We start from the raw sequence: 56215 nt of genomic DNA on the forward strand, positions 1-56215 counted from the left end.
CGATATGGCGGGCGACCAACTGACCTATTCGCGAACGCCCGAAGCGCACGCTTCTTTCGTACGCGCGACCGCGTGGCTTCTGGGGATCGACGTAGCGCAGCGGCATGCTCAGCACCGTACGCCGCTATGGTGAAGACATGGCGGGGGCACGACATTTCCAGGTCACTTTCGATTGCGCGGTACCCGAGCGCGTCGCTCGGTTCTGGTGTGAGGCACTCGGTTACGTGGTGCCACCACCGCCGCCGGGTTTCGCGGACTGGGACGAGTTCAACCGGGCCCTGCCCGCCGATAGGCAGAATTCCGCGTTCGCCTGCGTCGACCCGGACGGGGTCGGGCCGCGGCTGTTCTTCCAGCGTGTCCCCGAGGGCAACGAGTTCTGCCTCGACTGACGAGCCACCGGTCAAAAGACCATCGCCTTCAGCTCTCTCGCATTGCGCACCGCGTGCCCGCCGAGGTCGTTGTTGAAGTACACCAGCACATCCCGGCCCTGGGCGTCCCACTCGCGGAGGTGGCCGGCCCACCGGCTCAGCTCCGAGGTGTCGTAAGACCCCGCGTACATCGCGTCGTCTCCGGGCCCGTGCAGCCGCAGGTAGACCAGATCGGCGGTGGCGGTCACGACGCACGGCAGGTTGGGCCCGCTCATCACGACGTAGGCGGCGCCGTACCGGCTCAACAGTTCGTAGACGGCCGGGTCATCCCAGGTCGGGTGACGCAGCTCCATGGCCACGGGGATCTCTGTCGGCATCGCGCTCAGGAAGTGGTCCAGTCGTTCGTCGTCGCGCTGCTGCGCCGGATGCAGCTGCACCAGCAGGGCGGCCCGCCGATCACCGAGTTCGGTCCAGCCGGCCGTCATGCGCTCGATCCACTGCTCGGGGGAGCTCAACCGTCGGGCGTGGGTCAGGCCTCGCGACGCCTTCACCGACATCCTGAAACCGTCGGGCAACCGTTGGCGCCACTGCGCGAACGTCGCGGGCTTGGGCCAGCGGTAGAAGCTGGCATTCAGCTCCACGGTGTCGAACTCCGCCGTGTAGGCGTCCAACCTGCGGGACTTCGGCAACGCTGGCGGGTAGAGCACGCCGTCCCAATGATCGTAGGACCATCCCGACGTGCCGATTCGCACGGTCATCAGCGGCGCCGCCCGAGCAGCCCGCCCGCGGTCTGCAAATCGGTCACCAGATCGGCGAACGCGGCGTCACGCCGGTCGGCCGGCCCACGCAACACTGATGATGGGTGCGGGGTGGCCACGACATCGAATTCGTCTTCCGGTGGGTGCAACACCTCACCGCGATGAGCGGTAAGTCGAAAGTCGTTACCCAACAATGCTTTTGCGGCAGTGGCTCCGAGGAGTACCACGACGTCGGGATCGATGACGCCGAGTTCGGCGAACAGCCACGGACGGCAGGCGACGACCTCCGTGCGGCTGGGCGTCTTGTGGATCCGGCGCTTGTTCCCGGCGCGCGGGTGAACTTGAAGTGTTTGACGGCGTTGGTCACGTAGACCTGTTCGCGGTCGATGCCCGCTTCGACCAGTGCCTTATTCAGCAGGCGGCCGGCGGGTCCGACGAACGGCTCGCCCGCGCGGTCCTCCTGATCGCCTGGCTGCTCGCCCACCAAGACGAGTCGCGCGGACGAGGGGCCGGCACCGAACACCGTCTGATCGGCGTCGCGGTACAACTCGCATCCGCGGCATCCCCGTGCCGCGTCGGCCAGCGTGCCGAGGTCGCGGGTCGGCGGTATGAAGTCCTGCGCTCCTGGGTGCACCACTGAGACGGCCATACGAACGGATACCCGTCTTCGGGCGGTGCATTCCTGGTGCGCCCGAATTCTGGAGCTACCGTTGGCACCTGTGATCTTGTGGCTCAACGGCACGCACGGTGTGGGTAAGACGACGACCAGTCGGCTCGTGCAGCCGCTGGTGCCGAATTCACGTGTTTTCGACGCCGAGATGGTCGGCGAAATGCTGATGAACCTCGTGCCTGGCCTGCCCGAGACGGACAACTTCCAGCATTGGCCACCGTGGCGTCCGCTCGTGGTGGAGACAGCCCGCCGCGTCCTCGAGTACACCGGCGGAACGCTGGTGATACCGATGACTGTCCTCATCGAGGCGTACTGGATTGAGATCAGCACCGGCCTCGCGCAGTACGAGATCCCGCTGCGGCACTTCGTGCTTCACGCTGACCCTGACACCCTGCGCGCGCGTATCGAAGGCGACACCGTGATGGGTCCATCACCGTTCCGGATGGACCACCTGCAGCCCTATGCGGAAGCGGCTCGCATCTGGCTGCACGACGTGGCCGAGGTGGTCGACACCACGCACCGCACGCCCGACGAGGTCGCCCAGCAGATCGCGAGCGCGGCCCGTTGAATCGCCGGTTTTCGGGGCGATATGACTTTCGCTGACGTGATACTGCCTGCAGTACCACCTGAGTCGTAGTACTTCAGGTAGTACTGGTTTCCCGAAGGTCACATCGGTGCGGGGGGCGATAGTGATGGGACAGAAAGTGTTCAGACGGTTTGGCGATACTGGACCAAGCAGAACTCGTGTCCCTCCGGGTCCAGCATGTTCAGGACGACACCCTCGTCGTAGTCGTGACGCATGCCGGTCCACCGGCCGCCGAGGCTCTCCACCTGCGCCCGTCCGGTGTCGATATCGTCCACCTCGATGTCGAGGTGAAGACGAGCCTTGGTCGACTTCGGCTCGGGTACCCGCTGGAAGGTCAGCCGGGGCGTAGGGCCTGACCGAGATCCGAGAGTCGCCCATCCGGCATCGTCACCGTGCTCAGTCGTCGGCGCCAGTCCGAGCAGCCGGCCCCAGAAACGCGACATGCGGGCCGGATCGACACAGTCGATCGTCACGCCAGACCACCGGTTGACCATCCGTCGAGTGTGGGTGCTGCGCACGGGATCGGCGAGCTTTTATTTCGTGGCGCCCACACTCGGGCGGGCCGTAGGGTCCAGGCGGTGAGGCGGCGCGATGAATTCGACGAGCGAAACCTCGCGCTCGCCGACCTGTTGCAGGAGTGGGACGTGCTCGGTGTGTATCAATGGGACGACCGTCCGCGAGACGATGAGGAGTACGACGACCTCGTCGAACCCATCCGGGAGTGGCTGGAGAGCGGCGCCGGTCCCGACGAGCTGAGCGCGCGTCTTGTCCGGCGTCTGGAAAGCCATTACGGCCTCGCTGCGGGCAGTGAGTCGGCGGAGATCGCCTTCGCGCGCCGCATCCATGCGTGGTGGTCACGCGCTGAGGGCGGCGTCGATCACTGACCGCGGGTCAGCCGGAACATCGGTATCCGGCGGCCGATGGCCGCCGTCTTGACGAGGTACTCGGTGTAGCCGGCAAACACCTTCTCGGCCAGGGCATACAGGCGGGCGTACTCATCCGGATCGGTGACCTCGATGGCGCAGAATTCCTCGTCGCCGAATTCGCACTCGGGCTGAGCCCGCAGGTTGTAGGCCCACGCCGGGTGCGTGACTCCGCCTCCGTTGGAGGCGATCACGATGGGGTCGGATCCGTCGTGGAAATAGGTGAGCTGCACCTGTCGTGGTTGCCCTGACTTCGCGCCGGTCGTCACCAGCGGGGCGGTGGCGATCCACCCGATCTTCCCCGGGTAGCGACCACCGGTGGCGCGAAACAGCAAGGGATCGATCGCGGATCCGAGCCGCAGCCCGTAGGTACGCCCCAGCCGGCTCCGCCCGAACCAGACATTGGCCCGGTACATCAGACCGCGCTCCTTGTGCGGATCGACGTAGTGCAATGGGGTTCGGAACGGCATGGTTCCACGGTGCGCGCACCGGCGCGGCCGGGATCGAGTAGTGCGCTACTCGACCTTGTCGGTCCAGGGTCAGCCCGCAGCGGGCGGTGCCGAATCGACGATGACCGCGATCTCATCGGTCAACGAGTACCCCGGCGCCAACGAGAGGCTGTCGCCGCTCCAGAACTTGCCCGGGTCGAAATAGTTCTCTCGTTTCTCGGTGCTCAGCAGCGCCATCTCCTCGTAGGTGATGGCCACCGTCTCGGCGCAGTACGCGGTCTCGAGGCCTTCGGATCGCCGGCGCCGCTTGTCCCGCTCGGCGGATTCGCGAACCTTGCGGTGGATGATCGGCAGCCCGCGGGTGAAATCGCTGACGATGGGCAGCCGTCCGCGCAGCCAGCGCCCGGTCAGCCGGGCCGTCGACGGGAAGGCGGTGCCGTTCATCCGGGCCACCACCTTGAGCATCTGGTCTTCCTGCTCGCGAGAGGCGGGCGGGGTGAGCTGACGCAGCCAGGCCTTCTGGCCGTATTCATGCACCCAGCGCTCCACCACCTCGCGGGCGTCGTTGAGCTGGACGCCGCGGTGATGGGTGCCGGTCCACAGGTCGAGCAACTTCTGGCCGAGTTCGGCATGCCAGATCAGCGGCGGCAGGTCGTCGATCGCGACCGTCATGCCGACGTGGTTGACCGGCGCATTCGTCAGGGCCTGAATCGCCCGGTCAGGGCCCGAGCCGCCGCGAAACAGCCAGATATCGCCCGTCCGGGTCTCCTCGAGCGCCCGTGACAGGGACACCGTATTCGCGTTCACGACCGCAGCTTAGGCAGAATCTCGCCTATGAAGGGCATCTGGAAGTGGATCGGGCTCGCTGGTGTCGCCGGGGTCGTGGCCGGCGGTGCGCTGGTCGCACGGGATCAGCGCATCCGAAAGGCGTACACCCCCGACGACATCCGGGCCCGGCTGCACCAGCGCCTGGATCAGGCGAACGGGTCTACCAGCCCTCAGTGAGCACCCGGTCGAGGGTGTCGGCGTAGAAGTCCGCGCCCGCGATGTCAATGCACAACGGGGGCTTGGTCTTCAGGATGTTCTGGTGATCTCCGGTGGGCTGGATGATCACGCCGAGCTCCAGCATGCGCTCGCAGATCGCCATCGTCTCCGCGGCGGCGGGCTCCAGCGTCGTGGCATCGCGGATCATCTCCACCCCTAGGTAGAGCCCCATCCCGTGCACGGTGCCCACGATCGGGTGCTTGTCGCGCAATGCCAGCAGCCGGGACTTCAGGTGCTCACCGACCCGTAGCGCGTTGTCCTGCAGACCCTCGTCGTGCAGCACGTCGAGCACCGTCAGCCCGATGGCGCAGGACAGCGGGCTGCCGCCGGTGGAGGAGAAGAAATACCCCTGCGAGCGGAACGCATCGGCGATCGCGCGGGTGGTGATCACCGCGCCCAGGGGATAGCCGTTGCCGGTGGCCTTGGCGACCGACACGATGTCGGGCACCACGTGCTGCTGCGGGAACCCCCAGAACCAGTGCCCCAGGCGTCCGTAACCGACCTGCACCTCATCGGCGATCGCCACCCCGCCGGCCGCACGTACCGCCTCGTACACCTGGTGCAGGTATCCGTCCGGCAGCGCCATGCCTCCGGCATTGCCGTACACCGGTTCACAGATGAACGCCGCCGGCGGGCGCCCCTGCGCGGTCATCGCCTCGATCTGCGCGACGGCGTCGCCTGCGTAGCGATGCGCCTCGTGGCCGCGGTATTTGCCGCGGAAGCTGTTCGGCGACTCCACGGTGTGCACCCAGTCCGGGCGGGTGGCCAGCGCGTTCGGATTGTCCGCTGTGGACGTGGACACCGCGTCGGTGGCGTAGGTCCACCCGTGATAGGCCTCGCGCACGGCGATGACATCGCGGCGCCCGGTCACCGCGGTGGCCAGCCGGATCGCGAGATCGCTTGCCTCCGAACCGGAATTCACCAGGAAGACGGTGTCCAGCGGGTCCGGCAGTGTCGCGGCGATCCGCTCGCTGAACTCCACCACCGCTGAATAGTTGAACCGTGAATTGGTGTTGAGTCGGCGAAGCTGCGCCGACGCCGCGTCGGCGACCCGGGGATGGGCATGTCCGAGCACCGTGACGTTGTTGACCATGTCGAGGTAGACGCGACCGGTCGTCGACATCAGATAGTGCCGGTGTCCGCGTTCGATCTGCGGGGGATTGCGGTAGTAGCGCTCCTGCACCTTGGCGAAGCTGTCATCGCGGCGCTCCAGCAGATCGCGCTGCAGATCGTCGGTGAGCGGTTCGAGGCCCAGAACCGTTCGCGGATCGCGGGATAACGCCAACCATCCGGGTGCGAGCTCGGCCGCGGTGAACTCCGGTGCCGCCGGGGCGCCGGCCGGGCGCACCGCCAATCGGGTCCAGCGGCCCTGCCCGATCACCCCGAGATGTTCGCCGGCGTGCACGTGGCCGGGTGCGGTGCTGGATTCGACGCCGGTGAGGGTCAGCTCGAAGTCCAGCCCCCGCAACGTGATCCGGTCATCGGAACGCTCCACCACCTCCCCGTCCCACGGGGCCAGCACCCGGGTGGTGACGGCCGGCCACAACCCGATACCGGTCTCGACGACGTCGGGGCTGCGCTGGGAGAGCAGGGGAGCGCGGTTCAGTCGTGGTCGGCCGAACCGGGTGAGCACCAGCCCGGCGCCGGCGCGCAGCGCCGCGGCCGCGAGCTCGTCCTCGTCGTCCAAGGTGTCCGAAAGGTCGAGTGTGAAAACGGATTCCGGCTCCAGGTCGGAGATCAACCGGTTCTCGATCGGCACCTCGGGGGTGGCCGGTGCCAATCCGAGTTCGGCGGCGATCAACGCCGACATCACCTCCATCGGTACGGAGGTGGCCTGGTCGAACATCAGCCACTCGTCATCGGACTGTTCGACGATGTAGGCGTTGTCCGGGTCGAGTGCGCCCTGCTGGGCACCGCTGACAATGAGCACCGCGGTGCGCAGCACCAGCAGCGGCCACAGCACCTCGGCCTCGGCCGGGCGCAGCGGGCGCACCGCGTGGAATGCCTTGACACCGGGCAGGATCGACGTCGGATCGCTGCCGGGGTGGCCGAGCACGGAGGACAGCGTGATGGCCAGTTCGGAGACCGCCCAGGTGTGCGACAGATCGCCGAAATCGATGATGCCGTCCGGTAGACCTGACGGCCCGGCCACGACGTTCGCGTCGGTCAGGTCCAGATGCACCGCTTGGCGTGGCAGGTCGTCGGCGTGGGTCGCGATCCACGACCACGCCTCGCGGGCGGCGGCCAGGATCTCGTCGCGTTGTCGCGGCACGTGCGCGATCAGTTGTTCGACGACGTCGTTGCCGTAGCGCAGGTCCCATTGCAGGATCCGGTCCAGACCGGGGTGGCTGAACCCGTCGAGGGCGCGGCTCACCCGGGCGGCGAGTTCACCCATACCTGCGACGATGGATGGGGTCAGATAGCCACGCTCACTGAGGGTTCCGCCGGCCAGGTAGGGCAGCAGCCGCACGGTGCCCGGTGGTTGCCCGTCGGCGGTCCGCAGAGGTGTGGCGACCCGCAGGTCGGGGTGGGTGCGCGCGATCAGCTCGGCCGCGGCGTCCTGGGCGGCCAGTTCGGTCTCGGTGAATGCCGGGTTGGCGATCTTGAGCACCGCCACCGCGGTGCCGCCCTCGGACACCAGGAAGTTGCAGTCCTGCTGACTGCCCAGGGATTTCACCTCGCCGCGGGAGCCGTACCGGCCGGCCAGCAGGTCGGCGGCCTGCTGCTCGGTGACCTGGGGTGCCGGGAGGGCCGGCTGCTCAAGGAAGTTGAAGCCTGCCACGTCGTTCACTTGCCGATGAACCTCACGACGATCTCGGTGAAGGCGTCGTTGTCGTCACCTGCGGCGGTGTGGCCTGCCTCGGACAGTTCGACGAATTCGGCCGCGGGGACCTTCTGTAGAAAGTCGCGCACGCCTTCCTCGGACACCACGTCGGACAGCTTGCCGCGGATCAGCAGGATCGGCACCGACAGGTTGGTCGCGGCCGCCTCCAGCTTGTCGGCCCGGGCGAACGGGTCATCTCCCGGCTTGGTGAGAAACGCCGGATCCCAATGCCAGTACCAGCGGCCGTCGCGCAGCCGGAGGTTCTTCTTCAGGCCTTCGGTGCTGCGGGGTTTCGGGCGGTGCGGCAGGTACGCGGCGATGGCGTCGGCAGCCTGCTCGAGCGAATCGAAGCCGTGGATGTGGTTGAACATGAAATCGCGGATGCGGGCGCTGCCGTCCTTCTCGAACCGTGGCACCACATCGACCAGGACCAGCTTGGTCACCAGTTCCGGGCCCGCCTCATGGGCGGCCTGGATGCCGGTCAACCCACCCATGCTGGCGCCGACCAGGGCCACGGGCCTGCCGATCTGGTAGAGCACCTGCAGGATGTCGGAGCTGAGCGTCTCGACGTCATAGCTGGCGGTCGGGGAGCGGTCGCTGTCACCGTGACCGCGGCTGTCCAGCGCGACGACGTGCATCCCGCGGTCGGCGAGGATCTGGCCGGTGTTCTTCCAGGAATGCCGGTTCTGCCCGCCGCCGTGCAGCATCAGCACGGTCGGGCCCGAGTCCGCTGTCACGGTGTCCCGGTTCCATTCGTCGGCGACCAACGTGAGGTCGTCGACGCCGCGGAACGATACGGTCTGGGGTGCGCTGTTTGCCACGCTCACGGACATCCTCTCGCCGGCCTGGCGCTCACGTTACTGACCTGCCGACCCCAACTGGTGTGGGGTCAGGGGTGCACAAGTCACTAGACTTGGAAGCCGTGCAGTCAGTGCCATCAGCGGGATCCAGCGCCGTGGAGCGCGACCGCATCATGGAGGCGACCTTCGACTGTCTGTCCGAACCGCATGAGGGTCCGGTGCACGTCTCGGCGATCCTGGCGCGGGCCGAGGTCTCCAGCCGAGCCTTCTACCGGCACTTTCAGTCCAAGGACGAGCTCTTCCTGGCGATGCTGGAACAGGTGACCGAGCGGCTGGCGGTGCTTCTCGACGAGATCGCCGGTACCGCGTCCCCGGATCCGGTGGATCAGCTCCGCGCCTGGCTGGACCAGATGTTCACGCTGGCCAGCGACGCCGATCTGCACCGCTATCTCGCCGTGCTGGACTGCGACGAGATGCGTTCGGCCAAGGGCTACCGGGAGGCGCGCGAACTGTCGCGGGCCCGCCGTGAGGGCTCGCTGGCAACCATTCTGCGCAGCGGTCATGCCGAGGGAGCGTTCCCGCTGGCGGAGCCCGAATCGGATGCCATCGCGATCGCGGCGCTGGTGAGCCGGGAGCTGACCTCGGCAAGGATCTTCGATCCGGCACAAATTCCGCTGTCCCGGGCCCGTGTCGAGGGATTCACGCTGCGTGCGCTGGGGGTTGTCGGCAAAGTGTGACGCAGACTACTGGACGGTAACTTGAGTCACCCAACCAGGTGGTCGGTGTTGTCGCTGTGAGAATCGTTATGTACGTTCTTCCGCATCCATGGCGGCGCCTGTGGTCATATCGTGTTCGGATGAGCCGGCACCGTCGAAGGGACTTCATGGGTAAGCGGATGTCGCACAGGGCGAGATCGGTTCGCTGATGGCTGTGCAAGACTCCATCCCGAGTGTCGTTTCCCGGCCCGTGCGCGCCTTCGGCGGCTTCTTCTCGATGACGCTGGACGTCTTCCTGCTGATGTTCCGGCCCCCCTTCGCCTGGCGCGAGTACATCCTTCAGTCCTGGTTCGTGGCCCGGGTTTCCTTGCTGCCGACGCTGATGCTGACCATCCCGTACACGGTGCTGCTCACGTTCACCTTCAACATTCTGCTGACCGAGTTCGGTGCCGCGGACTTCTCCGGCACCGGTGCCGCACTGGGTACCGTCACCCAGATCGGGCCGATCGTCACCGTTTTGGTGATCGCCGGTGCGGGCGCGACCGCGATGTGTGCCGACCTGGGCGCCAGGACGATCCGCGAGGAACTCGACGCCCTGCGGGTGATGGGCGTGAATCCGATTCAGGCATTGGTCATTCCGCGGGTGCTGGCCGCGACCACGGTATCGCTGGCGCTGTCGGCCACCGTGGTACTTGTCGGGCTCACCGGCGCCTACCTGTTCTGTGTCTACGTCCAGCACGTCTCGCCGGGCGCGTTCGTCGCGGGCCTGACGCTCATCACCGGGCCCTCCGATGTCATGATCGCGCTGGTCAAGGCCGCTCTTTTCGGTCTGACCGCCGGACTGATCGCCTGCTACAAGGGCATTTCGGTCGGCGGCGGACCGGCCGGTGTCGGTAACGCGGTGAACGAGACCGTCGTCTTCACCTTCATGGCGCTGTTCGCCATCAACGTGGTCGCGACCGCCGTCGGCGTGAGGGCGACGATGTGACGAGCGTGATGGGACACCGCCTGCGGCGGGGCGTCGGCAGCGTTGCCGACAGCTGGAACCAGGTCGGCGTGCAGACCCAGTTCTTCGGGCGCACCCTGCTGTCCATCGGCGACGTATTCGTCCGGTATCCCAAGGAACTGGTCCGGCTGATCGCCCAGATGGGTCTCGGCACCGGTGCTTTGGCCATCATCGGCGGCACCGTCGCCATCGTCGGATTCCTGACCGTCAGTACCGGTGCGCTGGTCGCGGTGCAGGGGTACAACCAGTTCTCCGAGATCGGCGTCGAAGCCCTCACCGGTTTCGCGTCGGCCTTCTTCAACGTGCGGCTCATCGCGCCCGCCACCACCGCGATCGCGCTGTCGGCGACCATCGGTGCCGGCGCCACCGCCCAACTCGGCGCCATGCGCATCAACGAGGAGATCGACGCTCTCGAGGTCATCGGCATCCGCAGCATCGCCTATCTGGCCTCGAGTCGCGTCGTCGCCGGCGTCATCGTGGTCATCCCGCTGTACTGCGTGGGTGTGCTGATGTCGTTCTACGCGGCCAAGATCGGCACCACCGTGATCTACGGGCAGTCCAGCGGCGTCTATGACCACTACTTCGACACGTTCCTCAACCCGATCGATCTCATCTGGTCGTTCGTCCAGTCGATCGCGATGGCGATCGTCATCATGCTCGTGCACACCTACTACGGCTTCACCGCCAGCGGGGGACCGGCAGGCGTCGGCGAGGCCGTCGGTCGCGCGGTGCGCACCTCATTGGTCATCTCGGCGTTCGTCGTGGTGATGATTTCCCTTGCCGTGTACGGGCAATCGGGCAACTTCAATCTGGCCGGCTGACATGGACACATCGAAACGGGGCGGTATCGCACCAGGGTGGTGGACCCTGCTGCTGGTGGTGTTCGTCATCGCCGCCATCTGGCTGTCGTACTCACTGTTCACCGGTTCGCTGCGCAGCACCGTCCCGGTCACCCTCACCGCGGACCGGTCCGGTCTGGTGATGGAGACCAACGCCAAGGTGAAGATGCGCGGCGTCCAGGTCGGCCGGGTCGTCGCGATCAGCGGCGGCGACTCCGAGGCCGCCTCCCCGGTCAAACTGCGCCTCGACATCGACCCCGACCAGATCCGTTTCATCCCGGCCAATGTCGAAGCCCGGATCCGTGCCACCACGATCTTCGGCGCCAAGTTCGTCGACCTCGTCTACCCGGACAGCCCGAGCGCCGAGCGGCTGAAATCCGGCCAGGTGCTCGAATCGCTCAATGTCACCACCGAGGTCAACACCGTCTTCGAGAACCTCGTGGGTGTGCTCGAACAGGTCGACACCGCGAAGCTGAACGCCACGCTGTCCGCACTCGCCGAGGGCGTCCGCGGCCGCGGTGAGGTCATCGGGCAGGCCACCACCGACGCCAATCAGGTTCTGCTGGCGCTGAACCCGCGCGCCGACACCATCCGCGCGGACTGGCAGGCACTGAAGGGCTTCAGCGACGCCTACAGCGACGCCGCCCAGGGCATCCTGGCCACCCTGGATGCCGCCAGCACCACCGCGACCACCGTGACCGAGAATTCCCGGCAACTCGACGCGCTGCTGCTGGCCACAACCGGCCTGTCAAACAAGGGAATCGAGCTGCTGGCGCCCAACAACGCCAACCTGATCAAGGCCGTCAACACCCTGCAGCCCACCACCGACCTGCTGCTCAAATACAGCCCGTCCTACACCTGCCTGCTCACCGGGGCCAAGTACCTGCTGGACCACGGCGGCTACGACGCCACCGGCGGTAACGGCAAGTCGTTCATCCTGGACACCAGCCTGATGCTCGGCGATGACCCGTACCGCTACCCGCAGAACCTGCCGATCGTCGGCGCCAAGGGCGGGCCGGGCGGAAAGCCGGGCTGCGGTTCGCTTCCGAGCGTCGACGACAACTGGCCGGTGCGCCAGCTGATCACCAACACGGGCTTCGGCACCGGTGTCGACTGGCGGCCCAACCCGGGCATCGCCTTCCCGGCCTACGGCAACTGGCTGCCCGTCACCCGGGCCGTCCCGGAGCCCCCGAGCATCCGGAACACCTTCGGTGGCCCGGCAATCGGCCCCATCCCGTACCCGGGCGCCCCCGCCTACGGTGCCCAGCTGTACGCGCCCGACGGCACCCCGTTGTGGCCCGGCCTGCCGCCGGCGCCGCCGCCCGGAGCACCGCGTGACCCGGGTGCGACACCCGGCTCGGAACCCTTCGTGGTCACCGCGCCCGGCGTGCAGCCGACACCGTTGCCGCCGCAGCCGTTGCCGGTGCCCGCCGCACCCGGCCCGTAACGTCCGAGATCCGATACCGAGAAGGAGAAGCGAACAGCCATGAAAGACAATCTGGGGGGCGCCATCTGGCGGCTCACCATCTTCCTGGCAGTGTGTCTGCTGGGTGTCTTCGGGCTGTTCGCGATCTTCTCCCAGCTGCGGTTCGGTGAGACGGAACAGGGCTACCGCGCCGAATTCACCAACGTCGGCGGCATGGAGCCCGGCGACTTCGTCCGCATCGCCGGTGTCGAGGTCGGCAAGGTCGGCGATATGAAGATCCGCGACGACGGCACCGTCCTGGTCAACTTCACCGCCGATCAATCCGTGGTGCTCACCGAAGGCACCCGCGCGGTGATCCGATACGACGATCTGATCGGCGGCCGCTATCTCGGCCTGCAGGAAGGCACCGGCGACACCTCGCGCCTGCAGCCCGGGTCCACGATCCCGTTGTCCCGCACCGCACCTCCGCTGGACCTCGACGCGCTGATCGGTGGTTTCCGCCCCCTGTTCAAGGCGCTGGAGCCCGATCAGATCAACGCGCTGTCGGGCCAGCTGATCAGCGCGCTGCAGGGCCAGGGCGCCACCATCGGGTCCTTCCTCACCCAGACCGCGGCACTGACCAACACCCTGGCCGACCGCGACCAGCTCATCGGTGAGGTCATCGTCAACCTGAACACCGTGCTGGGTTCGCTCGGCGACCAGAACGAGCAGTTCGCCAAAGCCGTTGACGGACTTTCGGAATTGATCGACGGGCTGGCCGCACGCCGCACCGATATCGCCAACGGCGTCGCCTATGTCAGCGAAGCGGCGGGCAGTATCGCCGATCTGCTGCAACAGGCCCGGCCGCCGCTGGCGAAGACCGTCCAGGAGACTGACCGCGCTGCCGGCATCGTGGTCGCCGATCACGAGTACTTCGACAACCTGATCAACACCCTGCCCGATGCGTATCAGGCATTGGCGCGACAAGGCATCTACGGTGACTTCTTCAGCTTCTACCTGTGCGACATCGTCCTCAAGCTCAACGGCAAGGGCGGTCAGCCCGTGTACGTGAAGGCGGCCGGGCAGAACAGCGGGAGGTGCACCCCGCGATGAAGTCTTTCGCAGAACGTAACCAGTTCATCGTCGGCGCAGTCGGTCTCGCGATCATCGCGGCGATCGTGCTGGGCGCGCTGAACTACGACAAGCTGCCGTTCCTGAGCCAGGGCAAGGACTACTCCGCCTATTTCGCGGAAGCCAGCGGCATCCGCGACGGCGCGACCGTGCAGGTCTCCGGTATGCGGGTCGGCAGCGTCTCCGGTGTGGAGCTGGACGGCCGGCAGGTGCTGGTCAAGTTCAAGATCGACGGCGACGTGCGGATCGGGGATCGCAGTGAGGCCGCGGTCAAGACCAAGAGCCTGCTGGGCACCAAATACCTTGAGGTCACCCCGCGCGGTGACGGCTGGCAGGATGGCACCATCCCGCTGGATCGCACGACGCCGGCCTACCAACTGCCCGACGCGCTCGGTGACCTGTCCGCGACCATCAGCGGACTGAACACCAACCAGCTGTCGGACTCACTGCGGGTGCTCTCGGAAACCTTCGCCGACACCCCGCCGGAGCTGAGGGTCGCCATCGAAGGTGTGTCCCGGTTCTCCGAGACCCTCAACGAGCGTGACGCCGAATTACGGGGACTGCTGGGCAACGCCAACAAGGCCACCACGGTGCTCGCCGAGCGCAGCGACCAGATTGTCGGGCTGGTCCGCAACAGCAATGCACTACTGGCCGAGCTGCAGGCGCAAAGCGCTGCCCTGGACGCGATCTCGGGCAACATCTCCGCGCTGAGCCGCCAGTTGCAGGGCTTCATCGCCGAGAACGACGAGACCCTGAAGCCGGCGATCGACAAGCTCAACGGTGTGCTGACCATCCTGGACAACCGCAAGGAACGGCTGCAGAAGTCGCTGAAGCTCATCGGTGACTACGCCATGTCACTGGGGGAGTCGGTGTCGGGCGGACCGTTCTTCAAGTCCTATGTCGCCAACCTGCTCCCGGGACAGTTCGTGCAGCCGTTCGTCGACGCCGCGTTCTCCGATCTGGGTCTGGACCCCAATGTGCTGCTGCCCTCGGAGCGCACCGATGCGCAGGTCGGTCAGGCCGGCACCCCGGCCATGCCGGTGCCGTTCCCGCGTACCGGACAGGGCGGCGATCCGCGACTGACCCTGCCCGACGCCATCACCGGCAACCCCGGCGATCTGGGCTGCGGCCCGCCCGGGATCCCGCTGCCCGGCCCGACCGGTTGCTACCCGTACCGCGAGCCGATCCCGGCCCCGCCGCCGGGCGGACCGCCGCCGGGACCGCCCGCGGTGGCCCCGCCGGGGATCGCGTCGACCCCGACGCCTCCGGGCCCGGTGAACGTGCCCGCCCCCGGTGAGCCCGCGCCGCACGGTGCCGGATCCGGCGCAGAACCGGGAGTTGGCTGATGGCAACGCCTTCCAAGCCGCGCACGCGGACGTTCCTGGCGGTGGCGCTGGTCGCCCTGCTGGCCGCCGGCGTGTTCGTGGTGATCAAGGTCAGTGACACCATCAACCGTGTCAACGTGGTCGCGTACTTCGACAGCAGCAACGGCATCTTCGTGGGCGACGACGTCGTGATTCTCGGCGTGCCGGTCGGCCAGATCGACAAGATCGAGCCGGAGCCCGAACGGGTGAAGATCTCGTTCTGGTACGACGCCCGCCACAAGGTGCCCGCCGACGTCAACGCGGCGATCCTGTCGCCGATGCTGGTGACCTCCAGGGCAATCCAGCTGACCCCGGCCTACTCCGAGGGCCCGGTGCTGGAGAATGACGCCGTCATCGAGCAGAGCCGCACCGTGGTGCCCGTCGAGTACGACGATGTCCGTGAACAGCTGCACCGCATCACCGAGACCCTGCAGCCCACCGAGCCCGGCGGGGTGAGCGAGCTGGGCGCGTTCATCAACACCACCGCGGACAACCTGCGCGGCCAGGGGGCGGACATCCGCGCCACGCTGGTCAAGCTGTCCCAGGCGATTTCGGCCGTCGGTGATCACAGCACCGATGTGTTCGCCACGGTGAAGAACCTGTCGATCCTGGTGTCGGCGTTGCGGGACAGCACCGACGTGATGCGCCAGCTCAACCAGAACCTGGCCTCGGTGACGGGCACGCTGGCCGACAATCCCGACGAGGTGGGCGCCGCGGTGCAGGACCTGGCCGACACCGTCGGCCTGGTGCAGAACTTCGTCGCCGAGAACCGCGAAAGTCTGGGCACCACATCGGATCGGCTGGCCGGGGTCACCCAGGCCCTCAACGACAGCCTCGGCGACGTCAAGCAGTTCCTGCACGTGGCGCCGACCGCATTCCAGAACTACATCAACATCTATCAGCCGGCGCAGGGCGCGGTGTCGAGCGTGCCGGTGATCAACAACTTCGCCAATCCGATCAGCTTCCTGTGCGGTGCGGTACAGGCGGCCTCGCGACTGGGCGCCGAGCAGTCCTCGAAGCTCTGCGTGCAGTACCTGGCGCCGATCATCAAGAACCGCCAGTACAACTTCCTGCCGATCGGCCAGAACCTCGCGGTCGGTACCCAGGCTCGCCCGAATGAGATCACCTACAGCGAGGATTGGATGCGCCCGGACTACATCCCGCCGCCGGGCCCGGCACCCGCTGCGCCGCCGCCGGTCGGGGGCGCACCGGTTCCGGGTGGCCCGCCGCTGGCCGCCGAGGCGATGGCGACCAATCCGGCCGACGGCCTGCCCGGGCTGATGGTGCCGACGGGACCCGGATCATGAGGACAGCTGTTCGGGTCGCCGGCGCGGTGCTCGTCGTCGCTGCCGCCGCCACCGGATGCCAGTGGAAGGGCCTGAACTCGGTGGCCCTGCCCGGTGTCGAGGGCGTCGGGCCTGGGGCCTACACCATCCAGGCGCAGATGCCCGATGTCGATCACCTGTCGCCGAACTCGCGGGTGCGCGTCGACGATGTGACCGTCGGCAACGTGACGAAGATCGAGCGGCAGGGTTGGAACGCGCTGGTCACCATGAGCCTCAACGAGAACGTCGTGCTACCCGCCAACGCAACCGCGACTCTTGGCCAGACCAGCCTGCTCGGATCGCAGCACATTGAACTGGCGCCGCCCACCGCCACCGCACCCGAAGGCAGGCTGAAGGCGGGAGCGCTGATCCCGCTGGAGTCCAGCGGTAGCTTCCCGACCACCGAGCAGACCCTTGCTGCGATCTCGTTGCTGCTCAACGGCGGTGGCGTCGGCCAGGTCCAAGACATCACCACCGCGCTCAGCACCGCGTTCACCGGCCGTGAGGCCGACCTGCGCAGCTTGATCGAACAGCTCGACCTTTTCATCGCCTACAACAACGATCAGAAGGACGACATCATCGCCGCGGCCGAGAGCCTGAACTCTCTGGTCGGTCAGGTCGCCGAGCAGAAGCCGGTGGTGGACAAGGCATTGAAGACGATCCCGGATGCTCTCGAGGTGCTCGCCGATCAGCGCGAGATCCTGGCCGAGGCGCTCGCCCAGCTCGGCAAGTTCAGTGCGCTGGCCGCCGACGCGACGAGCCAGACCAGGGAAGCGCTTGTCGCCGAGCTCAAAGCGCTCGGCCCCACCCTGGAACAGCTGGCCAACGCCGGCCCGGCGCTGACCCGCGGGCTGAGCTTCCTGACGACCTACCCCTTCCCGAAGGAAACCATCACCAACTGGATGCGCGGTGACTACGCCAACCTGACGCTGGTGGTCGACCTGACCCTGAGCCGCGTCGACCAGGGTCTGTTCACCGGCACCCGCTGGGAGGGTGACCTCACCGAGCTGGAGATGCAGTGGGGCCGCACCATCGGCCAGCTGCCCAGCCCGTACACCGGGGTGAATCCGCTACTCGCGCCGTACCGGTGGGATCAGGGGCGATGACATGATCCTGACCAGACGAATCCTCATCCAGATGGCGGTCTTCATCGCCATCTCGGTGATCGCGATCGGCATCATGGCCTTCGGGTACATGCGGCTGCCGAACCTGCTGTTCGGCGCCGGGCATTACCGGGTCACCCTGGAGTTGCCCGAGACCGGGGGCCTGTACCCGCGCAGCAATGTCACCTACCGCGGATCCCAGGTGGGCCGGGTGGAGGAGGTCGGACTCACCGATCGGGGCACCGTCGAAGCGAAACTCTCGCTGACCGATGACGTGTCGATCCCGGCCGACCTGGAAGCCGCGGTGCACAGCCAGACCGCCGTCGGTGAGCTGTTCGTGGAACTGATGCCACGCAGCGGCGAGGGACCCGCACTCCGCGACGGCGATGTCATCCCGCTCGACCGCACCACGGTGCCGATGGACGTCAACACTCTGCTGGACGCGACCAACCGTGGGCTGCAAGCCATTCCGGGGGACAACCTGCGCACCGCCGTCGACGAGGCCTACCTCGCGGTCGGCGGACTCGGGCCGGATCTGTCGCGGCTGGTGAAGGGATCCACCCAGCTGCTCATCGATGCGCGGGCCAATCTGGACCCGCTGACCACGTTGATCGACGAGTCCAAGCCGGTGCTCGACACCCAGACCGACACGTCCGGAGCCATCCGCGCGTGGGCGTCGAACCTGGCCACCATCACCGGCGAACTGCGCGAGCACGACGACGCGGTGCGCGGCCTGCTCGAACGTGGCCCCGGCGCCGCCGAGGAGGTGCGGGCACTGCTGGACCGGCTGCAACCGACGCTGCCGATCGTGCTCGCCAACCTGGTCAACGTGAACCAGGTGGCGATCACCTATCAGCCCGCGCTCGAGCAGCTGCTGGTCCTGCTGCCGCAGGGCACCGCCACCACCCAGGCCACCGGTACCGCCAACCGGCACACCAAGCAGGACTACAAGGGCGCGTACCTCAACTTCAATCTGAACCTCAACCTGCCGCCCGCCTGTACGACCGGCTTCCTACCGCCACAGCAGCAGCGGGTCGCCAGCCTGGAGGACTACCCGGACCGGCCGGCCGGCGACCTGTACTGCCGCGTCCCGCAGGACTCCGCGTTCAACGTGCGCGGTGCGCGCAACCTGCCGTGTCTGACGGTGCCGGGCAAGCGCGCGCCCAGCGTCGCGATGTGCGAGAGCGACGAGAACTACGTCCCACTCAACGACGGTTTCAACTGGAAGGGCGACCCGAACGCCACCATGTCGGGGCAGGCCATTCCGCAGATCCGGCCCGGGACACCACCTGCGGAAACGCCGCCGGCACCCGTTGCCGCGCCGCCGCCGGTCGCAGCCGCTGAATACGACCCGGCCAGCGGCACGTACGTTGGACCGGACGGGCAGGTGTACACCCAATCGAACCTGGCCCGCACCGCGAACGAGGAGCAAACATGGCAGACGATGCTGCTACCCCCTCCGGGGAAGTGAGCGAGTCCGCTTCCGAAGCTGACGTGACAGCCGCCGACGAGAACCTCGAGACGCCCGAAGACGTTGCGCCCGAGGAGTCCGATGAGGCTGTCGTCGCCGAACCTGCCAAGCCCGGCGTCTCGCATCTGAAGCTGGCGACGATCGTCGGACTCGTGGTGGTGCTCGCCCTGGCCGGTCTGGTCGGCTGGCTCGGTTTCCGCGCTTACGAATCGCAGAAGCTCGAGGCGCAGCGTCAGCTGTTCCTTCAGGTCGGTCGGCAGGGTGCCATGAACCTCACCACGATCGACTGGGAGCATGCCGAGGCCGATGTGCAGCGCATCGTGGACTCGGCGACCGGCACCTTCTACGACGATTTCCAGCAGCGTGCAGGGCCGTTCATCGAGGTCGTCAAGCAAGCGCAGTCGAAGTCGGTCGGCATGGTGACCGAGGCGGGCCTGGAAACAGAATCCGATGCCGAGGCCCGGGTGCTCGTCGCGGTGACCGTGCAGACGTCCAATGCCGGTGCGGCCGAGCAGCAGCCGCGGCTGTGGCGGATGCGCGTCACCGTGCAGGATGTCGGCGATGACCAGGTGAAGGTGTCCAACGTGGAGTTTGTGCCGTGACCGAGAAGAAGACCGAAGCCGAGGTGACCGACGCCGAGTCGACTGCCGTCGAACTGGATCAGCCCACCGAGGTGGCTGACGCCGCCGACTCGATCGAGCCGGCCGAGGAAACCGAACCCGCCGACGAGGTCGCCGCACCGGCGAAACGATCCATCCAGTGGCCGCGGGTGCTGGCCTACGGGATCCTGCCCGGCCTGGCGCTGGTGCTGGCGCTCGGCGCCGGATTCCTCAAATGGCAGGACAATTCGGTGCGCGACGGCGACAGCGCCGCCGTCGAATCCGTGCAGGTCGCCAAGGACAGCACGATCGCGCTGCTGTCCTACAAGCCCGACACCGTGGAACAGCAACTCACCGATGCCCGGTCACTGCTGACCGGAGACTTCCAGCAGGCCTACACCGATCTCACCACCGACGTCGTCATCCCAGGCGCCAAGGAGAAGCAGATCTCCGCGGTGGCAACGGTTCCGGCGGCCGCCGCGGTGGAAGCCGAGCCGAATCGCGCGGTGGTGCTGGTGTTCGTCAACCAGACCGTGGTGGTCGGCGCCGACGCTCCGACCGATACCGCGTCCAGCGTGCGGGTCACCCTGGAGAAGACCGGTGACCGCTGGCTGATCTCCGGTTTCGACCCGGTCTAGGCGATCACAATTGTCCGGCCAGATCGAGATTACCGGCGATGACGTCACGCTGCGCGCACTGACCTGGGGTGACTGGGAGAACACCGATGTCCCGGTTGCGGTGTGCCTGCACGGTTTTCCCGACACCGCGCACGGGTGGCGCAAGGTGGCCCCGCAGCTCGCGGCGGCCGGCTGGCGGGTGGTGGCCCCGTTCATGCGTGGGTATGCGCCGTCTTCACTGTCGGCTGAGGGCAGCTATCACGTCGGTGCCCTGATGGACGATGCGCTGCGGGTGCTCGACGCGGCCGGTCCCACCGGACGCGATGTCGTCATCGGCCACGACTGGGGCGCCATCGCCGCCACCGGTCTGGCGGCCATGCCGGACAGCCCGTTCGCCAAGGCCACCATCATGTCGGTGCCACCGTCGGCGGCCTTCCGTCAGCGTTCCGATGTCGCCCGCCTCGCCGCCCAGCTGCCGCGTCAGTTGCGGCGCAGCTGGTACATCCTGTTCTTCCAATTGCCCTGGCTGCCGGAGCGTTCGGCGGAGCGGGTGGTCCCCAGGCTGTGGCGGGACTGGTCTCCGGGGTATGACGGTGCCGAGGATGTGCGCCTGGTGCTCGACGCGATCGGGTCCCCGGAGCACTGGCGAGCGGCGCTGGGCTACTACCGGGCGACGGTGCGCAACAGTCGTCCACCGGCCCGCTACGCCGAGCTGCACCGGCACTGGCTGTCCGCACCCCTGCTACCGACGCTCTACCTGCACGGCAGCGACGACGGTTGTGCGTCATCGGATTACACCGAGTGGGTACGGCCCGTGCTGCCCGCCGGCAGCGCGGCCCACGTCATAGACGGCGGCGGGCATTTCCTGCAGCTCGACCAGCCCGCTGCCACGGCGGAGCGCATCCTGGATTTCATCGGAAGTGTCCGCTAACCGGCTGACCGCGGTCGACGCCCAGATGTTCTGGATGTCGGCCAGGATGCCGAACGACACTTTCCTGCTGTACGCGTTCGACGGTGTCCCGGCGGATCTGGACGCCGCGATCGGTCAGCTGATCGCCAATGCCCGTACCAGCCCAGACCTTTCGCAACGCGTTGATGACAGTTCGCGGTGGCTGTACCCGGCCTGGGTGCACCACGAGGTCGGCGCGGCACACTTCACCGTGCACGAACTGGCCGACACTTCGTGGACGGGATGCCTGGCAGCGGTGAGCGCCCTTGTCGGCGATCAGCTCGATCCGACCGTGATGCCCTGGCGGTTGCACCTTTTCGCCGGTGTGCGGGACGTTCCCGGCGTCGAGGGCGAGGGTACCGTCGCGATCCTGCAGATCACCCACACCCTCGGTGGCGGCGGACGGACCTGCGGGCCGGCCTCGGTGATGTTCGGTGGGTCCACGGTGGTCGCGCCGGTGACACCCGTGCACGCCAGTCCCGCCCTGCTGCTGTGGCGCAGCGTGCAGGCCACCCGCGCCTACCGGCAGCTGGTGGCCGACACCGAAGCCGGTGTGGTCCCGCCCCCGGCCGCGCCGTGTACTCCGTTGCCTACCAATGACAATCCGGTCGGTCCACAACTCATGCGCACCCTGGTGCGGGACCGTGATCAGCTCACCGGCGCGACCGTGACGGTTGCCGCGCTGTCGGCGATCTCCGGGGCGCTGGCCGGTCAGCTCGGCGCGTTGGGTGTGCGCGTGGGTGCGCTCGGTGCCGAGGTCACCATGGCCAAGCCGGGTCCGCGCCAGGCGTACAACCATTTCGGCACCGTGGGTGTGGGGCTGCACCCGCAGCTACCCGTCGAGCAGCGCATCGAGGCGATCACCGCCGATCTGACCGCCCGCAGGCAACGCGCGGCCCATCCGGCGATGCGCGCCTCCGAGCGTGCGTTCGACGCCACCCCGGCACCGCTGTTACGTTGGGGGATAGGCAAGTTCGATCCATCGGTACGGTCGGCGACGGTCACCGGCAACACCGTGGTGTCCAGCGTCAACTGCGGGGCAGCGGATTTCACCCTCGGTGGCCGGCCGGTACGGCTGGCCGCGGCGTTCCCCGGCTTGTCGCCGATGGTGGGGATCACCCACTGCGTCACCGGTGTCGGCAGCACCATCACGCTCAGTGTGTACGCCGCCGAGTCGGCGATCGGGGACATCGACGCCTATCTGGACCGGCTGGCGTCGGCGCTCTAGAGGACCGCGGTGGCGGTGAGCTCCAGGAGCTGGCGGGGATGGATGAATCCCGAGCAGCCGATCCAGGTGCTCGTCGGACGGTGCTCGCCCACCCAGTCGCGCAGCATCGGAAGGCATGCCGACAGTGCGCTCAGATCGGTGGCATAGACGGTCCACGCCACCAGGTGAGTCCGGTCGGTGCCGGCGGAACGCAGCGAGCGGTCCAGCACGTCGAGCACGAAGGCCAGCTGCTGTGCGAGATCCTCGCTCACCACCTCCAGTTCGGGTGTCAGCGGCGCGATTCCGGATACGTACACGGTGCCGTTGGCGACGACGGTCTGAGCGATGCCCAGGTCATCGAAGATTTGCGGCGTCAGGTAACCGATCTGCGGCACCGACCGGACGATGTCGGTCATGCGCCGGCTCCGTTCGCTCGCAGGGTGGCGATCCCGAGGTCCAGGGCGGCCTCCAGGTAGCCGAGATCGCCGGTGGCCAGCAGGATCCCGACCCCGCCCTGGATTCCGGCCAGCAGGGCGGCGGCCGTGCGTTCGGCGTCGATTCCGGCGGCGACCTTGCCCTGATCCTGCATGGTGCGCACCCCTGCGGTGATCTCGTCGTGCCAGCGCTGCATCAGTGTGGCGGTGACGGCCTGGGCGCCCGGGGTGCTGCGCCCGATCTCTGACATCAGCATGCTCAGTGGGCAGCTCTGACCCTGGCGGCGATAGCGGTCCACCACCGCGTCACGCCAGCGTTGCCATGCCGCCCACGAGTTCAGGGCGCCCAGGTGAGGCTGCTGGTCGGCCAGCACCTGTTCGGCCTCGTGTTCTGCCACGGCCAGCAGCAGTTGCTCCTTGCCGTCCGGGAAGTAGTGGAACAGTTGGCTCTTGGACGTGTGGGTGCGGGCGCGGATGTCATCGAGGGTGGTCAGAGCCACCCCGCGGTCGCGGATCTCGGCCGCGGCGCCCTCGATGATGCGCTGCCGGGTGGCCGCGCCCTTCCTGGTCAAAGTTTGGACTTGCAGGTCCATTTTTATCGGCCTACATATGGACTCATGAGTCCAAAGAATACGCGGCTTGCGGGCCGCACAGCACTGGTCACCGGCTCCACCGGCGGTCTGGGCGTCGCCATCGCGCACGCCCTCGCCGCCGAGGGGGCATCCGTCGTCGTCACCGGGCGCAACAAGGATCGCGGTGACGCCGTCGTGGCCGAGATCCAGGCCTCCGGTGGCACCGCGACCTTCGTCGCCGCCGACCTCGGCGCGGGCGAAGCCGAGATCCGGCAGTTCGCCGAGGCGGCCGGACCCGTCGACATCCTGGTGAACAATGCCGGTATCTGGTCCACCCCGGAACCCACCGAGCAGATCTCCGAGGCCACCTTGCTGGAGTCCTACCGGGCCAATGTGATCGGGCCGTTCCTGCTCACCGGAGCGCTGGCCCCGGCGATGGCGCAGCGCGGGCACGGAGCGGTGGTCAACATCGGCTCCATCACCGGCCTGATCGGCGGTGACAAATCGGCGCTGTACAACTCGACGAAGGCCGCCGTGCACTCGCTGACCAAATCGTGGGCCGCCGAGTACGGGCCGTCCGGGGTGCGGGTCAATGCCGTCGCCCCCGGGCCGATCGCCACCGAGCGGGCCGCCGAGTCCGCCGATCACGTGGCGCCGGTGCTGGCCCGCATCCCGTCACGGCGGATGAGCACGCCCGAGGAGGTCGCCGCGGCGGTGGTCTTCCTGGCCGGTGACGACGCCGCGAATATCCACGGCGCGGTGCTCAGTGTGGACGGGGGCTGGGCGGCGACGTAACAGATGGCCTAGATTCTGTTACGTGGCTGATTCCTCTTCTTATGATGTGGCGCTCCTGCTCCTGCGTGTTGTTCTCGGCCTGACCATGGCTGCGCACGGCTACAACAAGTTCTTCGGGGGCGGGCGCATCCCGGGCACCGCGGGCTGGTTCGACAGCATCGGCATGAAGCCGGGCCTGTTCCACGCCCGCGTCGCGGCCAGCACCGAGATCGCTGCCGGCCTCGGTCTGGCGCTGGGCCTGCTGACACCGGTGCCGGCCGCCGGGTTCGTGGCGCTGATGCTGGTGGCGGCGTGGACGGTGCACCGGCACAACGGCTTCTTCATCGTCAAGGAGGGCTGGGAGTACAACCTGGTGCTCGCGGTGGCCGCGGTGGCCATCGCCGGCACGGGCGCCGGCCGCTACAGCCTGGACCATCTGCTGTTCTCCGGTACCGATATCGCGTCCTGGCTCTCGGGCTGGTGCGGCCTGGCCATCGCTGCGGGTCTCGGTCTGCTCGGCGGTATCGGCCAGCTGGTCATCTTCTTCCGCCCACCGGCCAAGGCCTAACGCACCAGCCGCAACCTGCGCGGCGCCGGCCCGACCGTCACCCGCTGGCCCCACGACAGCGTCAGGGCGTCGGCCTCCACCCCGTCGCCGAAGGCCACCAGCCGGTCGGACTCGACATCGATGCTCAGTTCGGCCGCGGTCAGGTCGCCCTCGACCAGCGCGGTGCCGGTGGCCGGTGAGGGCCACGGTTCGCGGACGAACCACACCAGCCGCGGATCCGACGGCGCCGGCAGCGCCAATGCGCTCTGGCGTTCCTGCCATACCGAGCGGCACCAGCCGGTGGCGCCGGTGCCGGTGGACACGATGACCCCGGATGACGCCTGCCGTTCGACCTGTCCGCCGGGCAGGTTGAGGGTGTAGCGCGCGGTCTGGTGCCCGGCCTGGCCGACGAAGATCTCGTTGACGGCCATCAGCCGCTGCCCGTCGTCGGTGCTCGCCTGCACCATGGTGCGCCACTCGACCTCGGTGTCGGCGTGTGCGGCGGCGCGCATCAGCGGCACCGCCGCGTCGGGGGAGTGGGTCACCAGCACACCGGCATTGCGCCCGGGTTCGGGATCGACACCGATCACCGGCTGGCCGTCCAGGTACTTCGCGACGTTGGCGACCAATCCGTCCTGCCCGACGGCCAGCACCACATCGCCGGGCTCGAACAGGAAGCGCGACAGGTCCGTCCGCTCCACCCGGCCGCGCCGCCAGTCCACCGGGATTCCGGCGGCGATGGCCGCCAGCGCGGATTGCACACGGTCGTGCCGGGTTTCGAGTTCGTCGATGCTGCGGCCCCGGTTGCGCAGGAAGAAAGCCGCCTGCCCGTGGGTGCCGTGCGTGGCGAGAGCCTCGTCGAGTTCGGTGCGGCGGTGCACGATCACCGCCCGGGGTGGGAGCGTCATGGCGCCCCCAACCGGGCCAGCACGGGCGCCAGCAGATCCGGTGTCAGCACCAGGGATTGGATGTTGGGCAGATTGGCCGCGAGTTCCTTGACGGCCAGACCCAGCAGCGTGGCATCGCTGATGTCGCGGTAGGCGGCCAGCCGCGCGGCCTCCGCGGCCGCCTCGGCCTCACCGACCAGTCGCGCCGCCTGGGCCTGCGCCTCGGCCAGGGCCACCTCACGGCGTGCCTTGGCCTGGGTGGCGATTTCGTCGGAGGCCCAGGCCTCCTGGGTCTTCAGCCGCTCGTTGGCACCGTTCTGGGCGACCAGTTCCTCTTCGCGGCGGGCGAGTTCGATCTTGGTCTGCAACTCGTTCTCCCCGATGGCCCGCTCCCGCTCAACCGCCAGTGCGCGACGTTCGAACGTCGCCTTGTCGGCGTCCTGCTGCACCATCTCCCGGGTCGGTGTCTGCAGTGCGCGTTCCACCTCGGGTTCGGGGCGGATGGCGACCACCCGTACCCCGATCACGGCGATACCGGTCTCGGTCAACCGCGGGTCGGCGGTCAGGCCCCCGCTCATCCGTTCGCGGACCGCGCTGATCCCGTCGACCAGCGCCGCGGTGAGGGTGGTGCGGGCCAACAGATCCAGCCCGTGCTGCTGGGCGGACTCGGTGAGCAGACCGGCCACCTGCTCCAGTGGCGCGGCTCGCCAGTAGCCGGTGTCGGTGTCGATCGCGAAGTCGATACGAGAGGCGGCCAGCGCGGGGTCGACGATCCGGTAGGTGATCGTGGCCTGCACGGTGACGTCCTGGAAGTCGGCGGTCCTGGCGTGGAACAGCAACGGCAGTTCGCGGTCGTCCAGTGGGATCTCGGACATCGCCGCGGTCAGCGGACGGAACCAGAACGCCAGGCCGGCGCCGTCGTGACTGAGCTTGCCGCGGCGTAGTGCCCGGATGTGAGCGGTGGGTTCCACGCGCAGATGACGGATCAGTGGGTAGCGGGTGATGACGGCCATGGTGGCCACCTCCTTTTATCGTCAGATCGACGATAATCCGGACTCTGGCTTTACGTCAAGATGACGATTAACCTGAGGTGGTGCCGCGCTACGACCCGAGCGATTACCCGTCGGTGGCGGTCACCGTCGATCTGGTGGCCCTGACCATCCGCGAGGACTCGCTGTGCGCGCTGGTGGTCCGCCGCGGTGAGGAGCCGCATGCCGGTCGGTGGGCGTTGCCGGGTGGGTTCGTGCGTGCCGACGAGGATCTCGATGCCGCGGCGGGTCGGGAACTGGCCGAGGAAACCGGAGTCCCGGCCGCGCGGCTGCATCTCGAACAGCTCGGTACCTATGGTGCGCCGCAACGCGACCCGCGGATGCGGGTGATCACCGTCGCCTATCTCGGCCTGGCGCCCGATCTGCCGTTACCGACGCCGGGCGGTGACGCGGCGGGCGCGCGGTGGGCGCCGGTCGGGGAGCTGTCGGAGTCCGCGCTGGCCTTCGACCATGCCGCGATACTGGCCGACGGCATCGAGCGGGCCCGTGCCAAGATCGAGTACACCCCGCTGGCGACCACCTTCTGTGCCGACGAGTTCACCGTTGCCGAACTGCGCAGGGTCTACGAGATCATGTGGGGCACAACGCTGGACAGCCGTAACTTCCACCGCAAGGTGACCGGCGCCGCCGGCTTCCTGGTACCGGTCGGGCGGACCACCGGGCGCGACGGCGGGCGTCCGGCTCAGCTGTACCGCCGCGGTGAGCTGCGGCTTCTGCACCCGCCGATGATGCGCAGCGGCTGAGATGGCCGAACTGCTGGCCCCAGACTAGAACACGTTCTAGTCTGACCGGCATGGGATTCCTCAAGCAGACCACTCCCGTGATCGATTTCGAGGAGTGGAGCAAAGGCACCCGCGCCGAGCGGATCGTCCCGATGGCCCGGCACTGGGCCGAGGTCGGGTTCGGTACGCCCGTCGTGCTGCACCTGTTCTACGTCGCCAAAATCCTCGCCTACATCCTTATCGCCTGGGTGTTGGTGCTCGCCAGCACCGATGGTCTCGGTGGCTTCACCGACGTCACCGCCTGGTACAACGAGCCGATCCTCTATCAGAAGGTCGTGTTCTACACGATGCTGTTCGAGGTCGTCGGCCTGGGCTGCGGGTTCGGCCCGCTGAACAACCGGTTCTTCCCGCCGATGGGGTCGATCCTGTACTGGTTGCGGCCCAGGACGATTCGACTGCCACCCTGGCCCAACCGCATCCCGCTGACCAAGGGTGATGCGCGCGGTCCGGTGGACGTGTTGCTCTACGGGGCATTGCTGGTGATGCTCGTGATCGCGCTGTTCTCGCAGGGCACCGGGCCCATCCCGGAACTCGGCACCGAGGTGGGCGTGCTGCCGGTCTGGCAGACCGCGTCGATCCTCATCCTGCTTGCCCTCGCCGGCCTGCGCGACAAGGTGATCTTCCTGGCCGCCCGCGGTGAGGTGTATGCGTCGCTGGCGGTGTGCTTCCTGTTCAGCGGCGCCGACATCATCATCGCCGCGAAGCTGGTTTGTCTGGTGATCTGGATGGGGGCGGCCACCTCGAAACTCAACAAGCACTTCCCGTTCGTCATCTCGACGATGATGAGCAACAACCCCGTCTTCCGGTCGCCCGCCATCAAGCGAAAGTTCTTCGAGCACTTCCCCGATGACCTGCGTCCCGGTCGGGCATCGCGTTTCATCGGGCACTTCTCCACCGCCATCGAAGGGCTGGTGCCGCTGGTGCTGTTCTTCAGCCACGGGGGCTGGGCGACGGCCATCGCGGCGTTCGTCATGCTGGTCTTCCACTTCGGCATCCTGAGTTCGATCCCGATGGGGGTGCCGCTGGAATGGAACGTCTTCATGATGTTCAGCGTGCTGGCGCTGTTCGTGGGTCACTCCGGTATCGGACTGGGCGACCTGTCGAGCCCGTGGCCGATCGTGCTGCTGGTGGTGGTTGCCGGCACCGTGGTGCTGGGCAACCTGTTCCCGCGCAAGGTGTCCTTCCTGCCCGGTATGCGCTACTACGCGGGTAACTGGGACACCTCGCTGTGGTGCATCAAGCCCTCGGCGGATGCCAAGATCGCTGCCGGCGTCGTCGCGATCGCCAGCATGCCCGCCGCGCAGCTGGAGAAGTTCTATGGCAGCAAGGAGGCCGCCCAGATCCCGATGTACATGGGATATGCGTTCCGCTCCTTCAACACTCACGGCCGCGCGCTGTTCACCCTGGCGCACCGGGCGATGGCCGGGGGCAACGAGGACGACTACACCCTCACCGACGGTGAGCGCATCGTCAGCACCGCCATCGGGTGGAACTTCGGTGACGGCCACATGAGCAACGAGCAGTTGGTGGCGGCGCTGCAGACGCGCTGCCATTTCGAACCGGGGGAGGTGCGCATCGTCATGCTCGACGCGCAGCCCATCCACCGGCAGACCCAGCAGTACCGGCTCGTCGACGCCGCCACCGGAGAGTTCGAACGCGGGTACGTCAAGGTCGCCGACATGGTCACCCGGCAGCCGTGGGATGACACCGTCCCGGTTTACGACGTGCAGACACCGGGGCGTACCAGCGCCTCGTGAAGTAAGCGACACGCTTGGTCCCGAACCTCTGGACGCCTCGTACTTACGCGCATAAGCTCGCGGTGATGTGTCGCGTCGGTGCGGCCCGGTACACGTGAAGGTGACTGACCTTGAGCAACTACATTGCGGTCTTCAATCCATCGAACGAGGAGCAGATCGCCGAGGTCCCCGATTCCGACCAGGCCGCCGTCGACGCGGCGGTGGCCCGGGCGCGGGACACCTTCGAGTCCGGGGTGTGGCGCCGGCTGCCCGCCGCGCATCGCGCCGAGGTGCTGTTCAAGGCCGCCGAGATCATCAAGCGGCGCACCGAGGAACTGGCCGAGATCGAGGCTCGCGACAACGGCATGAATGCGATTGCCGCACAGCAGATCATCAAGGTCGCCAACGAGATGCTGATCTACTACGCCGGCTGGGTCGGCAAGATCCACGGCGAATCGGCCAACCTCGTCTCCGACGGCCTGCTGGGCCATTTCGAGGAGTACCACACCTTCACCCAGCTGGAGCCCGTCGGCGTCGTCGGCCTGATCATCCCGTGGAACGGCCCGTTCTTCGTCGCCATGCTCAAGGTTGCGCCGGCGCTCGCGGCGGGCTGCAGCGCGGTGCTCAAGCCCGCCGAGGAAACCCCACTGTCGGCACTCAAGCTGGAGGAGATCTTCCGCGAGGCGGGTCTGCCCGACGGCGTGCTCAACGTGATCACCGGCTACGGGGAGACCACCGGCGCGGCGCTGACCGCGCACCCCGACGTCGACAAGATCGCCTTCACCGGGTCGACGGAGGTGGGCCGGCTGATCGTGGCGGCCGCCGCAGGCAACCTCAAGCGACTGACCCTGGAACTCGGCGGGAAACCGCCGTTGATCATGTTCGACGATGCCAACCTGGAGAAGTCGATCATGGGTGCCGCCATGGGGCTGCTCGCCGGATCCGGGCAGAACTGTTCCTGCACATCGCGGATCTACGTGCAGCGCAAGATCTACGACCAGGTCGTCGAGGGGCTTGCCGGGTTCGCGCAGATGCTGCCGATGGGCGGATACGAGGATCCCACCTCGGTGCTCGGGCCGCTGATCAGTCAGAAACAACGCACCCGCGTCGAGGGCATCGTCAACGACGGGGTGGCCGGTGGCGCGGAGGTGATCACCGGCGGCAAGCCGTTGGACCGCAAGGGGTATTTCTACGAGGCCACCATCATCACCAACACCACTCCGGACATGCGGCTGATCAAGGAGGAGATCTTCGGACCTGTCGGCTCGGTGATCCCCTTCGACGAGGAGGAAGAGGCCGTCGCCGCGGCGAACGACACCGAGTACCGACTGGCCGGCGCCATCTGGACCGAGAACCTCAGTCGAGCCCACCGTGTGGCGAATGCGCTTCGTGGGGGCCAGATCTGGGTGAACTCCGCCCTCGCCGCGGACCCGTCGATGCCGATCTGCGGACACAAGCAGTCGGGCTGGGGCGGCGAGCGCGGCAAGAAGGGCCTGGAGGCCTACTTCAACACGAAGTCGGTCTACATCGGGATCTGAACTGTCAGATCATCACATCGCGGACCTTGACCGACTCCATGCCCTTGAGCAGCAGCTCGCGTGCGGTGTCGAGGTGCTTGCGCCAGTGCGCCTCGGCGGCCTCGCCGTCACCGGAGCGCATGAGCGTCATCAGCCGCTTGTAGGACCGCATCAACAGGTCGTAGTCCGACTTGGACAGCGGCCGGTTCTCCTTCATGGCGAAGGCGGTGTGCCGCACCGTGATCTCGTGCAGCATGCCGGCCATGATGGTCAGCGTCGCGTTGCCGGACAACTCGACCACGCGCTGATGGAAGTCGCCGGTGGTCTCGGCCATTCGGCCGGTCTCGCGTCCGGACGGCACGTGCTCGGCGATCATCGTGTCGAGTTCGTCGAACGCCTCGACGTTTCCCAACTCGGTGAGCAACCGGACCGCCATCGGCTCGATCCCGGCGCGCGCCGTCATCACATCGGCAATGGTGGCCCCCGACAGCTCCAACAGCAGGCCCGCCGGACGGGCCACGATCTCCGGGCCCGGCACCCGCACCCGCGCGCCGGTGCGTGAACCGCGGCGTACCTCGACGAGACGCTCGGACTCCAGCACCCGCACCGCTTCGCGCAGCGTCGGACGGCTCACCCCGAAATGGGCCATCAGCTCGGCCTCGTTGGGCAGGAAGTCGCCCTCCTTGAGCTGGCCGTCGACAACCATCCGGCGCAGCGTCCCGGCGACCAGTTCCGCGGTCTTCGGCGACCGGATGGGCGCTCCGGCCACCGCCGGGACGGCGCTGCGGCCGATCATCGGCGAGAGCGGGGTGCTGCCGGCCACGGTGAGACTCCTCGGTAATAGGCTGGAGGTAGGTATTCAACTCAGTAAACCATGTCGGCAAACCCGGTGCGTGCACCCGCGTTCATCCGCCATCTACCAACCAGTAGGTTGACCTAGTAAACCTTCTGTTCTAGGTTCGATTTAAGTCCATCCGTACAAAAACGCCAACCATCTTCGAAGGAGAAGTCCATGGCTGAAGCGGTCATCGTCGAGGCAGTTCGCTCACCAGTCGGCAAGCGCAACGGCGCCCTGTCGGGTGTGCATCCCGCCGAACTGTCGGCACAGGTCCTCAACGGCCTGGTGCAGCGCGCCGGGATCGACCCGGGGCTCGTCGACGACGTCATCTGGGGAACGGTCATGCAGGCCGGCGAGCAGGCACTCGACATCGCCCGCACCGCCGTGCTGGCCGCCGGTTGGCCCGAGACCGTCCCCGGTGTCACCGTGGACCGCCAGTGCGGATCCAGTCAGCAGTCGCTGCACTTCGCCGTCGCCGGTGTGGTGGCCGGTCACTACGACGTCGTCGTCGCCGGTGGTGTCGAGTCCATGTCGCGGGTCCCGATGGGCTCTTCGCTGGCCAGCGGCGGGCACCCCTACCCGGAGGCCTTCCTGGCGCGGTACGACCACAAGAGCCCCAACCAGGGCGTCGGCGCCGAGATGATCGCCGAGCAGTGGGGACTCTCGCGTACCCAGCTCGACGAGTTCTCCCTGAGCTCACATGAGAAGGCTGCCGCCGCACAGGATTCCGGTGCCTTCAAGGATCAGATCGTCGGTATCAAAGCGAAGGATGAGCACGGGGAAAGCACAGTTCTGGAAGACGGCGGCATCCGTCGCGGCGGCACCATCGAAGGCCTGGCCAAGATCAAGCCGGCCTTCAAGGAGGACGGTGTGATCCACGCCGGCAACTCCAGCCAGATCTCCGACGGTTCGGCCGCACTGCTGATCACCTCGGCCGAGAAGGCAAAAGAGCTGGGCCTCAAGCCCCTTGCCAAGGTGCACACCGCGGTGCTCGCGGGCGCCGACCCGGTCATCATGCTGACCGCGCCGATCCCGGCCACCCAGAAGGCGCTGGCCAAATCCGGCCTGACCGTCGATCAGATCGGTGTCTTCGAGGTCAACGAGGCGTTCGCGCCGGTGCCGCTGGCGTGGCTGAAGGACATCGGGGCCGACGAGAGCCGGCTGAACCCCAACGGCGGTGCCATCGCCCTGGGCCACCCGCTCGGCGGGTCCGGTGCGCGGATCCTGACCACGCTGCTCTACCACATGCGGGACAACAACATTCAGTACGGACTGCAGACCATGTGTGAAGGTGGCGGTCAGGCGAACGCGACCATCCTGGAACTGCTGTGACCTCGGCCGAGGCGCCTGGCGCGCTCACCGAGCGGCGCGGGAACGTCCTGATCATCACGATCAACCGGCCCGAGGCCCGCAACGCCGTCAACGCGGCGGTGTCCATCGGTGTCGGCGACGCTCTGCAGGCCGCGCAGGAGGATCCGGAGGTCCGAGCGATCGTGCTCACCGGCGCCGGGGACAAGTCGTTCTGCGCCGGTGCCGATCTGAAGGCGATCTCGCGCGGGGAGAACCTGTTCCACCCGGATCACCCGGAGTGGGGCTTCGCCGGGTACGTGCGGCACTTCGTCGACAAGCCGACCATCGCCGCGGTCAACGGCACCGCACTGGGCGGCGGCACCGAACTGGCCCTGGCCAGTGACCTGGTGGTCGCCGAGGAACGCGCCAAATTCGGTCTGCCCGAGGTGAAGCGCGGTCTGATCGCCGGCGCCGGCGGGGTGTTCCGCATCGTGCAGCAGCTCCCGCAGAAGCTGGCGCTGGAGCTGGTGTACACCGGCGAACCGCTGTCCTCGGCGGACGCGCTCAAGTGGGGCCTGATCAACAAGGTGGTGCCGGACGGCACCGTCGTCGACGCCGCACTGGAACTGGCCGAACGCATTGCGGTCAACGCGCCCTTGGCCGTTCGGGCCAGCAAGCGGGTGTCCTACGGCGCGATCGACGGCGTCGTCGCCGCCGACGAGCCGTTCTGGAAACAGACCTTCGGCGAGTTCGCCACCCTTCTCAAGACCGAAGACGCACAAGAGGGACCGATGGCTTTCGCGCAGAAGCGCGAGCCGGTCTGGAAAGCGAAGTAACAGTGAAGAGACTGGTTTTCGAAACCGAGCACGAGCAGCTTCGGGAGACTGCCAAGCAGTTCCTGGAGAAGGAGTGTCTGCCCAACGTCGAGAAATGGGAGGCCGACCGCCTCGTCGCCCGCGAAGCGTATGTGGCAGCAGGCAATTACGGCCTGATCGGGTTCAACATGCCCGAGGAGTACGGCGGCGGCGGAGTCGACGACTTCCGGTTCAACGCGGTGATCGTCGAGGAGTTCTCCAAGTTCGGGCTGGCCTGCCCGGGTGTCAGCCTGCAGAACGACATCGTGGGCCCGTACTTCAAGAACCTGGCCACCAAGGAGCAGCTGGAGCGCTGGATGCCCGGCTTCGCCAGCGGAGAGCTGATCGGCGCGATCGCCATGAGCGAGCCCGGCGCGGGCAGCGACCTCGCCGGCATCAAGACCACCGCGGTACGCGACGGTGACGACTTCATCATCAACGGATCGAAGACGTTCATCTCGGCCGGTATCAACTCCGACCTGGTGGTCGTGGTGGCGCGCACCGACCCGGAAGCCGGTCACAAGGGCTTCTCACTGCTGGTGGTGGAGCGCGACACCCCGGGCTTCACCCGGGGCCGCAAGCTGGACAAGATGGGCCAGCACGCCGCCGACACCTCCGAGCTGAACTTCGAGGACGTCCGCGTCCCCGCGGCCAACCTGCTCGGCACCGAGGGTAAGGGTTTCTACCATCTGATGGAGAACCTGCCGTCCGAGCGCCTGTCCATCGCCATCGCCGGTGTCGCCGGGGCGCGCGCCACGTTCAACGAGACGCTGCAATACGTCAAGGACCGCAAGGCATTCGGGCAGCCGATCGGCAGCTTCCAGAACAGCCGCTTCGTGATGGCCGAGTTGGACACCGAACTCGACATCGCCGAGCAGTACGTCGACCGGTGCCTGCGCGCCGTCGTCGACGGTGAACTGACCGCGGTGCAGGCCTCCAAGGCCAAGTGGTGGTGCACCGAGCTCGGTAAGAAGGTCGTCGACTCCTGCCTGCAGCTGCACGGCGGGTACGGCTACATGAACGAGTACCGCGTGGCCAAGGATTACGTCGATGTGCGCATCCAGACGATCTACGGTGGCACCACCGAGATCATGAAGGAGATCATCGGCCGCGATCTGGGTCTGTAAGTCCCACAACGCAAGAACGGCGCCCACTCAGAAGAGTGGGCGCCGTTTTTGCGTATGAACTAGCCGGCGGGTGCAGGCGCTGTCACCGTGACGGTCTGGGTGGCCGTCGCAGGCGTCTCGGCCGCCCCGGACGTCGGCGCGGCCGACGTCGTGGTCTCGGTGGCGGACGTGGTCGACGTGGTGCTGGTCGTCGAGGTGCTGGTGGTGACCGGGGTCGGCGCCGCGGCCGGGTCCAGCACGGTGTCGATGATGTAGACGCGCATGTGGTCCGCGCCGATACCGCCGCACTCGACCTTGGCTTCGTTGACCGTGATGTCGCCGCCGCTGCCCTTGACGATCACCGGCTTACCCTGCTGGGTGTAGATGGTGCCCTCGATATCGTCGGGGCCGAGGATGCCGAGCGCCATGTGGTAGTACACCAGCGCGGTCAGTGCGACCGGGTCGGTCTTGAGCGACTCCAGCTTCTCGGGCGGCAGTTTCGCGAACGCCGCATCGCTGGGCGCGAACACGATGTACGGGCCGTTGTCGAGCACGGCGGCCACGTTCACCTCAGGGTTCACCTGGCCGGAGATGGCGTTGCTGAAGGTCGAGATCGCCGGGATGCTCGCCAGTGCGGTCGAGGACTGCGCCTTGGCCAGGCCGGTCAGCGAACCGGGGCCGGTGGCCTCGGACTTCACGGTGGCGTCACACGTGGGGCCCTTCGGTTCTGCGATCACCATTTGGGGGGTGGTGGTGGGATCGTCGGCGTGAGCCGTCGCGGTGGTTCCTGCGAAAACGATGGCCGACGATGCGACCACGACGCCGAAGAGCTTGCCGGTGCGAGCGTGCACGTGTTTTTCCTCCCGCTCATGACTGGGTCGGCGCGTCTCAAGCGGGGACGCGGCTGACCGGTTTGTTGAAAGCCTCGGTTTCAAAGCCTCTGGCGTCCCCGCGGCGCCGGATGAATCGTATGCGTCCTGGTGAGCGCAGCCAAATGCTACGGAACCGGCACTACCGGCCTGCGCACTCCGGCGCAGAGCAGCGCGGCCCCGAAACACAACCCGGCGGCGAGGTAAAACGCCAGGTCATAGGTGCCTTGGAGATCCCGGATCCAGCCCGCGCCGGCCGCTGCGATCGCCGCTCCGAGCTGGTGTGAGGCGAACACCCAGCCGAACACGATCGGCGAGCGGGTTCCGAAGAAATCGCGGCACAGCACGATCGTCGGCGGCACGGTGGCCACCCAGTCCAGCCCGTAGAAGATGATGAACACCCATGTGCCCGGCTCGGCGTTCGGGGAGAGCAGCGACGGCAACAACAGCAGTGAGACACCGCGCCCGGCGTAGTACACGCACAGCAGCAGGCGCGGATCCACCCGGTCGGTGAGCCAGCCCGAGAAGATGGTCCCGGCCACGTCCAGGACGCCGATGGTGGCCAGCAGGCCTGCCGCCAGCGTGGTGGGCATGCCGTGGTCGTTGGCCGCCGGGATGAAATGCGTGCCGATGAGGCCGTTGGTGGTCATCCCGCAGATCGCGAAGCTGGCGGCGAGCAGCCAGAACGCCCGGGAGCGCAACCCGATGCGCAGCCCGTCGAAGGCGGCGCTGAAGGTGCCCGTCGGCAGCACGGTGGGCTCGGATGCGCCGGGATCGGACGGGTCGGCGCCGTACGCGGTCAGTCCGATGTCCTGCGGACGGTTGCGCATGAACACCGCCACCAGCGGCACCACGGCCAGCGCGGCGGCGGCCACGATGAGCGATGCCCAGCGCCAGCCGTGCCGGGTGGTCACCTCGGCCACCACGGGCAGGAAGATCAGTTGTCCGGTGGCGCTGGCGGCGGTCAGCACACCGGTGACCAGGCCGCGCCGGGCCTCGAACCACCGGGTGGCCACCGTCGCGACGAATCCCATCGAGATGGCGCCGGTCCCGATGCCGACGAGCACACCCCACAAGAGCACCAGCTGCCAGCTGGCGGTCATGACGACGCTGAGCGCCGAGCCCGCGGCGATCAGCACGAGCGCGCCGGACAGCACCGGCCGGACACCGAAGCGGTCCATCAGTGCGGCGGCGAACGGGGCGGTGAGGCCGTAGAGCGTCATGTTGACGGCCATCGCCACGCCGACGGTGCCGTGCGACCAGCCGAACTCGTGGTGCAGCGGGTTCATCATCACCCCGGGCACCGACCTGAAGGCGGCGGCGCCGAGGATCGCGACGAAGCTGACGCCGGCCACGACCCATGACCAATGCAGGCGGCCGCGGGCGCGCAGAAGTGTCATGCGTCGATGTTCGCGGTTCCCGAAGGTGCCGCCTAGTGGCATAAACGACAGCACTCATCAAAAACGTGCCAAACTGGGGTATGCACCGCGTGACCGTCCTGCTGTTGCCGCCGGTGGTCGGCTTCGACGCCACCATCGCGCCGACGCTGTTCGGCCAGGCGGAGGGACCGGATGGCACCCCGCTCTACGCGGTCACGGTGTGTTCCCTCGGTTCCGGGCCGGTGCCGACGATCAACGGCTTCTCGATGACCGCGACCGCCGGCCCCGAGGCCCTGGCCTCAGCGGACACCGTCGTCATCCCCGGCACCCGATACGCACCCGCCCGCATCGACGGCACGCTGGAACCCGAGGTGGCGGCCGCGCTGCGCACCATCCGGCCCGGCACCCGGCTGGTGTCCATCTGCACCGGCGCGTTCGTACTGGCCGCCGCCGGGCTGCTGGACGGGCGGCCGGCGACCACGCACTGGCGCTTCGCCGACACGCTGCGCGCGCTGTTTCCCAGCGTCCTGGTCGACGAAAACGTGCTGTTCGTCGATGACGGCGATGTGCTCACCTCGGCGGGGCTGGCCGCCGGGATCGACCTGTGCCTGCACATCATCCGTTCCGATCACGGCACCCAGGTCGCCAACGAGGTGGCCCGCTACTGCGTGGTGCCCCCGTGGCGGGAGGGCGGTCAGGCGCAGTTCATCGACCGGCAGGTGCCGGTCGCCGATCACGCCTCCACCGCCGCCACCCGGGAGTGGGCGCTGGCCCATCTTGACGAGGAACTGACGGTGCAGGCGCTGGCCCGGCACGCCCACATGAGTCCGCGCACCTTCAATCGCCGCTTCCGGGCGGAAACCGGTGAGGCGCCGGGCAGTTGGATTCGCAACCGGCGCATCGACCGGGCGCGGGAGCTCCTGGAGTCGCGGGATCTGCCCGTCGATGAGGTCGCGCGGCTGTCCGGGCTGGGCACCGGCGGCAACCTGCGTCACCATCTGCGCCGCGGCGTCGGCATGTCCCCGTCCAGTTATCGCAAGGTGTATCAGGGCGTCTAGTTACGATGACGGCCATGCCTGAACCGCTGATCATCCCCATCCAGGGCCGCGCCCCGCAACTGCACGCCGAATCGTGGGTGGCGCCGAACGCCAGTGTGATCGGTCCGGTGACGTTGGCCGCCAAGGTCAGCGTCTGGTACAACGCCACCTTGCGTGCCGAGTTCGAACCCATCGAGATCGGGTTCGGCTCCAACCTCCAGGATGGTGTCACTGCTCACGTTGATCCGGGTTTTCCGCTGCGCGTCGGCAGCGGTGTGAGCGTCGGTCACAACGCGGTGCTGCACGGGTGCACCATCGAGGACGACTGCCTGATCGGGATGGGCGCGATCGTGCTCAACGGGGCGGTCATCGGCGCAGGATCGCTGGTGGGGGCGGGTGCGGTGGTCCCGCAGGGCGCCGTCATCCCGCCCGGTTCGCTGGTCGCCGGGGTGCCGGGCAAGGTGCGCCGCGACCTCAGCGAGGACGAGAAAGCGGGCAACAAACTGAACGCGCAGGTGTATCAGGGGCTCATCGAGCTGCACCGCTAGTCCGGTTTCGTCCGCGCCGGCGTGGGTACGTTGGGGCTATGCGGATCCTGTTGACGGGTGCCACCGGTTACATCGGCTCGCGCCTCGTCACCGAACTGCTCGAGGCCGGCCACGAAGTCGTGGTGACCAGCCGAAACCCCGCCCGACTGGGGGACTACGGCTGGTTCGACGACGTCACCGTCGTCGCGATGGACGCTCGCGAATCCGATTCCACCGCAGTGGCTTTCGAGTTGGCCGGCCAGATCGATGTGGTGTACTACCTGCTGCACGGCATCGGGGAATCCGGTTTCCGGGAATCCGACAACCGCGCCGCGGCCAATGTCGCCGAATCGGCCCGGGCCGCCGGGGTGCACCGCATCGTCTACCTGGGTGGATTCGTCCCGGGAGGTGAGACGCTGTCCGACCATCTGGCCGGGCGCGCCGAGGTGGCCGAGGCCTTGCACGTCGACGGCGGTCCCGAGGTCGTCTGGCTGGGTGCCGCGTTGATCATCGGCGCGGGGTCGACGTCGTTCGAGATCCTGCGCTATGTCAGCGATCGGTTCCCGGTGCTGCCGCTGCCGAGCTGGATGTCCAATCCGATCGATCCGATCTCGATCCGCGATGTGCTGTATTACCTTGTGGCCGCAGCAGATTCGGATCGTGTCCCGGCCGGTTCCTATGACATCAGCGGCACGGAGACCACCACCTACCGTGACTTGATCGCCAGCTACGCGCGGTTGAACGGCAACTGGCAGTTCGAGGTCCCGGTCGGCGGGGTGCCCACCGGGCTGGTCTCGCTGGTCTCGGCCGCGGTGCTGCCGGTGCCCGGCGGGCTGACCGCGGATCTGACTGCCTCCCTTGACTATCCGATGACCGCCAACGGTAACGGACTACGCGATCTGGTGCCCGATCCCGACGGTGGTCTGTTGAGCGTCGACGACGCCATCCAGCGGGCACTGGCCATGCACCCGCGCCGTCCGGTCAACAACCTGGCCGATTCCCATCACCTCGCCGACACCGACCCGGATTGGGCCGGCGGCGACACCGCCCGCATCCGGCAGCTGACACCGTGGATCGCCAGACCGGCGTTGTCCATGCTGGCGCCGCTTCCGGGCCCCGCCAGAGCAGCGGTGCGCACCGGCCTCGACGCGCTGGCGGATCTGGCGGCGAAAGTCGATCCGCGATGACAGGACCCGTGACCCCGCCGACAAGTTGGACCGGTGAGCTGCGCAGGATCGCAGCCAGGAAGGCGCCACCTTTCAACGAGGCGCCCGCGGTGATCGGCAGACGCAAATTCGTGGTCGGCGCCGTGCTTCTGATCGGTGCCGCATTGCTCGGCTATTCCTTGAGCCGGCCGCCCGGAGACGACACGTTCGTCTGGCTCACCCTCGCGCTGGCCGGTGTGTGGGCCACGGGAGCATTTCTCTCCGGGCCATTGCACATGGGGCACGTCGATTTCCGCGGACGTAACCGGCGTCCGGTCATCACCGGGACAGCGATCGGGCTGGGGCTCGGGGCGGTGTTCGTGCTCGGCGGCTTGGTGGCGCGCGAAATCCCGGGCATCAACGACTACATCCGCGACGTCTTGCAGTACTCGAACGCCGGCCCGCTGTACCTGATCGTCTTCATCACGGTGATCAACGGACTCGCGGAGGAGATGTTCTTCCGCGGCTCGCTGTACACGGCGCTGCTCAAGCACCATCCGGTGGCCGCCTCCACCGTGTTGTACGTGATTGCCACAGCGGCCACCACGGGTAATCCGATGCTCGGTTTCGCCGCGATCATCCTTGGCTCCGTCTGTGCGGTCTTACGCCGCGCGACCGGCGGGGTGTTGGCGCCCATGCTTGTCCATTTCTTCTGGGGCCTGGTGATGGTGCTGGCGCTGCCGCCGATCTTCGGTGTCTGACTTCGGATTTCGCTAAGCGTCGAGCGGGTGCTCGATCTCGTCGCGGTACATCCGGGCAGCGAAATAGGCAATCAGTCCCAGGAATATCGGGCCAACGCCGGCCACCAGGTAGATGGTCTCGATCGAGATCACCTTGGACAACGGCCCGGCCAGCGCCATAGACACCGGCATGAACACCAGCGACACGAAGAAATCCAGGCTCGATACCCGGCCCAGCATCGCGGAGGGCACCCGGCGCTGCAGGAGCGTGCCCCAGATGACCATGGCCGCGCCCGAGGTCACGCCGATGATGAAGGACGCCGTGGCCATCAACGGAAACGATGATGTGTACCCGATGGCGACGATCGGCAGATTGCCCAGGCCCCAGCACACCATCAACACCGTCATGTAGCGCTTGGGCAGCCGCCACGACGACACCGCCAGCGCGCCGACCGCGCTGCCGAGACCGAACGCGGCCAGCACGAACCCGAAGATTCGTTCGCCGTGCTCGAAACGCGCATTGGTGATGAACGGCAGCAGCACTTCGATCGGGCCCATGATGAGCAGGATGAAACCGCTGGCGAACAACAGGGTGGCCAGCAGCCAGGGCGTGCGCACCATGAAGACGAAACCCTCGCGCAGGTCGGTGAGGACATGCGGTTTCTGGTGTTCGGATACCACCCGCTGCACGACGGGACGCGTCGCGATCAGCAGCGTGAGACCGACGCCGAAGAGCACCGCGCAGATGACCAGACCGACGGTGGGGAAGGTGGCGCCGATCAGCAGACCGGCCGCTGCCGGGCCGATGGCCTGCTGCAGCGTCGGGCGCATGACGCCCTCAATTCCGTTGGCCGCCAGCAGTTGCTCGGGCGGCAGCAGCCGCGGCAGGTAGGCGCTGTAGGCCGGAAAGAAGAACGCCGCCGCAATGCCGAGGGCCGCCGAGGCGACCGCCATGTGCCACAGCCGCAGCGCGTCGAGCAGCCCGAGCACCGCCACCGAGGTCACTGCGGCGGTGTTGACCGCCTCGACCAGGATGATGATGCGGCGCTGCGGAAACCGGTCCGCGGCGATGCCGCCCACGAGGACGAACGCCACCAGGCCGACGGCCATGCACGCCGCGACCAGGGACAGCGCTGCCGGGTCGTTGCTGAGGGCGATGACCTGCAGCGCCATTACCACGGTCCACATGCCGGTGGCGAAGATCGACAGCGCGACGGCGGCGACCAGCAGGCGGTAATCGCGGATCTTGAAGGGTGCGAGTACGCGCCAGCCGCCGGCGTCCAATTGCGTACTCACCCATAGATGGTCGCCGACGGATGGCCTGTCAGTCCATTGATTTTCCGGGCACGCGAGGTCAGGAGTCGGTGAAGGTGGCCTGCCTGCCGTCCTGGAACGCCTTGGTGCCTTCGGCGAAATCCGGGGAGGTCAGCAGGATCAGCTGGCCCTCACGCTCACGCCCGATCGCTGCTTCCAGCTCGGTGAGAGTCGCATCGTTGATGGCCTGTTTGGTCTTGCGCAAGGCGACGGCCGGTCCGCCGGCCAGGGTGCCGAGCACCTTGGCCACGGCCGCGTCGAGGTCCTCCGGGGCGTGCACCGAGGTGACCAGACCCCAGTCGTAGGCCTCGGCCGCGGTGATGCGTTCGGCCAGCAGCGCCATCCGCTGCGCGCGGATCCGGCCTACCGCCGCCGCGATCAGCGCCGACGCGCCGCCGTCGGGCATCAGCCCGATCTTGGTGAAGGCCAGCATGAAAAACGCCTTCTCCGAGGCGAGTACGACGTCACAGGCGATGGCCAGCGATACGCCGACGCCGGCGGCCGGGCCCTGCACCACCGAGACGACGGGTTTGGGCAGCGCAACGATGGAACGCACCGCCCGGTTGGCGGCGTCGAGCACCACCTCGGGGCCGTTGACGGATTTCGCGGACACATCCTCGGCGCTGATACCGGCGCCCGAGCTGAAACCGCGGCCCGCGCCGGACAACTTCACGACGCGGACCGCGGGATCTGTGGCGGCCGTCTCCAGGGCGTCGGCGATACCGGTCAGCATGGCCTCCGACAGCGAGTTCAGGCTGTCGGGCCGGTTCAGGGTCACCGCCAGCACGCCATCGGCGAGCTCCACGGTCAACTGATCGATGCTGCGATACGTCATCTGTACGCCCTCAGGTTTGGCGGGTAGGTGACCCGCGGCCGGTCGACTTGGTTATACAAGTAAGCTATGTCGGCGGTCAACTACTCGGTACTCAACGGCGAAGGACGGTAGGCATGGCGGGACCACTGCAGGGTTTGCGAGTCGTGGAATTGGCCGGCATCGGCCCCGGCCCGCACGCGGCCATGATTCTGGGAGATCTGGGTGCCGAGGTGGTGCGCGTCGATCGCCCCACGGCCAAGAACGGCGCCATCTCGGACGCGATGCTGCGCAATCGGCGCTCGGTCACCGCGGACCTGAAATCCGACGAGGGACGCCAGTTCGTCCTCGACCTGGTCGCCAAGGCCGATGTGCTGATCGAGGGCTTCCGGCCGGGTGTCACCGAACGCCTGGGCCTGGGGCCCGAAGACTGCGCCAAGGTCAACGAGAAGCTGGTCTACGCCCGGATGACCGGGTGGGGCCAGGAGGGTCCGCGTGCGCTGCAGGCCGGCCATGACATCAACTACATCTCGCTCAACGGTGTGCTGCACGCAATCGGGCGCCAGGGTGAGCGTCCGGTGCCGCCGCTGAACCTGGCCGGCGACTTCGGCGGCGGGTCGATGTTCCTGCTGCTGGGCATCCTTTCGGCGCTGTGGGAGCGGCAGACCTCGGGCAAGGGCCAGGTCGTCGATGCCGCGATGATCGATGGCTCCAGCGTGCTGATCCAGATGATGTGGGCCTTCCGGGCGCAGGGCGTGTGGAGCGACGAGCGCGGAACCAACATGCTCGACACCGGCGCCCCCTACTACGACACCTACGAGACGGCCGACGGCAAGTACTTCGCCATCGGCGCCATCGAGCCGCAGTTCTATGCGGAGTTGCTGGCCAAGCTGGGCCTGGACCCCGACACCCTGCCCGGGCAGAACGACATCAGCCGCTGGGAAGAACTGCGGGCCAAATTCACCGAGGTGTTCAAGACCAAGGACCGCGATGAGTGGGCGGCGATTTTCGCCGGCTCCGATGCCTGTGCGACGCCGGTGCTCGCGTTCGGCGAGGTGCTCGACGAGTCGCACATCGCCGAGCGCTCCACCTTCTACGAGACCCAGCACGGCCTGCAGCCGATGCCGGCCCCGCGCTTCTCGCGCAGTGAGCCGGCCGTGCCGAGCCCGCCGCCGTTGATCGGCGCGGACAACGAGACCGTCCTCAAAGACTGGGCCTGAGAACCCGACCTTCAACGAAAGGAACTGCAGCACGTGGAGATCAAGGATTCGGTAGCGGTCGTCACCGGCGGGGCCTCGGGCCTCGGACTGGCGACGACCAAGCGACTGCTCGACGCCGGCGCCTCCGTCGTCGTCATCGACCTCAAAGGTGAGGAAGCGGTCGCCGAGCTGGGCGAGCGGGCCACGTTCGTCGCCGCCAACGTCACCGATGAGGATGCGGTCAGCAAGGCCCTCGATGTGGCCGAGTCGCTGGGCCCGGTGCGTATCAACGTCAACTGCGCCGGCATCGGCAACGCGATCAAGACCCTCGGCAAGGAAGGCCCGTTCCCGCTGGACGGTTTCCGCAAGGTCGTCGAGGTCAACCTGATCGGTACCTTCAACGTGCTGCGGCTGGCCGCCGAGCGCATCGCCAAGACCGAGCCCTTGAAGGGCGAGGAGCGCGGCGTCATCATCAACACCGCGTCGGTCGCGGCGTTCGACGGGCAGATCGGCCAGGCCGCCTACTCGGCGTCCAAGGGCGGCGTTGTCGGGCTGACCCTGCCGGTCGCACGTGACTTGTCGCGCAGCCTGATTCGCGTCTGCACCATCGCGCCGGGTCTGTTCAAGACCCCGCTGCTGGGCTCCCTGCCCGAGGAGGCCCAGAAGTCCCTCGGACAGCAGGTTCCTCACCCGGCACGGCTGGGCGACCCGGACGAGTACGGCGCGCTGGCCGTGCATATCGTGGAAAACCCGATGCTCAACGGTGAGGTCATCCGGCTGGATGGCGCGATCCGCATGGCTCCTAGGTAGGGAAAACAATGTCACTGGTCACCAAGTTCACCGAGGCGTTCGGTGTGGAACATCCGATCGCCCAAGGCGGTATGCAGTGGGTGGGTCGCGCCGAACTCGTCGCGGCCGTCGCGAATGCCGGCGGTCTGGGTTTCATCACCGCGCTGACCCAGCCGACCCCGGCCGACCTGGCCAACGAGATCGCCAAGACCCGCGACCTCACCGACAAGCCGTTCGGCGTCAACCTGACGATCCTGCCGGCCATCAACCCGCCGCCGTATGACGAGTACCGCAAGGTGATCGTCGACGCCGGGGTGAAGATCGTGGAGACCGCGGGATCCAACCCGGCGCCGCACCTGCCGATGTTCCATGACAACGGCATCAAGGTGCTGCACAAGTGCACCTCGGTGCGCCACGCCATCAAGGCGCAGACGCTGGGCGTGGATGGCATCAGCATCGACGGCTTCGAGTGCGCCGGTCACCCGGGCGAGGACGACATCCCGGGCCTGGTGCTGATCCCGGCCGCGGCCAAGGAGATCGAGATCCCGATGATCGCCTCGGGTGGCTTCGGTGATGCGCGCGGCCTGGTCGCCGCGCTGGCACTGGGCGCCGACGGCGTCAACATGGGCACCCGTTTCATGGCCACCGTGGAGTCCTGTATCCACCAGAACGTCAAGGACGCCATCGTGGCGACCGACGAGCGGGGCACCGAGCTGATCTTCCGCAGCCTGCACAACACTGCCCGGGTCGCGAGCAATGTCGTCTCGCGTGAGGTGGTGGACATCCTCAAGGGCGGCGGACAGTTCGAGGACGTCAAGGATCTGGTGGCCGGTGTGCGTGGCCGCAAGGTGTTCGACGACGGCGATGTCGACGCCGGCATCTGGACCGCGGGAACCGTCATGGGCCTGATCCACGACATCCCGACCGTCGACGAGCTGATCTCGCGGATGGTCAGCGAAGCCGAGGACATCATCATCGGCCGGCTGGCCGACATGGTGAACATCGAAGAGGCGGAGCAGGCCACCGCCTGATCCGGAGTTCCTGACACCGAGAGCACAACCGCCCGGTCGAGGCCGCGAGAATATCGCGGTGTTCGATCGGGCGGTTCTCGTTGCGCCCCACGTCAGAACGGCGGGTCGCTGTTGTTCTCGGCGAGTTCGGCTGCGTTGCGTTGCCGCTCGGCTTTGATCCTTTGTGCACGATCCTGCGCGCGGGTGCGTTGTCGGGTGGGCATCTTGGTATGGCGGTCGTTGTCGTTGATCAGGCTGATGGCGCGTTTTCGTGAAATGGGTGTCTCGATGTTCCAGTGCGGGAACATGATTGCTGCCCCGGGCGCCTTGGTGTAGGTGTGCCCGGTCGGTGCGCTCCATTGGATGCGGCCGTCGGGTTTCGCTGCCGGTTCCCAACCACAGAACGTCTTGATCAAGTGGTGCAGACGGCACAGTGGTGCCAGGTTGCCCGGGTGGGTGGCCCCGGCGGGCCACGGGGTCAGGTGGTCCAGGTCACAGCGGTGGGCGGGCCGGTTGCAGCCCGGGAAGCTGCACGTCATGGCGCGCATCCGGACGAACGCGGTCAGTGCGGTCGAGGGACGGTATTGGCGTTCGGCGGGCAGGTCGGCGATCTCGGAGAGCGGCTTGACTTTGGCGCCGGCGGCGACGAGATCGGCCAGCATATTGGCGGGGATGATGGCGCCGTCGAGCGTGACGCCTGGGCTCGGGTTGCAGGCCGCGGGTGGGGTGTTGGCCGCGGGCGCGGCGGGCTCAGCCGGTTCGGATTCGGCCGCCGGAGTCTGCGGCTCACTCTCCGGTGGGGCCGGCCCGGATTCTGGGGTGGCTGCGGTGCCCGGGGTGGTGTGCCGCGGAGACTCTTCGCCGGCGGCGGGCACCTGATCGGTCAGCACATAGATGGTGACTGCGCCCGAGCGCGGGTCTCTCCCGCTGCCCTCACAACCAGCACCCCCGCACGCGCACGCTAGCCGTTCCAGTTGCGGGCCCACCGCGCCCAATGCGGCCAATGCCGCGGCACGCAGTTCGCCCCGCGCGCGGGGATCGTTGCCGCAGACGGTGTCGGCCAGGTCGTTGAGGCGTTGTTCGAGGATCTTTTTGTCGGTGATGCGCAGCCGCCCCCAGAAGGAGGCGACTCCGTTGGGGTCGTCTTTGTCGTCGAACTCGACGTAGAGGTCTTTGGCGTTGCGTTTTGAGCGCACGACGGCTTCGGGGTCGAATTTCTCCACCCACAGATCGATCGCGCCGATCAACTGTTTCTCCGAATGCGCCCCGTACTCGCCCGCTTCCCCGGCGATGGCGGTGTCGATCAGCACGAGGGCGTCATCGTCGTCGACGAGGTGGGTGCGCCAGGTGATCGCATCAATCACCGTCGCCGAGATGGCACCCTTGGCGAACAGGGCGGCGGTGCGGGGCAGCCGGTCGCGTAGGGCTTGGGCGATGCGCATCTGCTTGGACGCGGCGTGGGTGTTCAGGTTGCAGGCCGCCGCCACCGTGGCCTGCGCCCAGGCCCAGCCGTCGATGACCTGATGGGCGATCGCGTCGTCCTCGTCATCGCACTGGCGGGCAACCACCTCACCGATCAACGCCAACCGGTAGGCCGCCACCGACGCCTCGTTCTGGGTCGTCGCGGTCACGGCCGAGATGAGCGCCTCATCGCTCAACTCGGCGAGTGCGGCCCGATCCAAAGCTTCGAACATGTGTTCGATTTTACCGCGCAACCACGACAAGTGGCGAAGGAAGAAGTTTGATGTCTGCCGGCTGTCCCAGCGCTGATGTCCGCACGACTTGTGTCGCGGGCGCACGGTGGGGTCGCGAACCTGGTCGGGAGAGCAAAAAACCGCCCGGTCGAACCCACAGAAAATCTGCGTAGTCAGTCGGGCGGTTTTCGCCGTGATCGGTCGGAGCGGGCGGCGTTCAGCCGCTCACGTCGACCGGAAAAGCCGGTAGGCGCGTGCTGCGGTCAGACCGCAGCAGCGAGATCGGGGAACTGCTCCGAGGTATCACCCTCGACCAGGACGTCCCCGTGGTACAGGGCGTCAAAATCAACCTTGATGACATCTGCATTGGTGTCGTCGATCCACATGACACAGAGCGTATGGGCGGTGATTAAGAGATCTTTGAGCCCAGCTTGCGAATTTCGTGGCAATTCTTACCGCCGGGTAGGTTTAAGCTGCTGGCGCGCTGGGAAAGGGATTTTTGCCATACTCGAATAGTGGCTCTGAACTGGGTATATCTCGGCGAGTCCGACGCCTGTCGGAACGACGGAAAGTTTGCCGGAACCCCTGGTTTCACCCCATGCCTCAGCAAATTCTTACTGACGAGTAGGCAAGGCCGGGCATGTCGCTGTGATCGGAGTTACAAAAGTGGCCCCTGTGGCCCGTGTGGTTACTTCGCACAAGTGAACCTCACGGCTCGCGGCACCGTGTCTTCACTGGGCCTCGCCACGTTGACCATGTGACTTACCCTTGTTAACTTAACGGCGATAAGACATCGAAGGGAACGATCGTGCTGAATCGCATCGCCCGTCTCGCGATAGCTGCCCCACGCCGCGTGCTGGCTGTCACGGCACTCGTCATGATCGCCGCGGCGATCTTCGGCATCCCGGTCGCCAAGACCTTGTCGGCCGGCGGGTTCCAGGACCCGACCTCGCAATCCGCTCAGGCTGCCGCGCTGCTCACCGAGAAGTTCGACCAGGGCGATATGCAGTTACTCATCACGGTCACCTCCGCCGAGGGCGCGAACAGCCCGGCCGCCACCGCGGCGGGCACCGAGATCGTCACGGCCCTCGAACGGTCGCCGCACGTCGCGCAGGTTGCCTCGGCGTGGACCGCGCCGCCATCGGCGGCTGCCGAGCTGATCAGCAAGGACAAGAACTCCGGCCTCATCGTCGCCGGCATCACCGGCGGCGAGAACGATGCGCAGAAGTACGCCAAGACGCTCTCGGATGAACTCGCACATGACCGGCCCGGCGTCTCCGTGCGGTCCGGCGGCACGGCGATGGTCTACGCGCAGATCAATGCGCAGACCGAACGCGACCTGTTACGCATGGAGTCCATTGCCATCCCGCTGAGCTTCCTGGTCCTGGTGTGGGTGTTCGGTGGCCTGGTGGCCGCCGCGGTGCCGATGGCCGTCGGCGGAATGGCCATCCTCGGATCGATGTCGGTGCTGAGGCTCATCACCTTCACCACCGATGTGTCGATCTTCGCGCTGAACCTGTCCATTGCCATGGGGCTGGCGCTGGCAATCGACTACACCTTGCTGATCATCAGCCGTTACCGCGATGAACTCGCCGACGGTGTGCCGCGCGAACGCGCACTTGTCCGCACCATGGCCACCGCGGGACGGACCGTGGTGTTCTCCGCGACCACTGTCGCGCTGTCCATGGTGGCGATGTTGTTGTTCCCCATGTACTTCCTGAAATCGTTTGCCTACGCCGGCGTGGCCACCGTCGGATTCGCGGCGCTGACCGCGATCGTCGTCACCCCGGCGGCGATCTGGTTGCTCGGCGACCGGATGGACGCCCTCAACGTGCGCCGGGTTTTCCGCCGCGCCGAGCCCACCGAGCCGCAGCCTGTCGAGCAGCAGTTCTGGTATCGGTGGACGCATCGGGTGATGGGCCGCGCCGTGCCACTGGGGCTGACCGTGGTGATCCTGCTGCTGGTGCTCGGGGCGCCGTTCCTCGGCGTGAAATGGGGCTTCCCCGACGACCGGGTGCTGCCGGCGTCGGCCTCGGCGCATCAGGTGGGTGACCAGCTGCGCGACGACTTCGTCGACAGCTCGGCCACTGCGGTGACCGTCGTGGTACCCGATGCGCAGGGCCTCAGCCCCGCGCAGTTCGAGGGCTACGCCGCCGAATTGTCGAAGGTGGCCGACGTCGCCGCGGTCTCAGCCCCCACTGGAACCTTCGTCGGCGGTGACAAGACCGGGCCGCCGGTCGCAGCGACCGGAATCGCGGACGGCAGCGCGTTTCTCACCGTCAGCAGTACTGCGCCGTTGTTCTCCGACGCCTCGGAGAACCAACTCGACGCGCTGCACGCGGTCGCAGGTCCGGGGGGACACACCGTGCAGCTGACGGGTATCGCCCAGATCAACCGGGACAGCGTCGTCGCGATCACCGACCGGCTGCCCTGGGTGCTCGGACTGATCGCCGTCATCACCTTCGGCCTGCTGTTCCTGCTCACCGGAAGTGTCGTGCTCCCGGTGAAAGCCATTGTGCTCAACATTCTTTCGCTGACGGCGGCATTCGGTGCGCTGGTCTGGATCTTCCAGGAAGGCCACCTGTCGGCACTGGGCACCACCCCGACCGGCACCTTGGTGGCCAACATGCCGGTTCTGCTGTTCTGCATCGCGTTCGGGTTGTCGATGGACTACGAAGTATTCCTGCTCGCCCGGATTCGGGAGAACTGGCTGGCCTTGCGGGCGGCCGGCGGCAACACAGCTCGGGCCGACAACGACGCCGCGGTGGCGCTGGGATTGGCCCGCACCGGCCGGGTCATCACCGCTGCCGCGCTGGTCATGTCGATATCGTTCGCGGCGTTGATTGCGGCCGAGGTTTCGTTCATGCGGATGTTCGGCGTCGGGCTCACCCTGGCCGTGCTGGTGGACGCCACCCTGGTGCGGATGGTGCTGGTACCCGCATTCATGCATGTCCTCGGCGGCTGGAACTGGTGGGCGCCCAAACCCCTGGTCCGGCTGCATGATCGGATCGGGATCAGTGAATCGGGTGAGCCCGTGCCGGGGCGTCCCGAGAAGGTCCCCGCGTCGGTGACGGACACTGGTTAAGTGTCGCCCCAACCACTCAGACGCCGGCGGGCCGCGCGCGGGTCCGGCGAACAGCTTCGCGACGAGATCCTCGACGCGACCACCGAGTTGCTGCTGGAGACCGGGCACGCCAAGGCGGTGTCCATCCGGGCGGTGGCACAGCGGGTGGGTGTGACATCGCCGTCGATCTACCTGCACTTCGCCGACAAGGACGCGCTGCTGGACGCGGTCTGCGTGCGCTATTTCGAGCAACTCGACGAGGAGATGCAGCGGGTGGCCGCCGGCCAGACCTCGACCATCGAGGTGCTGCGCGCCCAGGGCCTGGCCTACGTCCGCTTCGCCCGGCAGACGCCCGAGCTGTACCGCATCGCCACGATGGGGGAGGGCAACCCCGGCAGTGACGTCGACATGACCTTGGCCAGTTCGGCTTTCGTGCATATGCGAACCACCATCGAAGCGCTGATGGACGAAGGTGTGTACCCGCCCGGAGATCCGACCGCGGCCGCCCTGGAGCTGTGGACCGCGGCGCACGGGGTGGCGGCGCTGCTGATCGCCAAGCCCTACCTGCCGTGGGGTGACGTCGAAGAATTCACCGACCGCGTGTTGAGGTCGATATGCTGCGGCTACATCGCGACCGGCTACATCGGGGCCGACGTGGCCCCAGGTGAGGCCGTCGAGAAACTCAAGGAGCTCAAGACATGAGTGATCTTGTCGACAACCCGTTGTTCGCCCGGCTGTGGACGACGATGTCCGGCCACGAACCCGAATCGCTGCGACGGCTGCGGGTGGCCAACCTGGCGGGCCTGAGCGGCCGCGTCCTCGAGGTCGGGGCGGGTACCGGCACCAACTTCGAGTACTACCCGGCCGGTGTCACCGAGGTGATCGCCCTCGAACCGGAGCGGCGGCTCGCCGAGGTGGCCAGGGAAGCCGCCGCGGCGGCACCGGTGCCGGTGATCGTCAGCACCGCCACCATCGAGGAGTTCGGCGCAGAACAATCATTCGACGCCGTGGTGTGCTCGCTGGTGCTGTGCTCAGTCGATCATCCCGATGAGGTTGTGCGCCAGCTATATTCGATGCTCAAGCCGGGCGGTGAGCTGCGCTACCTGGAGCATGTAGCAGGTGTCGGGCTGCGGGCGGCGCTGCAGAAGGTGGCGGACGCGACGGTGTGGCCGCGGCTGCTCGGCAACTGTCACACCCACCGCAACACCGAAGCGTCCATCGCGGCGGCAGGTTTCTCGGTGGAGGGCTCGCGCCGCGAACAGGCGCTGCCCAGGTGGTTGCCGGTGCCGGTGTCCGAACTCGCCATCGGGCGCGCGGTGCGGCCCTAGCGGCCCAGCAATGCGGGCAACCGCTGCAAGAGCTGGGGCAGTGCGGTCGCCGAGGTTTCCCGGACCACCGCGGTGGCGGCCTCCGACAGCGGTGTGGGCTGCGGATTGACCTCGATGACCGGGATGCCGTTGGCCAGCGCGGCTTCCGGTAGCCCCGCCGCGGGGTAGACCACCGATGACGTCCCCACCACGATCACCACGTCGGCCTTCGCGACGGCCTGCACCGACAGGTCCCAGGCGTCATCGGGCAGACCCTCGCCGAACCACACCACATTGGGCCGGATCAGCCCGCCACACGAACAACGCGGCGGATCGACGACCTCCACCGGTTCCGGCATTGCGGGCAATTCCCCGGTGTACGGAGATCCGCAACGATCGCAGCGGAACTCGAACAGGCTGCCGTGCAGGTGGTACACCCGATTGCTGCCCGCCCGCTCGTGCAGGTTGTCCACGTTCTGGGTGACGACCTGCACCTCGGCGTAGTCCTCCCACGCCGCGACCGCAAGGTGGCCGGGGTTCGGGTCGACCGCGCCCATCATGTAATGCCGCCACAGGTACCAGGCCCACACCCGTTCGGGGTGGCGCTGCCAGCCGTCACTGCTGGAGATCTCGTAGGGGTCGACGTTCGCCCACAGACCCGTCTCGACGTCGCGGAACGTCGGCACTCCGCTCTCGGCGGACATGCCTGCACCGCTCAGCAACGTCACTCGCACCTCACCAAACTATCGTGTGTGCGACATACTGGGCACGTGGGAGGTCTGGGGGAGTGGGTTCGGCTCGATCAGCAGGCTGGAGCCCCGCTGTTCGATCAATTGCGGACGCAGATCATCGAGGGTGTGCGCGACGGCAGGCTCACGCCCGGCACTCGGCTGCCCACGGTCCGTGATCTCGCCGGTCAGCTCGGTCTCGCGGTCAACACCGTGGCCCGGGCCTACCGCGAGCTGGAGGCCGCCGGGGTGCTCGAAACCCGGGGCCGGTTCGGCACTTTCGTGGCACGGGTGGACCCCGCCGACAATGCGATGGCTGCGGCCGCGCACGCGTTCGCCGAATCCGCACGCGCACTGGGCATCGGCAAGGACGAGGCGTTGCGCTACCTGGACGCCGCGTTCGACTAGTGTCTCAATGCCTGCGTCAGACAGCGGGATTGCTCGGCGGTGGAGCCACCTTCTCCATCATGTTGATCGATATGTGCGGCCACCGGATCAGGCCCGGTTTGCTGTCGAATCTGGGGAAGAAATCCAGATTGATGAACTGCGAGTAGGCCAGCACCAGCCGGTTGCCCTCCATGCCTCCGAGCGCCGGTTCGCTGAGCTCCATCAGCCAGAACGTCGAGCGCATCTGTGAGGCATCCGCCTGGCGTTTGATGAACGGCACGTTGAGGATTCCGGCCTCGGCGACCTCGGTGTCGAAGTCCAGCACGGTCGTCTTGAGCACGTTGCCGGGAAGGCCCTGCTGCAGAAGGCGGTTCGCGTTGGACGGGCTGAACAGGCCGTCGAACGGAGCATCCACGAAATGCTTGTACGGGAACAGGTAGCGATTCCTCGGTGTGCTGCTGGTGGCATCCGCTTCGTCCACGGCGGTGACGATGTTCGTGGTGACACCCTCAGGAAAGGCGCTGAGGTTCGGAATCGTCGGCGGGCCGGTGATCACGGGTTTCTTCACGCCGAGGGCATTGACCGAGTTGCCGTGCGGAATGGAGCCGAGGCGGCAGATGTCGAACCCCTCGACAACCTGGACCTGCATGTACAGGAACAAGCCCGGCTCATGGTGGATCGGTAAGCCTTTCGGCCCGGCGTCACCACTACTCGGCATATCTTCGGCCTTGATCTGCTTGATCGTCTGTTCGTAGTCCAGGGCGGCCACCAGTTGGTCTGCCCGCTCGGTGCGGTCCTGGTTGATACCCCGGTTGGGGACATCGTCGTCGACCGTCGAGAAGACCAGTTTCTCGTTGTAGCGGTTCATCAACAGTCGGTAGTTCGGTACCTCACCCGCGCGGAACGGCGGGATCGCCTTCGTCGTTTCCGCGAACGGAAGCGCGATGACGTTCCAGCCGCGGCCGGCCAGTGGCGAATCGGTGGGACTGTCGGGATCGTCACCGGGCCGGATGTTGGCCCACGTTCCCGGAAGCTGAGCGAGCGGCCCCAGGCTCGGCTCGAAGGGTTCCGCATCGCGGATGACGCGGTCCTGCTTGGCGCGGTAGTTCGTGACGCCTATCGCGGATCCGCGTTTGGTCGATTCCTCGCGCAGTGTGAACAGTTTGTTCCAGGTTTCGTCGTCAAATTCTTCAGGCATGGTGATTCCCCCTTGACTGATGCCCGCACATACCGAATACGCTCATTCGAATTGCAAAGCGAGCGAGCCCCCCTCGTCGCTTCGAATGGAAGTTTGGCACCTGGTCAATTGGAAGTCAATCAATCGTTTTATCAACGCGTGCAGTAAATCTCGGAAACTACGCTGGCGAATAAGTCAGTCGTATTACTTTCCTGCAATGAGCTAATTCAACCGAGAAATTTGCGTACAAAAAAGCAAATGAACGCAACGTCGACTAAGTATTTGGATGGTCCTATGAGTCAGTCTGTTTCGAGTGTTTTTCGGGCCGGCGCGCAGTGCCTGGCTATAGCCCCGAGGCCACCAGCGATTTCACCGGGCGCGTCTCGCCCGGGATTCCGTCTGATGCTCGGTCGTCATGCAGCAACCGGGACATCCCTTCGGGGGATGCCGGCGCTAACCGGTCCAGCGCAGCACGTTGAGCGCCACGGCGACGCTGACGCTGTGTTCGGCCAGAGGCCGGGGCAGCAGTTCGTCGGCGCGCGCCAGCCGTCGCAGCAGGGTGTTGCGGTGCGTGTAGAGCCGCGTCGCCGCGCGCGACGCGTTGCACTGGCTGGCGACGAATACCCTTACGGTGTCCTGCAACTCGGTGCCCGCGGCGGCGAGGTCGCCGAGGACCCGGCTGACGAATTCGGCGGTGCGGTCGGGATCGGCGGTGATCAGCGAGACCATCTCGACTTCGGTGAACCGGGCGACCTGCTGTCGGGAGTGCAGGCGCGCCATCATCTGCTGGGTGGTGATCGCCTCGAAGTGGCTGCGCCGGAACCCGTCCACGCCCTCGCCCGTGGTGCCGACCGCCACCCGGATGTCTGCGGCGCCACCGGCCGATGCCTGCAGGGCGCCGAGATCGACACCGCCGGGAGTCCACACCCACCTGGTCGCGCTGCTGGCCAGCACGCTCAGCGGCCGACCGCCGCCGGCGCGTGCGATGGTCTCGGCGGCACGGTCCAGTCTGGCCAGGTCGCCGTCGTGGTTGTCGGTCCAGATGACCGCCGCGGTGTGGCTACCGGTCAGTGCGTACCCGAGGCGTTGCTCGGCGCGGGCACGCGGAATGGGGGCGCCGTCGAGCAGCAGGGCAACGGTCTCGCGGCGTTCGGCGTGGCTGCCGTGGGTGAGTTCATCGCGCTCCAACTCGATCTGCGCGGCGATACCGGTCAGCGTCGCGTCGACGAACGCACTGATCGAGCGCGAGCACACCTGCAACAGCTCGTGCAGTTCGGCGGCATCGGAGGTCAGCTCGAAGGCGATCTCCATCAGCCGGCGCCAGGCCACTCCCTCACCCACCCGGTAGGCGTCCAGTGGGAACGTGTTCATACCGCGGCGCACCAGTTCCCGCGCGATGCTCAGCGGCTCCGGGCCGGAGTTGGGCGGTACGGGTGCGCCGGGATCTCGGACGTTGGCGGTCGCCCAGAAGTACAGGTTGGCCCGGTTGCTCCGGCTGACGGCCGCGGCCAACTCCGGGTCGACGGCAATCGCGGGGCTGGCCGCCAGGACCGCCCGGTCCAGTTCGTCGAGCCACTCGGGGCGGGCATTGACCACGATCTGGGCGCACTGCCGGATCAGGTCCCTGACCCGCGGAGACGGCAATTCATCAGCCATGCCTGCAGCTTAGGGCGATGGTGCACTATGCACCGTCCCTTCGGTGATATGGGGTATTTCGACCTGGCTGGAGGCCTGGTCTGCGCGCGACGATCAACGCATGGAAACAGTCGATGTGCTCATCGTCGGAGCCGGGATCTCCGGTATCGGAGCCGCCTACTATCTGCAGCGCGAACACCCCGGCCGCAGCTTCACCATCCTGGAATCCCGCGGGGCGACCGGCGGCACCTGGGATCTGTTCCGCTACCCCGGGATTCGCTCGGATTCGGATCTGCACACCTTCGGCTACGAGTTCAAACCGTGGCGCGACGAACACGCCATCGCCACCTCGGACAAGATCCTGGCTTACCTGCGCGAGACGGTGGACGAGAACGGCATCCAACAGCACATCCGTTTTCACCATCGGGTGCTCGGCGCGGCCTGGAGCAGTGCGGACGCCCGCTGGGTCGTCGACGTCGAGCGTGACGGCGAGTTGAGCCAGCTGAGTGCGAATTGGCTGTTCTGCGCCGGCGGCTACTACCGCTACGACGAGGGCTTCACCCCAGAGTTCGAGGGACGCGAGCGCTTCGCAGGCCAGATCGTCCATCCCCAGCACTGGCCGGAGGACCTCGATTACACCGGTAAGAAGGTGGTGGTCATCGGCAGCGGCGCCACCGCGGTGACCCTGGTGCCGTCGATGGCCACGACCGCCGGGCACGTGACGATGCTGCAGCGTTCACCGACCTATGTCATGCCGGTGCCGGCCAAGGACGGTTTCGCCAACACGGCCCGCAAGGTGCTCGGCGACGACCGCGGGTACGCGCTGGCCCGCCGCAAGAACATCGCCAAACAGCGCGGGGTGT

Annotated in this window: 58 protein-coding genes and 1 pseudogene (2 of these 59 cut by a window edge); 37 read left to right on the top strand and 22 right to left on the bottom strand. The window is 67.2% G+C overall.

Annotated features, from left to right (window positions below; all coding sequences use genetic code 11):
- On the bottom strand, positions 1 to 106 hold the start of the coding sequence (locus tag ASE48_RS03825; RefSeq protein WP_057165708.1) for a nitroreductase/quinone reductase family protein. Its footprint begins 389 nt before the window's first position; only the first 106 of its 495 coding nucleotides appear in the window; the start codon lies at positions 104 to 106; its stop codon lies beyond the left edge, outside the window.
- 31 nt (positions 107 to 137) lie between these two features.
- Between ASE48_RS03825 and ASE48_RS03830 the strand changes: the two genes are divergently transcribed.
- Positions 138 to 389, top strand: a complete 252-nt coding sequence (locus tag ASE48_RS03830; RefSeq protein WP_200962058.1) for a VOC family protein — start codon at positions 138 to 140, stop codon at positions 387 to 389.
- Positions 390 to 400: 11 nt separating this feature from the next.
- Here the strand turns inward: ASE48_RS03830 and ASE48_RS03835 are convergent, their stop codons facing one another.
- Both ASE48_RS03835 and ASE48_RS32035 read right to left on the bottom strand, forming a co-directional pair.
- Positions 401 to 1126 carry a DUF72 domain-containing protein gene (locus tag ASE48_RS03835; protein ID WP_057165709.1) on the bottom strand — a complete coding sequence of 242 codons (726 nt, stop codon included), beginning with the start codon at positions 1124 to 1126 and terminating at the stop codon, positions 401 to 403.
- Positions 1126 to 1775 (bottom strand): annotated as a pseudogene (locus tag ASE48_RS32035) (UdgX family uracil-DNA binding protein). The gene ASE48_RS03835 and the pseudogene ASE48_RS32035 overlap by 1 nt, the downstream one beginning before the upstream one ends.
- Positions 1776 to 1845: 70 nt before the next feature.
- Between ASE48_RS32035 and ASE48_RS03850 the strand changes: the two are divergent.
- Positions 1846 to 2364 carry a hypothetical protein gene (locus ASE48_RS03850; protein WP_057165712.1) on the top strand — a complete coding sequence of 173 codons (519 nt, stop codon included), beginning with the start codon at positions 1846 to 1848 and terminating at the stop codon, positions 2362 to 2364.
- 140 nt (positions 2365 to 2504) lie between these two features.
- Here the strand turns inward: ASE48_RS03850 and ASE48_RS03855 are convergent, their stop codons facing one another.
- Entirely contained in the window at positions 2505 to 2855 is a 351-nt protein-coding gene (locus ASE48_RS03855) for a VOC family protein (protein WP_235570767.1), read from the bottom strand.
- A gap of 105 nt (positions 2856 to 2960) precedes the next feature.
- On the opposite strand from ASE48_RS03855, the gene ASE48_RS03860 reads away from it, so the two are divergent.
- A complete protein-coding gene (locus tag ASE48_RS03860; protein ID WP_156409032.1) occupies positions 2961 to 3266 on the top strand; it encodes a hypothetical protein in 306 nt (101 codons plus the stop codon).
- On the opposite strand, the gene ASE48_RS03865 is transcribed toward ASE48_RS03860, so the two are convergent.
- Both ASE48_RS03865 and ASE48_RS03870 read right to left on the bottom strand, forming a co-directional pair.
- Positions 3260 to 3775, bottom strand: a complete 516-nt coding sequence (locus ASE48_RS03865) for a nitroreductase/quinone reductase family protein (RefSeq protein ID WP_057165715.1) — start codon at positions 3773 to 3775, stop codon at positions 3260 to 3262. The genes ASE48_RS03860 and ASE48_RS03865 overlap by 7 nt on opposite strands.
- 69 nt (positions 3776 to 3844) lie before the next feature.
- Positions 3845 to 4561, bottom strand: a complete 717-nt coding sequence (locus tag ASE48_RS03870; RefSeq protein ID WP_057165716.1) for a hypothetical protein — start codon at positions 4559 to 4561, stop codon at positions 3845 to 3847.
- A 27-nt stretch (positions 4562 to 4588) separates the two neighbouring features.
- On the opposite strand from ASE48_RS03870, the gene ASE48_RS33065 reads away from it, so the two are divergent.
- Positions 4589 to 4759: a hypothetical protein gene (locus ASE48_RS33065; RefSeq protein WP_156409033.1), complete on the top strand. Its 171-nt coding sequence runs from the start codon at positions 4589 to 4591 to the stop codon at positions 4757 to 4759.
- On the opposite strand, the gene ASE48_RS03875 is transcribed toward ASE48_RS33065, so the two are convergent.
- Together ASE48_RS03875 and ASE48_RS03880 are read right to left on the bottom strand one after the other, a co-directional pair.
- Positions 4743 to 7589, bottom strand: coding sequence for an aminotransferase (locus ASE48_RS03875; RefSeq protein ID WP_057165717.1), 2847 nt, complete (start codon positions 7587 to 7589; stop codon positions 4743 to 4745). The genes ASE48_RS33065 and ASE48_RS03875 overlap by 17 nt on opposite strands.
- Positions 7586 to 8449: an alpha/beta fold hydrolase gene (locus ASE48_RS03880; protein ID WP_057165979.1), complete on the bottom strand. Its 864-nt coding sequence runs from the start codon at positions 8447 to 8449 to the stop codon at positions 7586 to 7588. Before ASE48_RS03880 ends, ASE48_RS03875 begins: the two co-directional genes overlap by 4 nt.
- A gap of 95 nt (positions 8450 to 8544) precedes the next feature.
- Between ASE48_RS03880 and ASE48_RS03885 the strand changes: the two genes are divergently transcribed.
- The 13 genes from ASE48_RS03885 to ASE48_RS03945 all read left to right on the top strand — a co-directional run bounded on the left by ASE48_RS03885 (position 8545) and on the right by ASE48_RS03945 (position 22175).
- Positions 8545 to 9159, top strand: a complete 615-nt coding sequence (locus ASE48_RS03885; protein ID WP_235570768.1) for a TetR/AcrR family transcriptional regulator — start codon at positions 8545 to 8547, stop codon at positions 9157 to 9159.
- 187 nt (positions 9160 to 9346) lie between these two features.
- Positions 9347 to 10126 (top strand): MlaE family ABC transporter permease, encoded by a 780-nt coding sequence (locus tag ASE48_RS03890; RefSeq protein WP_082613989.1) that lies wholly within the window; start codon positions 9347 to 9349, stop codon positions 10124 to 10126.
- Between the two features lie 8 nt (positions 10127 to 10134).
- Positions 10135 to 10965: an ABC transporter permease gene (locus ASE48_RS03895; RefSeq protein ID WP_057165718.1), complete on the top strand. Its 831-nt coding sequence runs from the start codon at positions 10135 to 10137 to the stop codon at positions 10963 to 10965.
- 1 nt (position 10966) lies between these two features.
- On the top strand, positions 10967 to 12430 hold the full coding sequence (locus tag ASE48_RS03900) for an MCE family protein (RefSeq protein WP_057165719.1): 1464 nt from the start codon (positions 10967 to 10969) through the stop codon (positions 12428 to 12430).
- Positions 12431 to 12469: 39 nt separating this feature from the next.
- Complete coding sequence (locus ASE48_RS03905) at positions 12470 to 13501, top strand: virulence factor Mce family protein (RefSeq protein ID WP_057165720.1); 1032 nt, start codon at positions 12470 to 12472, stop codon at positions 13499 to 13501.
- Positions 13498 to 14865, top strand: coding sequence for a virulence factor Mce family protein (locus tag ASE48_RS03910; protein WP_057165982.1), 1368 nt, complete (start codon positions 13498 to 13500; stop codon positions 14863 to 14865). Before ASE48_RS03905 ends, ASE48_RS03910 begins: the two co-directional genes overlap by 4 nt.
- On the top strand, positions 14865 to 16190 hold the full coding sequence (locus ASE48_RS03915; protein ID WP_057165721.1) for an MCE family protein: 1326 nt from the start codon (positions 14865 to 14867) through the stop codon (positions 16188 to 16190). Before ASE48_RS03910 ends, ASE48_RS03915 begins: the two co-directional genes overlap by 1 nt.
- Positions 16187 to 17314 (top strand): MCE family protein, encoded by a 1128-nt coding sequence (locus tag ASE48_RS03920; protein ID WP_156409034.1) that lies wholly within the window; start codon positions 16187 to 16189, stop codon positions 17312 to 17314. The genes ASE48_RS03915 and ASE48_RS03920 overlap by 4 nt, the downstream gene beginning before the upstream one ends.
- Position 17315: 1 nt before the next feature.
- Positions 17316 to 18782, top strand: coding sequence for an MCE family protein (locus ASE48_RS03925; protein ID WP_057165722.1), 1467 nt, complete (start codon positions 17316 to 17318; stop codon positions 18780 to 18782).
- Positions 18746 to 19384: a hypothetical protein gene (locus tag ASE48_RS03930; protein WP_057165723.1), complete on the top strand. Its 639-nt coding sequence runs from the start codon at positions 18746 to 18748 to the stop codon at positions 19382 to 19384. The genes ASE48_RS03925 and ASE48_RS03930 overlap by 37 nt, the downstream gene beginning before the upstream one ends.
- A complete protein-coding gene (locus ASE48_RS03935) occupies positions 19381 to 20019 on the top strand; it encodes a hypothetical protein (RefSeq protein ID WP_057165724.1) in 639 nt (212 codons plus the stop codon). The genes ASE48_RS03930 and ASE48_RS03935 overlap by 4 nt, the downstream gene beginning before the upstream one ends.
- 10 nt (positions 20020 to 20029) lie before the next feature.
- Positions 20030 to 20929, top strand: a complete 900-nt coding sequence (locus ASE48_RS03940) for an alpha/beta fold hydrolase (protein WP_057165725.1) — start codon at positions 20030 to 20032, stop codon at positions 20927 to 20929.
- Positions 20919 to 22175 (top strand): WS/DGAT domain-containing protein, encoded by a 1257-nt coding sequence (locus ASE48_RS03945; protein WP_057165726.1) that lies wholly within the window; start codon positions 20919 to 20921, stop codon positions 22173 to 22175. Before ASE48_RS03940 ends, ASE48_RS03945 begins: the two co-directional genes overlap by 11 nt.
- Here the strand turns inward: ASE48_RS03945 and ASE48_RS03950 are convergent.
- Both ASE48_RS03950 and ASE48_RS03955 read right to left on the bottom strand, forming a co-directional pair.
- Positions 22172 to 22570 (bottom strand): RidA family protein, encoded by a 399-nt coding sequence (locus ASE48_RS03950; RefSeq protein WP_057165727.1) that lies wholly within the window; start codon positions 22568 to 22570, stop codon positions 22172 to 22174. The genes ASE48_RS03945 and ASE48_RS03950 overlap by 4 nt on opposite strands.
- Positions 22567 to 23181 carry a TetR/AcrR family transcriptional regulator gene (locus ASE48_RS03955; protein WP_057165728.1) on the bottom strand — a complete coding sequence of 205 codons (615 nt, stop codon included), beginning with the start codon at positions 23179 to 23181 and terminating at the stop codon, positions 22567 to 22569. Before ASE48_RS03955 ends, ASE48_RS03950 begins: the two co-directional genes overlap by 4 nt.
- Before the next feature lie 24 nt (positions 23182 to 23205).
- Here ASE48_RS03955 and ASE48_RS03960 point away from each other — a divergent pair, with 24 nt between their 5' ends.
- Complete coding sequence (locus ASE48_RS03960; RefSeq protein ID WP_057165729.1) at positions 23206 to 23955, top strand: SDR family NAD(P)-dependent oxidoreductase; 750 nt, start codon at positions 23206 to 23208, stop codon at positions 23953 to 23955.
- Positions 23956 to 24001: 46 nt separating this feature from the next.
- On the top strand, positions 24002 to 24502 hold the full coding sequence (locus ASE48_RS03965) for a DoxX family protein (RefSeq protein WP_442928673.1): 501 nt from the start codon (positions 24002 to 24004) through the stop codon (positions 24500 to 24502).
- Here ASE48_RS03965 and ASE48_RS03970 read toward each other — a convergent pair.
- Positions 24499 to 25389: an NAD(+)/NADH kinase gene (locus ASE48_RS03970; RefSeq protein ID WP_057165731.1), complete on the bottom strand. Its 891-nt coding sequence runs from the start codon at positions 25387 to 25389 to the stop codon at positions 24499 to 24501. The genes ASE48_RS03965 and ASE48_RS03970 overlap by 4 nt on opposite strands.
- Entirely contained in the window at positions 25386 to 26381 is a 996-nt protein-coding gene (locus ASE48_RS03975; RefSeq protein ID WP_057165984.1) for an SPFH domain-containing protein, read from the bottom strand. Before ASE48_RS03975 ends, ASE48_RS03970 begins: the two co-directional genes overlap by 4 nt.
- An 80-nt stretch (positions 26382 to 26461) precedes the next feature.
- Here ASE48_RS03975 and ASE48_RS03980 point away from each other — a divergent pair, with 80 nt between their 5' ends.
- From ASE48_RS03980 to ASE48_RS03990, 3 genes are all read left to right on the top strand, one after another.
- Positions 26462 to 27160, top strand: coding sequence for an NUDIX hydrolase (locus ASE48_RS03980; RefSeq protein WP_057165985.1), 699 nt, complete (start codon positions 26462 to 26464; stop codon positions 27158 to 27160).
- A gap of 50 nt (positions 27161 to 27210) precedes the next feature.
- Positions 27211 to 28956 (top strand): DUF3556 domain-containing protein, encoded by a 1746-nt coding sequence (locus ASE48_RS03985; protein ID WP_057165732.1) that lies wholly within the window; start codon positions 27211 to 27213, stop codon positions 28954 to 28956.
- Between the two features lie 110 nt (positions 28957 to 29066).
- On the top strand, positions 29067 to 30473 hold the full coding sequence (locus ASE48_RS03990) for an aldehyde dehydrogenase family protein (protein ID WP_057165733.1): 1407 nt from the start codon (positions 29067 to 29069) through the stop codon (positions 30471 to 30473).
- Between the two features lie 4 nt (positions 30474 to 30477).
- On the opposite strand, the gene ASE48_RS03995 is transcribed toward ASE48_RS03990, so the two are convergent.
- Entirely contained in the window at positions 30478 to 31275 is a 798-nt protein-coding gene (locus ASE48_RS03995; protein WP_057165734.1) for a FadR/GntR family transcriptional regulator, read from the bottom strand.
- A gap of 189 nt (positions 31276 to 31464) precedes the next feature.
- On the opposite strand from ASE48_RS03995, the gene ASE48_RS04000 reads away from it, so the two are divergent.
- Genes ASE48_RS04000 through ASE48_RS04010 form a run of 3 tightly spaced genes read left to right on the top strand, consistent with a single transcriptional unit; the run spans position 31465 to position 34561 of the window.
- Positions 31465 to 32622 (top strand): thiolase family protein, encoded by a 1158-nt coding sequence (locus tag ASE48_RS04000; protein ID WP_057165735.1) that lies wholly within the window; start codon positions 31465 to 31467, stop codon positions 32620 to 32622.
- The gene (locus ASE48_RS04005) at positions 32619 to 33416 is read left to right on the top strand and encodes a crotonase/enoyl-CoA hydratase family protein (RefSeq protein WP_057165736.1); all 798 of its coding nucleotides are present in this window, start codon (positions 32619 to 32621) and stop codon (positions 33414 to 33416) included. The genes ASE48_RS04000 and ASE48_RS04005 overlap by 4 nt, the downstream gene beginning before the upstream one ends.
- Positions 33417 to 33418: 2 nt before the next feature.
- Positions 33419 to 34561 carry an acyl-CoA dehydrogenase family protein gene (locus ASE48_RS04010; protein WP_057165737.1) on the top strand — a complete coding sequence of 381 codons (1143 nt, stop codon included), beginning with the start codon at positions 33419 to 33421 and terminating at the stop codon, positions 34559 to 34561.
- Between the two features lie 59 nt (positions 34562 to 34620).
- Here ASE48_RS04010 and ASE48_RS04015 read toward each other — a convergent pair whose 3' ends face one another.
- A complete protein-coding gene (locus ASE48_RS04015) occupies positions 34621 to 35391 on the bottom strand; it encodes a fasciclin domain-containing protein (protein WP_057165738.1) in 771 nt (256 codons plus the stop codon).
- 146 nt (positions 35392 to 35537) lie between these two features.
- The gene (locus ASE48_RS04020; RefSeq protein WP_057165739.1) at positions 35538 to 36809 is read right to left on the bottom strand and encodes an MFS transporter; all 1272 of its coding nucleotides are present in this window, start codon (positions 36807 to 36809) and stop codon (positions 35538 to 35540) included.
- Positions 36810 to 36889: 80 nt separating this feature from the next.
- On the opposite strand from ASE48_RS04020, the gene ASE48_RS04025 reads away from it, so the two are divergent.
- Genes ASE48_RS04025 through ASE48_RS04040 form a run of 4 tightly spaced genes read left to right on the top strand, consistent with a single transcriptional unit; the run spans position 36890 to position 40258 of the window.
- Positions 36890 to 37846: a GlxA family transcriptional regulator gene (locus ASE48_RS04025; protein ID WP_057165740.1), complete on the top strand. Its 957-nt coding sequence runs from the start codon at positions 36890 to 36892 to the stop codon at positions 37844 to 37846.
- 5 nt (positions 37847 to 37851) lie between these two features.
- Positions 37852 to 38373, top strand: coding sequence for a gamma carbonic anhydrase family protein (locus tag ASE48_RS04030; protein WP_200962060.1), 522 nt, complete (start codon positions 37852 to 37854; stop codon positions 38371 to 38373).
- A 38-nt stretch (positions 38374 to 38411) separates the two neighbouring features.
- Positions 38412 to 39539 carry an NAD(P)H-binding protein gene (locus ASE48_RS04035; RefSeq protein WP_057165741.1) on the top strand — a complete coding sequence of 376 codons (1128 nt, stop codon included), beginning with the start codon at positions 38412 to 38414 and terminating at the stop codon, positions 39537 to 39539.
- Positions 39536 to 40258 (top strand): CPBP family intramembrane glutamic endopeptidase, encoded by a 723-nt coding sequence (locus tag ASE48_RS04040; protein ID WP_057165742.1) that lies wholly within the window; start codon positions 39536 to 39538, stop codon positions 40256 to 40258. Before ASE48_RS04035 ends, ASE48_RS04040 begins: the two co-directional genes overlap by 4 nt.
- 12 nt (positions 40259 to 40270) lie before the next feature.
- Here ASE48_RS04040 and tet(V) read toward each other — a convergent pair whose 3' ends face one another.
- Positions 40271 to 41533 carry a tetracycline efflux MFS transporter Tet(V) gene (gene tet(V) / locus ASE48_RS04045; protein ID WP_057165743.1) on the bottom strand — a complete coding sequence of 421 codons (1263 nt, stop codon included), beginning with the start codon at positions 41531 to 41533 and terminating at the stop codon, positions 40271 to 40273.
- 58 nt (positions 41534 to 41591) lie between these two features.
- Positions 41592 to 42386, bottom strand: a complete 795-nt coding sequence (locus tag ASE48_RS04050) for an enoyl-CoA hydratase (RefSeq protein ID WP_057165744.1) — start codon at positions 42384 to 42386, stop codon at positions 41592 to 41594.
- Positions 42387 to 42499: 113 nt separating this feature from the next.
- Between ASE48_RS04050 and ASE48_RS04055 the strand changes: the two genes are divergently transcribed.
- Genes ASE48_RS04055 through ASE48_RS04065 form a run of 3 tightly spaced genes read left to right on the top strand, consistent with a single transcriptional unit; the run spans position 42500 to position 45381 of the window.
- Positions 42500 to 43582: a CaiB/BaiF CoA transferase family protein gene (locus tag ASE48_RS04055; RefSeq protein WP_057165745.1), complete on the top strand. Its 1083-nt coding sequence runs from the start codon at positions 42500 to 42502 to the stop codon at positions 43580 to 43582.
- A 33-nt stretch (positions 43583 to 43615) separates the two neighbouring features.
- On the top strand, positions 43616 to 44371 hold the full coding sequence (locus tag ASE48_RS04060) for a 3-hydroxyacyl-CoA dehydrogenase (protein ID WP_057165746.1): 756 nt from the start codon (positions 43616 to 43618) through the stop codon (positions 44369 to 44371).
- A gap of 8 nt (positions 44372 to 44379) precedes the next feature.
- Positions 44380 to 45381: an NAD(P)H-dependent flavin oxidoreductase gene (locus ASE48_RS04065; protein WP_057165747.1), complete on the top strand. Its 1002-nt coding sequence runs from the start codon at positions 44380 to 44382 to the stop codon at positions 45379 to 45381.
- A 92-nt stretch (positions 45382 to 45473) separates the two neighbouring features.
- On the opposite strand, the gene ASE48_RS04070 is transcribed toward ASE48_RS04065, so the two are convergent.
- Complete coding sequence (locus tag ASE48_RS04070) at positions 45474 to 47054, bottom strand: HNH endonuclease signature motif containing protein (RefSeq protein WP_057165748.1); 1581 nt, start codon at positions 47052 to 47054, stop codon at positions 45474 to 45476.
- Between the two features lie 263 nt (positions 47055 to 47317).
- Entirely contained in the window at positions 47318 to 47440 is a 123-nt protein-coding gene (locus ASE48_RS33650; RefSeq protein WP_105363407.1) for a hypothetical protein, read from the bottom strand.
- A 422-nt stretch (positions 47441 to 47862) separates the two neighbouring features.
- On the opposite strand from ASE48_RS33650, the gene ASE48_RS04075 reads away from it, so the two are divergent.
- The 3 genes from ASE48_RS04075 to ASE48_RS04085 are packed head-to-tail and all read left to right on the top strand — an operon-like array spanning position 47863 to position 51446.
- Positions 47863 to 50139 carry an MMPL family transporter gene (locus tag ASE48_RS04075; protein ID WP_057165749.1) on the top strand — a complete coding sequence of 759 codons (2277 nt, stop codon included), beginning with the start codon at positions 47863 to 47865 and terminating at the stop codon, positions 50137 to 50139.
- A complete protein-coding gene (locus ASE48_RS04080; protein ID WP_057165750.1) occupies positions 50140 to 50820 on the top strand; it encodes a TetR/AcrR family transcriptional regulator in 681 nt (226 codons plus the stop codon).
- Positions 50817 to 51446, top strand: coding sequence for a class I SAM-dependent methyltransferase (locus tag ASE48_RS04085; RefSeq protein ID WP_057165751.1), 630 nt, complete (start codon positions 50817 to 50819; stop codon positions 51444 to 51446). The genes ASE48_RS04080 and ASE48_RS04085 overlap by 4 nt, the downstream gene beginning before the upstream one ends.
- Here the strand turns inward: ASE48_RS04085 and ASE48_RS04090 are convergent.
- Positions 51443 to 52159, bottom strand: a complete 717-nt coding sequence (locus tag ASE48_RS04090) for an NAD-dependent deacylase (protein WP_200962062.1) — start codon at positions 52157 to 52159, stop codon at positions 51443 to 51445. The genes ASE48_RS04085 and ASE48_RS04090 overlap by 4 nt on opposite strands.
- Before the next feature lie 36 nt (positions 52160 to 52195).
- Between ASE48_RS04090 and ASE48_RS04095 the strand changes: the two genes are divergently transcribed.
- A complete protein-coding gene (locus tag ASE48_RS04095; RefSeq protein ID WP_057165752.1) occupies positions 52196 to 52561 on the top strand; it encodes a GntR family transcriptional regulator in 366 nt (121 codons plus the stop codon).
- Positions 52562 to 52577: 16 nt separating this feature from the next.
- On the opposite strand, the gene ASE48_RS04100 is transcribed toward ASE48_RS04095, so the two are convergent.
- Both ASE48_RS04100 and ASE48_RS04105 read right to left on the bottom strand, forming a co-directional pair.
- The gene (locus tag ASE48_RS04100; protein ID WP_057165753.1) at positions 52578 to 53738 is read right to left on the bottom strand and encodes a heme-binding protein; all 1161 of its coding nucleotides are present in this window, start codon (positions 53736 to 53738) and stop codon (positions 52578 to 52580) included.
- Positions 53739 to 54170: 432 nt separating this feature from the next.
- Positions 54171 to 55373, bottom strand: coding sequence for an Rv1453 family transcriptional regulator (locus tag ASE48_RS04105; RefSeq protein WP_057165754.1), 1203 nt, complete (start codon positions 55371 to 55373; stop codon positions 54171 to 54173).
- A 100-nt stretch (positions 55374 to 55473) separates the two neighbouring features.
- On the opposite strand from ASE48_RS04105, the gene ASE48_RS04110 reads away from it, so the two are divergent.
- Positions 55474 to 56215, top strand: the 5' portion of a protein-coding gene (locus tag ASE48_RS04110; protein ID WP_057165755.1) for a flavin-containing monooxygenase. Its footprint extends 725 nt past the window's final position; 742 of the gene's 1467 nt are visible here — the first part of the coding sequence; it begins with the start codon at positions 55474 to 55476; the stop codon falls past the right edge of the window.

This window comes from Mycobacterium sp. Root265, assembly GCF_001428895.1.
GTDB lineage: Bacteria > Actinomycetota > Actinomycetes > Mycobacteriales > Mycobacteriaceae > Mycobacterium.

Excerpts from the sequence above, each read along its gene's own strand:
- ASE48_RS03930 (WP_057165723.1), top strand. The coding sequence starts at position 18,746 with ATGGCAGACGATGCTGCTACCCCCTCCGGGGAAGTGAGCGAGTCCGCT.
- ASE48_RS03925 (WP_057165722.1), top strand. The coding sequence starts at position 17,316 with ATGATCCTGACCAGACGAATCCTCATCCAGATGGCGGTCTTCATCGCC.
- ASE48_RS04065 (WP_057165747.1), top strand. The coding sequence starts at position 44,380 with ATGTCACTGGTCACCAAGTTCACCGAGGCGTTCGGTGTGGAACATCCG.
- ASE48_RS04070 (WP_057165748.1), bottom strand. The coding sequence starts at position 47,054 with ATGTTCGAAGCTTTGGATCGGGCCGCACTCGCCGAGTTGAGCGATGAG.
- ASE48_RS03895 (WP_057165718.1), top strand. The coding sequence starts at position 10,135 with ATGGGACACCGCCTGCGGCGGGGCGTCGGCAGCGTTGCCGACAGCTGG.
- ASE48_RS04025 (WP_057165740.1), top strand. The coding sequence starts at position 36,890 with ATGCACCGCGTGACCGTCCTGCTGTTGCCGCCGGTGGTCGGCTTCGAC.
- ASE48_RS04020 (WP_057165739.1), bottom strand. The coding sequence starts at position 36,809 with ATGACACTTCTGCGCGCCCGCGGCCGCCTGCATTGGTCATGGGTCGTG.
- ASE48_RS03865 (WP_057165715.1), bottom strand. The coding sequence starts at position 3,775 with ATGCCGTTCCGAACCCCATTGCACTACGTCGATCCGCACAAGGAGCGC.
- ASE48_RS04035 (WP_057165741.1), top strand. The coding sequence starts at position 38,412 with ATGCGGATCCTGTTGACGGGTGCCACCGGTTACATCGGCTCGCGCCTC.
- ASE48_RS03905 (WP_057165720.1), top strand. The coding sequence starts at position 12,470 with ATGAAAGACAATCTGGGGGGCGCCATCTGGCGGCTCACCATCTTCCTG.
- ASE48_RS03835 (WP_057165709.1), bottom strand. The coding sequence starts at position 1,126 with ATGACCGTGCGAATCGGCACGTCGGGATGGTCCTACGATCATTGGGAC.
- ASE48_RS03915 (WP_057165721.1), top strand. The coding sequence starts at position 14,865 with ATGGCAACGCCTTCCAAGCCGCGCACGCGGACGTTCCTGGCGGTGGCG.
- ASE48_RS04040 (WP_057165742.1), top strand. The coding sequence starts at position 39,536 with ATGACAGGACCCGTGACCCCGCCGACAAGTTGGACCGGTGAGCTGCGC.
- ASE48_RS04100 (WP_057165753.1), bottom strand. The coding sequence starts at position 53,738 with ATGCCTGAAGAATTTGACGACGAAACCTGGAACAAACTGTTCACACTG.
- ASE48_RS03910 (WP_057165982.1), top strand. The coding sequence starts at position 13,498 with ATGAAGTCTTTCGCAGAACGTAACCAGTTCATCGTCGGCGCAGTCGGT.
- ASE48_RS03920 (WP_156409034.1), top strand. The coding sequence starts at position 16,187 with ATGAGGACAGCTGTTCGGGTCGCCGGCGCGGTGCTCGTCGTCGCTGCC.
- ASE48_RS03890 (WP_082613989.1), top strand. The coding sequence starts at position 9,347 with ATGGCTGTGCAAGACTCCATCCCGAGTGTCGTTTCCCGGCCCGTGCGC.
- ASE48_RS03975 (WP_057165984.1), bottom strand. The coding sequence starts at position 26,381 with ATGGCCGTCATCACCCGCTACCCACTGATCCGTCATCTGCGCGTGGAA.
- ASE48_RS03900 (WP_057165719.1), top strand. The coding sequence starts at position 10,967 with ATGGACACATCGAAACGGGGCGGTATCGCACCAGGGTGGTGGACCCTG.
- ASE48_RS04055 (WP_057165745.1), top strand. The coding sequence starts at position 42,500 with ATGGCGGGACCACTGCAGGGTTTGCGAGTCGTGGAATTGGCCGGCATC.
- ASE48_RS04085 (WP_057165751.1), top strand. The coding sequence starts at position 50,817 with ATGAGTGATCTTGTCGACAACCCGTTGTTCGCCCGGCTGTGGACGACG.
- ASE48_RS03970 (WP_057165731.1), bottom strand. The coding sequence starts at position 25,389 with ATGACGCTCCCACCCCGGGCGGTGATCGTGCACCGCCGCACCGAACTC.
- ASE48_RS03985 (WP_057165732.1), top strand. The coding sequence starts at position 27,211 with ATGGGATTCCTCAAGCAGACCACTCCCGTGATCGATTTCGAGGAGTGG.
- ASE48_RS03950 (WP_057165727.1), bottom strand. The coding sequence starts at position 22,570 with ATGACCGACATCGTCCGGTCGGTGCCGCAGATCGGTTACCTGACGCCG.
- ASE48_RS04030 (WP_200962060.1), top strand. The coding sequence starts at position 37,852 with ATGACGGCCATGCCTGAACCGCTGATCATCCCCATCCAGGGCCGCGCC.
- ASE48_RS33065 (WP_156409033.1), top strand. The coding sequence starts at position 4,589 with ATGAAGGGCATCTGGAAGTGGATCGGGCTCGCTGGTGTCGCCGGGGTC.
- ASE48_RS03830 (WP_200962058.1), top strand. The coding sequence starts at position 138 with ATGGCGGGGGCACGACATTTCCAGGTCACTTTCGATTGCGCGGTACCC.
- ASE48_RS04105 (WP_057165754.1), bottom strand. The coding sequence starts at position 55,373 with ATGGCTGATGAATTGCCGTCTCCGCGGGTCAGGGACCTGATCCGGCAG.
- ASE48_RS04050 (WP_057165744.1), bottom strand. The coding sequence starts at position 42,386 with ATGACGTATCGCAGCATCGATCAGTTGACCGTGGAGCTCGCCGATGGC.
- ASE48_RS03955 (WP_057165728.1), bottom strand. The coding sequence starts at position 23,181 with ATGGACCTGCAAGTCCAAACTTTGACCAGGAAGGGCGCGGCCACCCGG.
- ASE48_RS33650 (WP_105363407.1), bottom strand. The coding sequence starts at position 47,440 with ATGTGGATCGACGACACCAATGCAGATGTCATCAAGGTTGATTTTGAC.
- ASE48_RS04000 (WP_057165735.1), top strand. The coding sequence starts at position 31,465 with ATGGCTGAAGCGGTCATCGTCGAGGCAGTTCGCTCACCAGTCGGCAAG.
- ASE48_RS03960 (WP_057165729.1), top strand. The coding sequence starts at position 23,206 with ATGAGTCCAAAGAATACGCGGCTTGCGGGCCGCACAGCACTGGTCACC.